Origin of the sequence: Gracilibacillus caseinilyticus, assembly GCF_022919115.1 — a bacterium.
Classification (GTDB): Bacteria; Bacillota; Bacilli; order Bacillales; family Amphibacillaceae; genus Gracilibacillus; species Gracilibacillus caseinilyticus.
Window position 1 is genome coordinate 2,536,126 of sequence record NZ_CP095072.1, and the last position, 57,235, is coordinate 2,593,360.

Consider the following 57,235-nt stretch of genomic DNA (forward strand, 5'->3'; position numbering starts at 1 on the left):
TTAGTAACAATGGCAGAACAACAATTCGGTGGAACACCAAAATAATAGTAAAGAAACAAGTTGGGGAGGCGCTTTGCTGAAAGTGTCTCCCTTTTGTATCTGTAATAGTAATGATCTCAAAAATATCTCTTCGGAGGATGAAAATGTACATTTGCTATCTCTGTAATGGGTTAGAGAGAATGTCATATGATTGTGCAGTTTGTGGTGCAAATATGTTAGATGGTGGGAAAATAGTTGATTATTATGGTGACTATTCACCGTATATGGAAATAGAGGACGCACAGATGGTGGACGGTGTACCGAATTCATATGGAGAACATCAATGTGTCCATATAGGAGTATGCTCCGCTTGTAATCATATGGAAGAGATTATGGTAAAGGAACAAACTTTTCATTAATCAATAAATCCCACATTAGAAAAACTCGGCATTCGCCTCGTCTATTAGCGAGTGCCGAAGTTTTTCTTATACTTGGTACATTCTAAATTTTCACTGCGTCGTGCATCTTCATTGCTAAAATTTTATACTTCCTACCGTATAAAAAAGCGCATAGTTCCATGAACTATACGCTTTATCAATATAATTACTTAATACGTGCTTCAGAATCTTTATCAAAGAAGTGTGATTTGTGCATATCGAAAGCAAGATCGATTTTTTCCCCACCGTTAATATCAGTACGAGAATCAACACGAGCCACGAACTCTTGACCGTTTAATGAAGAATACAGATAAGACTCAGAACCCATTAATTCAGAAACATCGATTGTAGCAGTAATTTTCTTACCAGGATTCGCATCTAAGAATACCGGTTCATCATGAATATCCTCCGGACGAACACCTAATACGAGTTCTTTACCTACATAACCTTGGTCACGAAGTATTTTCATTTTACCTTCTGGTACTTCAACTTTTGTTTCACCAAGATCAATTTGACCGTCTTCTAATGTACCGTTGAAGAAGTTCATTGCAGGTGAACCGATGAAACCACCAACGAAAATATTGTTTGGCTTATCGTATACTTCTTTAGGAGCACCAACTTGTTGGATAATACCGTCTTTTAGTACAACAAGACGAGTTGCCATTGTCATTGCTTCTGTTTGATCGTGTGTAACGTAAATAGTTGTTGTTTGCAGACGGTGGTGTAATTTTTGGATTTCCGCACGCATCTGCACACGAAGTTTTGCATCAAGGTTGGATAAAGGCTCATCCATCAAGAATACTTTCGCATCACGAACGATTGCACGTCCTAAGGCAACACGCTGACGCTGACCACCGGAAAGTGCTTTTGGTTTACGATCTAAATATGCTTCAAGACCTAGAATACGAGCTGCTTCTTTTACACGACGTTCGATTTCATCTTTCTTGAACTTACGAAGTTTAAGACCGAAAGCCATGTTATCATATACGTTCATGTGTGGATATAGCGCGTAGTTTTGGAATACCATCGCGATATCGCGGTCTTTAGGAGCTACTTCATTCATTAATTTATCATCAATGTAGAATTCTCCACCAGAGATTTCTTCAAGACCAGCGATCATACGAAGTGTAGTTGATTTACCACAACCTGATGGACCAACGAATACGATAAATTCTTTGTCCTTAATTTCCAGGTTGAAATTGTCTACTGCTTTACCTTCATCTTTGTTATAAACTTTGTCAATATTACGTAATGATAATTCTGCCATTATATATTCCCTCCTAAATTTTGAAAACGTTTTATCTATGGGTATAAGTTTACAGATAAAAGACAAATCCGTAAATAGAAACCGTGCACAAAAAAAGCGGTTTCATTTGTGCACGGTTACAAAAGCTTGTTTACTTTATCAGAAAAGAAAGCATAAAACACCGTTAAAAACAGCATTGAAGGTGTTCATGAAAGTGTGTTTAACTATAATTGAGCTTGTGCATGCTTTCAGTCTACTGCTTAGCTTTAGCCAACGAAGCATTTATAGATGACGGAGACGTAACCCTGTGAGTCCAGATGACATGGTGCTGGTAACAGGAGTCTACGGATATTTTCCTTCCGGTGAAGCATTACAACGCGCTGTTTGCGACACTGCTAAGACTTACTTATTTCGCATCAACAGGCATAAGTACACTGCGATGGCACCATCAAATTGCTTTACATCGATCGTTGTTTTTTCGATGAATTTGTCCACGCGATATTGCAGACTGTTGCGATGCATGTACATTTTTTTGGCTGCAAGGGTTGTATTGGAATTGGATTCTAAAAAAACTTGTACAGTTTTTAACAATTCTTCATCGTCTCGTACTTTATGTAAAATGGAATATGTCATCAGTTTTTGTTCGTTTTCTGAAATGTTTATAGAATAAAGATAAGGAATCGCTTTTATATAATGAAGTGCACCATGATTATATCTGCTCGTATGATGGTAGCATTTTTTGATCCACTGATATAAATCAAAAGCATATTGAATATCATGAATTGTCGGACCGATAAATAATTTAATATTAATATAAAAGTCTGTCGTTAGTACTTCAATGATTTCAGAGTAAGATACGGTATCATCACTGGATGGAATGTCCTCCTGAATGATGACACCTTCATGATTATTCTCCCAAAGAATCGAAGTGTGCCGTGGAAATAAACCATTTATCGCTTCTCGGAATGATTCGGGATCGACTGATTCATCTGATAAGGAAAAATAAATAAAATGGAATGCTGTCATCTTTTCTTCAATCATTTGTTTAGGAATCTCCTGATGAAACAAGATGTCCATCCATTGTTGTTCACGATCTGTTGTAGGAGGTTGATTTGCTTTATAAGGACTTAGTAAGATATCCAATAGTTCATGCTCGCGCTTCGTTAATTCTGCTTTTGGCAACCCGATAATGTCGTTATCAGGCGTCACATACCAGTTATACGTTAGTGTATTCAATGTAGGTTCGTCATGATGGGTAATAAGATTAGGAAACATTTGCTGTAATTGTTCTAACATGTTAAAGCCTCTCTCATACGATTTTCTTCTATTATAACAAACAAAGAGAGAACTACATATGAAAACGAGTTTGGAAAAATTAATGAGAGTTATCGTTCGATGCTACAGCAACTGCTGATATATTGGGGGGATTTGTGTGGTTGTTTTTTTACAGAATGATGGCACTTTCAGGCATAGAGTTCTGTTAAATAGGAGGAATTGATTGAATGGAGGTCACATTCAACCATAAAAGTCATTTAGCGACATGAATTGTTGAATAGAGGCTTCATTCAATCATGAAAGCCTCTATTTAAGCCTGATTTATTTGAATGAAGGCCTCATTCAGTTATAAGAGCTTCTTGTTTAGTGCATTTTGATTGAAAAGGCGTTTATGAAATGCAAATCTTTATAGTTTACAGCAAGCAAAGTCATCGACATTAATCTGATTCACTAGGAAAGGGCTCATCTTCTTTCGGTAATTTCCGCGACTGTTCAATCTGTATTCTTCCATTGATCGAGTAGGTTGTTCCGCCAGCCATTCCCTCATTAATCATCCTGTCAACGTCAAGTTCGTATTCTTGTCTAGGGTCTTTTTCTTTATCGGATTTAGGCTTTGTCATAGTTGATTCCTCCTTTATTCATAGCATAGTCCAAAAGAGGGAATTCATTCAGAGCGTGGTGTGGCAGATAAAGCATACCCGAATAATGCCGTAAAATAAGATTGTGCTTTTGTCGCAAATGCTGGATGGTCAAACACATACCAGGTAGGCTTCGCATGAACTTCGAGCAACCAAAGCCTTTGTTCATTGTCTAATCCGATATCAAATCCTAATTCGCCAATTTCTCCATTAAATTTGTGTTCTAACACTTTAGCTATTGTAATTGCCATTTTCTTAATTTTTTGTGTCATGTTTTTGTTAATAAGATGATGAACAGGTATAAGCGTGTTGGTAAGCGTGTCTTTGCCATACAAAAGGGTTAATTGCCAAGTTCGATCTCGTTGAACATATGCACGTAGATAAGCAGGATTTTGCTGGTGATGTTGCAAATCAACCGCATCTTGCACAACATAACGTGGGAGTCCATCACGAAAATATTGCTTGCATAGCTTGGTCAAATCAGAAAAAGTCGTTTGTTCATTCTTACGCGAGACAAAGAATTCTGTCTCTGTTATTTTTTCCAGATAAACTGGTTGGGAGGCATTCTCCTGATACGCCTGTACGTAAACAGGATGTTGTTCAAGCTTTTGTTCTAATGTCTCAATAGATGGATGAAAAGTGGTATCAGGTAACAGATAGTTGACCCGATCATCACTGATTAACGTTTCGTATACTTGCCATTTGTGAAAAAAATCAGGATTAAATATAATAGAAGTTGTGGTTAAGTACTGCTTGACGTGCTTGACCATCACATGTGCTTCTAATTTACGGTTAGGAATGCGATTGTAGATAACGGGTGGAATTTCTGTGTGCATTGCTTTCCATTGATTTTTCCACACGAAACCGGTCAAACTATTAGAAGTGGATGCGACTTGCTGGTAGCTGAACAGAATCGTCTCAAACCCTAATGTATGACCGATTCGTGCCATTTCCTGAAATAATCGTTCATTGTTAAGCTGTTGCGGAGCCCGGTGGACCAAAACACCAAGTTGATAATACAGAAATAATTCCGCTTCATCTGTATCGATCATCATTTTACTATTTCTTTTGATATGAAAGTGTTCCATGATGGCAGAGGATAAATATATCGTATTATCATTTCGTTGATGACTTAAGATGTCACACGGAATTTTTTGCATACCATGTTGAAGAGTGGTGCAGTCTTTAATGGAAGCATAGTACTGTTTCGGCACAATCAGGCGGTTTTTATTATTCGGATAAGACTTCATTTCAAATAAAGAACGCACGTTGACACCTTCTTTCGTCAATCTGCAAAAGTTAATCCATTATATGCGGTAAATAACGGTACTATACATAAGCGAAAAAGGGTATTATTCGGAAGGAATACTATTTTTGGAGGGTTTACAACATATGAACACAACGATTAAGGCACTTGTCTTCGATGTTTACGGGACATTATTTGATGTATATTCTGTTGAAACAAAATGCGATGAGATCTTTGGGCAAAAAGGAAAAGAAGTAAGTATTCTTTGGCGTAGAAAGCAATTGGAATATTCGTTTTTGCGACAGTTAATGGGGCAATACCAGCCATTTAAACAGGTTACTGAAGACGCATTGATCTATGCTTTACAGTATTACAATCTGGATTACGATGACAGTCAGCTGCAAGAACTGATGGATGCTTATACAACATTAAAGTATTATCCAGAAGTCACGAATGTATTAGAGAAAATGAAGGATAAGCAATTAGCTGTTTTCTCAAATGGTTCAAGAGATATGCTCGAGCCTTTAATTGAGAAATCCGGTTTATTAAACTATTTTGATGCAATTATAAGTGTGGATGATATCAAACAATATAAACCAACCCCGGCTTCTTATACGCATGTACTAAATGTACTAGGTGTGGAGCGAAAAGAAGTGTTGTTTATGTCATCGAATGGCTGGGATATTTCCGGAGCGAAAAATTTTGGTTTTCAAACCGCATGGATTAACCGTGGGCAGGCTCCGACTGAAGTATTAAACCTGGTTCCGCATGGCGAGTATGATGATTTGCGTGGTATTCTTGAATGGGAAGAATGAGAAAGGTGGTAAAGCAGATTGGATGAAATCATAACAATTGTTGTAATGGTTGTTATCGGTGCATTTATCGGTGGATTGACAAATTCTATCGCTATTAAAATGCTGTTTCGACCATACGAGGCAAAATACATTGGTAAGTGGAAGGTTCCTTTCACCCCGGGGGTTATCCCAAAAAGACGTGATCAATTAGCGAAACAGCTTGGTGAATTAGTTGTAAAGCATTTGCTGACGAGAGAGAGCATCGAATTAAAATTAACCGATCCTGCACTAAAGCAACAAGTGCAACGTAAATTAGAAAAAGAATGGGAGCTTTTCTTGGAGAAGGAACATTCTGTACACCAGTTGGCAGAAAGATTTAAACTCCCTGTGGAATCTCATCAGGTACAAACAGCTATCGCGGACAAGGTAGTTCAACAGTTAGACCAGTTTTTACAGGAAAATAAACAGTTGCAGCTAAAAAATTGGCTTGAATCAGCCATTTCTGAGCAAGACGTAGATGCTGCAGCACAATTACTGCGAATCAAAGCGATTGAGTTATTAAATAAAGAAGAGACACAAGAGAAGATGGAGTCGATTATCAAGCAATATGCAGCATCCAAAGGGTTTCTTGGGAATATGGTATTGTCGATGTTTTCGAGTGATGAACTCGCCATCAAAATTCTGAGGCTAGTGACCGAATACTTACAATCACAGGATGGAGTGCAATGGTTAAATCATGCTGTATCAAAAGAGTGGGAAGCATGGTTAGATAAAGAACTGCAAATCATTGAACCATTTTTTAAAAAAGCCGATACACAGCATTTAATCAAAGCTATGATCATAGACAATATACCTGCCGATGATTGGCTGGATCATCCTGTTCAGGTTTACCTCACCCCTTTTTCGGATCAGATAAAAGAAAAGGTGTTACCGGTACTTGTGGAACAGCTCTTTGTGAAATTGGCAGAAAGCGTTCCGTCAATGCTAGCACAACTGGGCATTGAGAAAATGGTCGAACAGCAAGTAACATCGTTCCCAACGTCAAGGTTAGAGGAAATTATTCTATCTATTTCACGTAAGGAGTTTAAATTAATCACGTATCTTGGTGCCTTACTAGGTGGTTTTATTGGGTTATTTCAGGCCATTCTCTTTATCGTGGTTTAAAACTCTGTTATAGTGGTAAAGAAACATGTAAGAGTTTTTGCATGAAGGCAACTTAATTAGGAGGATTTCAATTTATGTCAAATGTTTATGACACAGCACACGAGCTGGAAAAAGCTATTGCAGAAAGCGAAGAGTATAAGGATTTAAAAGCAGCTTACGATAAAGTAATGAGTGATCCAAACTCTAAGCAAATGTTCGATAATTTCCGTAATACCCAGTTAGAATTACAGCAAAAGCAAATGCAAGGTATGGAAATTACCGAAGAAGAAGTAGAAAAAGCAAAGCAAGTTGTAGAGCTTGTTCAACAACATGAGGATATTTCTAAACTAATGGAACAAGAGCAACGTGTGAATGTGTTAGTTAACGAACTTAGCAGAATCATTACGAAACCACTAGAAGAACTTTATGGTGCCAACGAGCAGCAATAAATATTCCAGAAGCTGCAGCAAATCGCTGCAGCTTTTTTTATGCTTTAGGGCGACTGAAAATGTTACGGAACAAAGTATAAGAAGATTTAACAAATAGAAGTATATGTTCCTTTAATATGGATTATGTCTAGCTTAGGTATTTATGGACAATGAGGGATGCACTCAATATGCTAGCTCTTACAAAATAGAGTACCTATCCTAGCGCAGGCCAACCACGTAGACTCCCGCGGGATTGAGCAGGTGGTGAAGATCCACTTTGTAAAGCGGTCTTCTTTACAAAGTTAGCTTCAGTCGTGCCACGCAGGACGCAAGGTGGTTGGCCGGAGCGGTCTCCCAGCACATTAATATTTTAAAAATTATCACCAAGCTAGACATAATCCATATTATAGGTAGCTTTATATATACTTAAATTAGTTAGAACCGCCCGGATGTAAGCCCAAGTTTTTCTTTAGGCAGAATCTAACATATAATAAATTAAAGAACCTAATGAAACTTTTTATAGCGCTTAGTCGTATTAGTAGTAGAAGGGAGAGAAGAGGGATGACATTAAAATTAGAGAATGTGACGAAGAAGTTCGGGCAGTTTACGGCTGTTGATAATCTGTCTCTCGAAATACCGGAGAAGAATATCTTTGGTTTTCTTGGTGCAAACGGTGCCGGCAAAACGACAACCTTTCGAATGATTCTGAATTTGATTGATCAAACTTCCGGAAGCATTACATGGAATGGAGAAGTCATTGATTACAGCAAAAGCGATGTAATCGGTTATTTGCCAGAGGAGCGAGGTTTATATCCAAAACTGAAGGTGCGTGACCAGTTAATCTACCTCGGTAAATTGCGGGGCATGAACAAGAAGGACGTTCTTGAAGAATTGACGAACTGGTTAGATCGTTTGAAAGTGCCGCAATATCTTGATAAAAAAGTAGAAGAATTATCAAAAGGAAATCAACAAAAAATTCAATTTATTTCTGCCGTGCTACATAAGCCGAAATTATTGATATTGGATGAACCCTTTACTGGATTAGACCCAGTCAATGTCGAAATGTTAAAAGAAGCAGTTATCGAATTAAAAGAATCCGGTACCTCGATCGTCTTTTCTTCACATCGGATGGAACATGTGGAAGAGCTTTGTCAGCATTTATGTATGATGCAGCACGGAAAACCAATACTACATGGAAATATTCGTGAAATTAAGCGCTCGTTTGGAAAGAAAAATTTAACCGTTCAAGCGGATTTTGATTTATCATTTGTTGAACAAATACCTGGCGTAGCGAAAGTTAAATATGTACACGACGGTGTTTGGTGCCAAATCGAAAATGAGGATGTCTCACAACGTGTGCTACAGGAAATCACCAACAAAGGTTTTGTGCGTAAGTTTGAGTTGGATGAGCCGAGTCTGAACGACATATTCATTGAGAAAGCAGGTGAGTCTTATGAATAAGTTTTGGACCGTTTTTGGTCATACGTATATTTCCAAAGTGAAATCGAAATCATTTCTCATCACTACCGCCATTTTTCTTGTGTTTATCATAGCTTTTTCCAATATTCAATCCATTATGGAGATGTTTAATTCCGAAGATACGGATCATATAGCGGTTGTATCTGAGCAAGCAGAGCTTGTTGATGTCCTTTCCGAAAGGCTGGAAGCTGACGTAGAATTAGAATCGTTCGATGGTACGTTAGAAGAAGCGAAAGAAGCCGTAACGAATGAAGATTATACAGCTGCATTAGCAATCGATGAAACCAAAGGTGGACTACCGAGCGCAACTTACTACAGCACTGATTATTCCAATCAATCCTTGCAAAGTTCATTAGAAAATCAATTGCAGCAGATTAAAGTAGAAATGGCGACTAATCAATCAGGCATTGATCCGACGGTTATCTCTTCTATCTATGAACCCGTGCAATTCGAAAATGAGTTAATTGCTACTGGCGATGGGAGTACCGAAAATGTAAAAACAGAGGAAGAATTAAGCGGTGCACGAGGTCTGGTATATGTTATCTTATTTTTATTATACTTTGCGGTAATCTCCTATGGAAATATGATCGCAATGGATATTGCCAACGAAAAAACGTCGAGGGTAATGGAGATATTAATTTCGAGCTCTTCACCTGTCAGTCAAATGTTTGCGAAGATTCTAGGTATTGGTCTCGTAGGCTTAACACAAATCGTTGCATTCTTAGCAGTTGGTTATATTATGATCACGCAGAAACAAGATCAATTCGCTGGTGAATTTTTTGAAACCTTTGGCTTATCCGATATTAATATCGCAACCTTTGTATATGCGATCGTCTTTTTCTTATTAGGTTATTTCCTCTATGCTACACTCTCAGCGATGCTGGGTTCTTTGGTCAGCAGGACGGAAGACGTGCAGCAATTGATGATGCCTGTTATTTTATTAATTGTAGCAGCCTTCATGATTTCGATGTTTGGCTTGAGTTCTCCAGATTCAACGTTAGTGGTCGTTTCGTCTTATATTCCATTTTTCTCCCCGATGGCCATGTTCTTGCGAGTAGGCTTACTCGATATCGCCATGTGGGAAGTGGGATTAAGTATATTAATTTTAATAGCCTCCATTATCATTTTTGCCGTTATTGGAGCAAAAATCTATCGAGGCGGAGTACTCATGTATGGCTCATCGGCTTCATTGAAAGATTTCAAAAAAGCGTTGCAGTTATCTAAAAAAGATTAATAAAAATAAGGAAGAGCTATTTCGTCACAGCGAAATAGCTCTTCCTGTTTAATCTCCAATCCAAAAACGATGAATAATATTTCCATTGTTGTCTACATAATCATCTGCTGCTTTTCCACCGTTATGTATAATCACTTTCTTCGATGCGACGTTATCAGCATCACATGTAATGAGTACTTGTTTAATGCCTAATTCTTTCGCTTTTTCTAATGCTAATTGAAGCATGATGTTCGCATATCCTTTTCCTCTTTCACTTGGACGGATGCCATAGCCAATATGACCACCAGACTCAAGCAAAAAATTATTTAAGTAGTGTCGGATATTCACTACTCCGATTACTCTCTCTTCATCAACGAGCCAATACGTTGTGTCCGGCACCCAGTTTTGTGGGATATTGCCGGTATGATGATCTTCATAGAAAGCCAGTAATTTATCCATATCATCAGGAAATTGCGCGATAACCCAAGGTATCATTTGTTCCTGACTTTCTTCCCATTCCAGATAAAATGACTGATATGCATTACTCCAGCTTTTTTCTGGTTTGACTAAATGAAGCGTCATTGCAATACACCCCTTATTTAGTTAATATATTTATTCTAGCATAAAATTCCACATTTAATAGAAACGAACGTGCATTCTATTTTGTGCTCTGCTAAAATAGATATATAGGAGGGAAAGACATGAGGAAAGCGATCAAATTTATACATTGTGCGGATTTACATTTAGACAGTCCGTTTAAAGGGTTAAAAGATTTACCAGAGGAATGGCTAACCGAAATACGAAAAAGCACCTTTAAGGCATTAGACAGGCTGGTCGAACAGGCGATTGACTTAGAAGTTGATTTTGTCATCATGGTGGGAGATCTTTTTGATCAGGAGCAGCAAAGCATGCAAGCCCATATGGCATTACGAGATGCTTTTCAGCGTCTGCAAAAGTACGATATACCTGTATTTGTGTCCTTTGGTAATCATGATTTTCTAAGCAGTCAGACTTTTCCGCGTAATTATCCGGACAATGTTCATGTTTTTGACTCAGAAAACGTATCAGAGATTCCCTTCTTTAAAAGAGGTAAATTAATGGCGAATGTGTATGGATTCAGTTATTACCATCGCGCCGTTCTTACAAATAAAGTGAAGGAATATCAGTTAACAAATGATGATTGCTTCCATATCGCGACCTTACATGGCAGTCTAGGTAATGAAAAAACGAATGAGCATGCGGTGTACGCTCCATTTCAATTATCGGATCTGAAACAGTCGGGGTTTGATTACTGGGCATTAGGCCATATACATAAACGAGAAGTGCTGGCAGAGAATCCGATGGTTGTTTATCCTGGTAATATTCAAGGCCGATCCACTAAGGAAACAGGTTCTAAAGGATGTTACGTCGTCACGATGACAAATAATCAAACGGATTTAGAATTTCTACCACTGGCACCAATCGAATTACGAAAACTGAAAATAAATGCTAGTGATTGGAACGACATGACGAAAACAACAGAAGAAATAGCAGCGCAGCTTCAACATCAGCAGAGGCAGGAAAAAATACTGACCCAGCTGACTTTCGAACAAGTACCAGAGCACTGTGAGCATTGGTTTAAGCAAGGTTTTATCGATGAAATGATAGACTATCTTAACCAATCGTCACATATGAATTATGTGATCAACTATAAATGGAGTAAAGCAGCAAAACGGTCGCAATGGATACAAGGTGGGCGTTTTTTAGATGAGTTAAACCATGCATTACAGGATACAGAGATCGAACAAATCAACCAGATGTTATGGCAACATACAGATGGGCGCAAATGGTTAGGAAAACTGGACGAAGCAGACAAACAAGATATCGAGAAAGAAGCAGCATTTTTACTTGATCAATTATTGCATGAAAAGGAGGTGTAATCATGCGGATTGAACAGATAGAAATCTATGGATTTGGCAAGTGGATCGATCAAACTTTTATGTTTAATAAAACTACCTGTATTGAAATTGCCGGTGATAATGAGGCAGGAAAGTCAACATTACGGCAATTTATCCTTTATGTATTATTTGGAATGAAGACAAAAGAACTGGAACGCTATATACCTAAGCAAGGGTCAGTAATTGGTGGAAGATTAACAATTACTGGTTTGTCTGAACAAACCGTAACAATTGAACGTGTGCAAGGGAAGCAGAAAAATCAAGCTGTAGTTTACGGTAGTGACGGAATGAAAATGGACGAGGTTTGGTTGATGGAGGCATTACAAGGCATAGACAAAGAACAATTTCAATCGATTTATACATTTGATGCCCATGATTTACAGCAAGTCCAGCACATTGATGGAGAAGCATTGCACGATATTCTGCTTGCCATAGGGATGACAGGTTCAAACAGAATCTATTATGCAGAGAAGAATATAGAAAAACAGACAGCGGAATTATTTAAACCATACGGCAAAAAGCCAGAACTGAACCAGTTGTTTCAAGAGTTATCGGTTCTGCAGCAGAAATGGGATGAGGCAAAAGCAGAAGAAGCAAAATACCGTTCATACTTAGCAGAAATAGAAAATAGTGAAGCTAAACTTAGTGAGTGGAAGCAAGAGCAGAAAGCTGTCGATGATCAACTCGGAATGATAGAAAAAAGGCTGAGCCATTATCCCATCATTTCCGAATATTATTTCGTGACGGCTGAATTGAATAGGCATGACCAACAGATAACGTTCCCAGTTGACGGAATAGACCGATTGAACGAATGGAAAGAAACTCTCTTACCTTTGCAAAGTGAAGCGCAAGTTTTACAGAACAGCAAAGAAGAGTTAGAAAATAAGATAAGCACTACCACTCTTTTGCCATCGATTGAACTAGACGAAGTAAAGCAAGGCGTGCAATTACAACAAGAAATTGCCGAAATCAAACAAAACATAAAAGAGAAAGAAAAGCTTCACATTGAAATGGAGAAGGAAATTACCAATAAGCTAAATAGTTTGCAAATACAGTTAGACATTCCGCAATTACAGGGAATGGATTTCCCGTTTTATCTGGAAGAAGCCTGGTCTGAACTAGGTGCACAGCTAGACAAGCTGACTGTTGAGAAGCAATATGTCGGTTCAGATCTGGCATCGACCGCAAAATTGAAGCAAGAACGCCAGCAGGAAAAAGCAAGGCTGGAACAATCCGCACGCCCTGTGAGACAGATTGAGCAATGGCAACAAGAGCTAGAAGATGCAGAACAGCAAGAAACATACAATAAACAACAGAAGAAATTCCAGCAGTGGCAACAAGCGTATGCTAAACAACATCAGACAGCAAGCATTGTGCTAATCGTAGGCGTATTGCTTGCAGGCATCTTGCTTGTTACTTCTTTTCTGAACGGTTCGCTAATGGTCTTGATACTTTCAGTTGTACAATATGGAGCTGTTCGTATATATGGCAAAACATTTAGGAAATGGCTTCAACCTGAGCAGTCGAACAATGTGAACTGGACACAATCTGATATCACCGAGCGAAAAGAAGCCCTCAACAAACAGCAAAAAATCCAGGAACAGTTACGAAAAGTAGAAAAGGATATCCAGCATTATCAGTTGGAGCAACTAAAACTGGAGGAAAGAATCAGTTTTATTGAGGAGAGAATACAGCAAGTCGAGCAAAAAATTACTGATCATCAAGAGGATTATCCCTTCCTTGAGCAAGTAGCATTACCATATTGGACGAGGTTGTATCAACAACTGATCTTGCAAAAGGAAAAGCTAGAGATATGGAATGATCAGCAAAACGAGCTTAACGAATGGAAAGAGATCCAAATATCCAAACAAAAAGCATTGCAACACCTTTCTGTAAAAGCGGAGAATCTTTCCCATATTCTCGCGAATGAAGAGGGGAAACAGCAACAATTGCGAGAGTGGAAGGCAAGGCTAGAAGAAATTTCATTCCAGCTAGAAGCAGTACAAAAAAGGCAAGTTCCATACCAGCAAGAGATAGCCCAACTCCTCGATAAAGCAGCAGTCGACACGGAAGAAGCATTTATTGAAAAAGGGGAGTATTATGCAAAAGTGCAACACTTAACCCAGCAATCCCGACAGACTTATGACCGCCTAGCGGTACTATTTACGAATCAGTCTATCACTGAATTTTCGAAGGGATCATTCGAAGACGAACAAGTTTTACAACAGCAACGAGCAGAATTAATCAAAAAAAGGGACGCGCTTTCGAATAATATGAATGAGGAACAATCACGCTTAAGTGATCAGAAGGCAAATGTTGCGCTGTTAGAAAGAAATGAAGATGTTTCCGTATTAAAGCATCAAATCGCTCTAAAGCAGGAAGAAGCCGAGTCGATAGCGAAGAAATGGTCTGTGTACCAGCTCGCATGGAAAAGTTTACAACAGGCAAAGTCGAGTTATTCACAAAAGTATATGCCGAAAGTTTTTAATCAGGCTAGTCAGTACTTTAAACAGCTGACATTACAGCGATACTTGCAAATCTTAATTGAAGACAATCAAAGAATAATAGTGGAAGACAAGGATGGCTATTTGTTTTCGATCGATGAATTGTCCCAGGCAACTAGAGACCAGCTGTATATAGCATTACGCTTTGCATTAAGTCAGGTCATGTCAGAGACACTGGCAATGCCCTTTTTAATTGATGATGGGTTTGTTCATTTTGACAATAAGCGAAAAAAAGAAATGTTGACACTCGTTAATCAAATAAGTCAAGATCATCAAGTGCTTTATTTCACAGCGAACGCCACGGAAAAAGCGAGTATAACTTTATAGAGGAGAGGATTGACATGGACAGGATCATATATAAAAGCGATGCCTTAATCACACCTAAGCACTTAGCGGAAGTGTTTGAAGCTTCCGGAATCAGAAGACCTGCTGATGATTTGGACCGTTTACAGCGAATGTTGGAGCACGCCAACATACTGATTACCGCTTGGGATCAGGAGATGTTAGTCGGAGTTGCAAGAGGGTTGACTGATTTTAGTTATTGCTGCTACTTGTCTGATTTGGCAGTGGATCAAGCGTATCAACATCGGGGAATAGGAAAGCAGCTGATCGAAGAAGTGAAACAGCAAATAAACGATCAGGTAGCGTTAATTCTATTATCTGCACAAAATGCGATGGACTATTACCCGAAGGTAGGGTTTGATCAAATCGATAATGGCTTCATTATCAAACGTTCTAGATAATAGTCAAATAGGAAAAGATCTACATGTTATAAATTGTAGATCTTTTTTTACACGTTAGGAAAGCATAAAATTTTAGCAATGAAGTAGCTCGACGTAGTAAAAATTTAAGTTGTACCAAGTATAAGAAAAACTACGGCACTTGCTAAGACGAGGCGAATGCCGAGTTTTTCTAATAAAAGAAAGATTTCCTCTAGATGGAGTATGGATTCTGATAATACGGATTATGTCAACTAGCAGCTTAGTGGTAATTTTGAAATGATACATGTGCTAGGAGATCGCTCCGGCCAACCACTCCGCGTCCTGCGGGGCACGGCTGAAGCTAACTTTGTGAAGAAAGGCACTTCAGAAAGTGGATCTTCAGCACCTGCCTGTCCCGCGGGAGTCTACGTGGTTGGCCTACGCTGATGTATAGGTTCTACAACTTATACAAGACCTAGCACATTGAGCTGAATAGCATTCGAATTCTACATAACAATATGCCTAGCACCACTGCTATTAACTGTGGCTAACGTTGTAGCACTCTTCCTTTAAGCGTAGGAAATATGCGGAGACTCCCGTGGAATCAGCGCGAGCTGAAGATCCACTTAGGAAAGAAAAGAATTTTCTTTCCTAAGTTAGCTGAAGCCGTGCCCACAGGACGCGGAGCATATTTCTGGAGCTTTGCTAAGCAGATTAAATCTATCAAAATTACCACTATGTCAGACAGTTCCACTTTACATAATCCGTATTATAGGAAGCTTTTAATAAATATTTAGGTCTATACTAATCAGTAATAATAACGTGCATAGGTAATGAAACACCGTTCATTCATTGACTCAATTTCTTGTCATAGCAGCTCGTTCCATAAAATCGAATTTTTCGTAAAAGCTATGGGCATCTTTTGTTGCTAGTGCAAATTTTGTGTGCTCAACAGCAGGGTGTTTCAAGATGGATTCGACGAGAAAAGTGCCGATAGTCTTTCCTTGATATTCGGGATCTATGACGACATCTAACAGCCAGGAGAAAACCGCTTGATCAGAGATTACCCGTGCAAATCCAATTTGTTTTTCGTCAGTATAGACACCGAAAACGATCGAATGATCCATACTCTTCTGGATGATATCGACACTACGGTCATTGGCCCAATATGTATCCCTTAATAATTGACACACTTTCTCGATATCAATTTTCGATTTATCATCACTAATCAGGACATTCTCTTGCACCCATTCCATCCGCATCTCTCCTCATTATTTCTCTTCATCTGCTTCTGTATTTTCATACCGGCTATCGAGATAATCTACGATGTGAATAATATAGCCTTCTAGATTAGTAGGTTTGCGAACGGCGCTGCCCCATTCTGGCAGGCCGTGGTGACAAAGGATGCAATGGGTCATTAGGTGAATAGCTTCCATACTAATCGAAATGTTCTCTTTTTCAATAAGTTGTGATAAAACAAGCACACCATAAGGGATATGACCAACTGTTACGCCTAAAGGATCCATCGCGATACCTGCCTGCTTTCGATTGCCATTTTCAAATGCGGCAGTTGGGAAAAGGAAATGGAAAATATCGATAGACTTGCCGGCATAATCATATTCCGCCAGTTTTCCAATATCGTGAAAGAGTATGCTTGTCATTAAAGCATCATAATTAATGTCCTCGTATTTATATTCTGCCATTCCTAATAACATGTGATAGAGATGGTCTATCGTATCTTTCCAGACGAAGGAAGGACGAGGATTATCCTCTTTCAGGCCATTCCAGATTTCTTGTTTATATTCGGTTTCTACCTTATGTATTAACTTCATGACTGCTCGAAAAGGATTATCCGATTGCACTGTGATATATCGACAGAATCGCATTAAACCGATCGTATGCTTTAACAAGCCACCAAGATAATTATGATGAAATCCTTTAGCGGCAGGGCTGATGCGAAAAGCTTCCCACAGGTGTTCCATAGCTTTGATGGCAATATCCTGATACGGTTTTTTTAATTCAAGCAGATAGGCAAAAAGTTCTTCGGTTAATGCCTCAATGTCTTGTTTCGTATACGCGAGCAGTGTGGAAGGATCTATCTTTTCCTCACATGGAGTCATTTCGTATATGGTGACACTTTTGAAGCCGTTGAATTCATCAACTTGTCCGCGGATATCAAAGACACCGACTTGATCCAAAATGGGCAACATCTGCTCTACTTCACCATTGTTATCCCACATTTTGGCGGAAATGGTGCCAGATTGATCACTAAATTGTACTTTTAAGAAAGATTTATTCGTTTTTGTTTTTTTTACTTCGAATTCGTTTAACAGGACTCGCGCTTTTACTGAGTTTCCTTTTGTTAATTGATTTAATTGTACACCTTGAATCGCTTCAGGAAATGTAGGTGCAGGAAATTTGGTTGTGATCATTTGCTTTTGTTCATCCGTCAGTTCATATGTAATATCGATCATATCATAAAAATAGTTCATTATTATCTATCCCATCCTCATTCAGAATACTTTTAGCATAACATAAAAGCCCCTATCTTCCATAGAAGATAGGGGCTTTCATTCATCAATTATTCAGATTGTTCAGAAGAACTGTCCTCACTGCTAGAAGATTCGTCTTGAGATGCCTCATCTTCAGTAGATCCTTCTTCAGAAGAACTGTCTTCTTCTGTTGACTCTCCTTCAGAAGAGGAATCATCAGTTGTGCTTCCTTCTTCAGATGTTGCTTCTTCTGTAGCGAATAAGTCTTTGAATTCATCAATTTTTACATCGATTTCTGCATTATCCATTAGCTCTTGAATTTTTGCTTGAACAGCAGCTTGGTCAACTTTAGTTGCTGCAATTTCACGCTTGATTTGATCTCTTACATCTTCTAATGGTTCTACATCTTCGTTTTCAACACGGTCAGTTAATTTAATGATGTGGAAGCCGTAATCAGATTGTACGGGATCACTTACTTCGCCAACTTCCATGTCATAAGCTGCATCTTCAAATGCAGGAACCATGTCACCAACACCAAATTCAGCAAGTTCTCCACCGTTAGAAGCGGACTGTGTATCAGTAGAATATTCTTCTGCCAAGGCAGCGAAATCTTCACCATTATCTAATTTTTCTTTTACTTCATTTGCTGTTGCTTCATCATCTACAAGGATGTGACTTGCAACAAGTTTTGTTTGCATTCTGTCATAACGAGTTTGAATTTCTTCATCTGTTACTTCGATATCTTCTGTAGCTGCTTTTTCCTGTAACAGGTTAACTTTTAGATCTTCGCGAAACGCATCTTCATCGGCATAACCGCTTTGTTGTAATACAGATTCCCATTGATCACCGTATTGCTCTTTATATGTTTCAATTTCTTTGTTGACTTCTTCATCAGAAACATCATACTTATCTTCAAGAATTGTTTCTAATACCATTTGTTGAAGTACTTGTTCTCCACTGTTAGCTTTCAATTCTTCATAGAAATCCTCTTTGTTGATATTTCCTGATCCTGTTTCGACGACCGTTTCCGAATCGGAAGAGCAAGCGGAAAGTGCGAAAACACTTGTTGCAAATGCTGCTGTGATTAATAATTTCTTCATTTGACAAACACTCCTAATTGATTTGCTATTACTATTTTGTTTCCCTTGCAATAATATAACATACTTTCTTTTAAAATAAACCTCAAATATGTTTATTACATAGATTTTACTTATTTTACGTATATATTACTTCGACATACGAAGAAATAAGTAAAATCGTAATTAAAATATTGATAGTACGGAAAACATTCGGTTGTTTTTCCTGTGACATTTCTGTTTGTAAACAAAGACGCATAGTAAGTGTGTTAAATATGAACAGCACAAAAAATGCAAATGTAACAAAAACGAAAAGCATTACGATGACCTCCTTCATTCCCTTTAAATACTTTAACAAAAAATTGAAGATTTGAACAGTCATTGCACATGATTCCTTGGTTCGAAAAATACAAATTTTCTGATATGATGAAATAATCCTAAAAAAGAGCTGGATTTTGGTGAAAAGAGTGCGAATAAAAGATGTGCATATCTGTCATAAAAAAATAGACCAGCACCATACTGGTCTATCGTTGGATTAATATGTCATAGCCTGTGTCATCGTTAGATATAACACATTTTTTGGGAGCTCTCCATAAGTGACGGATAAAGAGAAAATCAATATAGGATAAGCTTAAATTAATAGCACCAAATAATAGGAAGTATGGGTAATGAGCTGGTGCGAAATAACTGTAAATAATACAAGGCAGTGTAATGACAATCGTCGGTGTCAATAGCGCAATAAATAAAGTTGGTTTGTTTGTTTTTGTATTATTGCATACGCGAAAGTTAGGAAATATTCCTTTCTCTAATGTCCAAATGAGCTTTAACTGTTTGTTTATAAATAGTAATGGTAAAATTCGTAATATTTTGTGCAGTAAAGGTAATATCGCTAATCCAATCAGAAGTGGAATTATTCCGTGATCCTCTACAACGGCGCCCTTATGAATTAAATTGAAAGGTAAATAGAGAAAGATAAAAGATAATAGGCCGAATAAAAAGGATAATATTATACTGCGATAAAAACCAAGTTGCTTTGTCACGTTGATTGAATCCCAACAATTCATGAGGATCACCCCTTTAATACTGAAATCATTTGTTAAATAACACTACATGAATATAGTATGATTTAGAGGAAAAATCAATAGTTTTTTTGTAAATTTTTTTAAATAATTTTCTGTAGTTTCATGTAAGCGGTTGTTATTCTTATTTATGCCGTTTATCGGCCAATTCAAAGGCATAAAAAAAGCACCTGCAATGGTAAGATATGATAGCCATTGCGGTGCGATTGGATTTTTATACAATTTGGGCTTATTGCTCAGATTGTGTATTTGTTTTTTCTTCTAATTCCTTTAAGCTCTCTTCAATCTGGGTTAAGTACTTTTGAATATTTTTTTGGTGTGGTTCAACGGTTTTTTTCCATGATTCGATTGATTCTTTCACATCAGCAGAAAGGTCTTTAATGAGAGCCGCACCTTCTTTTGATGTTTTAGTAATCTGTTCCTTCAAATCTACGCCATCTGTTCGTAATTGATTCACATAGCGTACTGCATTGTCACTTTTAAGCTTGACATCCGTTCTTAGGTCTCTACCTGCCTTAGGTGTCGTTAAAAGTGTAGCAGCCGCACTTACGATTCCTCCGGCCAAAATGCCAATAAGTAAGGACTTACTGTTAATCATACCGAACACTCCTTTCATTATATATCATTCTCTTTTTTGTTCATTATCAAACCTTATTTTTGCACGTTTTCGGAGATTTTTGAAGCCACTTCAGCCAAATCATATTGTCCTTCGTGAGTATTCCAGGTTGGTTGGAATCCATCTGTCTCATCATAACGAGGAATAAGATGCAAATGAAGGTGAAAGACGGATTGACCAGCTGCTTCTCCGTTATTATTTAGTATATTAATGCCAGCTGGTTCAAATGTTTCTTTTATGGCATTTGCAATTTTTGGCACACGTGCAAATAATGCAGAAGCGACTGCTTCATCTGTTTCATAAATGTTTTTAGTATGTTCTTTTGCTATAACAAGCGTATGGCCTTTCGTTACTTGACCAATATCCAGAAATGCATAGACACCTTCATCTTCATATATCTTTGCAGAAGGAATGTCGCCAGCGATGATCTTACAAAAGATACAATCGTCATGTGTTGGCATCATGTATCGCTCCCTTATATGTATTTTGTTTTTATTATACATTATTTTCAGTTTACTTTAAAACGGTAACAGTCAAAATCTACGATATAAGATCTTTTTATTAATAGATTACATAATTACTGCCCTAGTATAATATGCTTGATAATAGAACAATCATTTTCAGTAACCGTATAAAATTACTATAAGAGGATGTTCAAAAAGTCCGGGAAAAATCGCTGTGAATTTCTGCGTTGGCTTGCTTCTCCGTTCCTCATGTATTGATAAGCATACATTCCGGTACTCGAATCTACGCCGCCTTGAATTTCTTTGCGCTTTTTGTCCTCCTTTTTGAAACTATAAGAGGATGTTCAAAAAGTGGCTGAATGAGAATCAAGCTAATGAAGAGATTAGCAGCTTATCATTTGGTGACTTTTTGAACATCTACTATAATGAGGTAAAGTGACTAAGAGAAGGGACGTTGGTGAATGGAGCCGTTATTACATATAAACAATTTAGAAGGTGGATATACCCACAAAAATGTCCTCCATGGCATTTCTTTCGATGTGAAACCAAACGAAATTGTCGGGTTAATCGGACTGAATGGAGCTGGGAAAAGTACGACCATTAAACACGTGATTGGTTTAATGCAAGCAAAAAAAGGTACCGTATCGATCAATGGCAAAACATTTCAAGAAGCGCCAGAACGATATCGGCAACATTTTTCCTATATTCCGGAAATGCCTGTTTTATATGATGAATTAACATTAGAGGAGCATCTTCGCCTGACAGCTATGGCGTATCAGATTCCGGAAGATGTTTATCAGGCGAGAGTCCAGCCACTGTTACAGGAATTTCGCTTAGAAAGGAAATTGAAGTTATTTCCGATCCACTTCTCAAAAGGGATGCGACAGAAGGTTATGATTATGTGTGCCTTTCTGGTGGAGCCGGATTTATATATCGTAGATGAGCCTTTTGTCGGCTTAGATCCACTTGGGATTCAATCGTATTTACAATTGATGAATGAAATGAAGGACAGTGGAGCTGGTGTATTAATGTCTACCCATATTTTAGCGACTGCCGAGAGGTATTGTGATCGCTTCGTTATTCTTCATGACGGTGAGATTCGGGCAAAAGGTACACTGGAAGAATTACGAGCTGCTTTTCAACAGCCTCAAGCGACTTTGGATGATTTATATATACAGTTAACGAAGGAAGCCGATCAGCATGCTTGACGGAAAGAAATTATTTGTTGACCGACTCACTGCCCATATCAAAGAATTAAGTCGATATTTACGCTATATTTTGACTGGTCACATTGTGATTGCAATGGTATTTATCGTCTCTGCCATGTCAGTTTATTATCAAAAATTTTTAGAAAATATCCCGGATCAATTTCCGTCTGGATTAGTGATTGCGCTACTTTTAGGGTTGGCCACATTTCACAGTCCGATCCAAACGATGTTAAAGAAAGCAGATATGGTGTTTTTGCTTCCGGCTGAACATGTGCTCTCCGGTTACTTCACGCGTACGTTAGTATACAGTTTTGTAACACAGCTGTATGTCCTGATTTTGACTACAGCGGCTCTTGCGCCATTATATAGCACTGCTTTTGCAGAAGGGGTACCGTATGGTTTTATACTGCTTGTGCTTCTGGTTATAAAAGTGTGGAGTCTGACAGCCAATTGGTGGATGCTGCGCGTTAGAGACGGTGGCACCCGCAAGATGGATAAAATCGTTCGTTATGCGTTAATTGTGTCTGTTATTTATTTCTTTCTGTTGCAGGAAATGCTGTTTCTAGCGATTGTGACTATATTATTAATTGTCTTGTTTGTAACCAATTATCAGTTTGCCCAAAGACAAAAAGCATTAAATTGGGACTTGTTAATTGAAAATGACTACTTGCGAATGCGGTCCTTTTACCGTTTAGCTAACATGTTCACGGATGTACCGCATATGGAAACACAGGTCAAAAAACGTTACTGGCTGGCAAGGCTATTAACCAATGCTGTTCCTTTTCGTCAACAGAAGGCATATACGTACTTATATCGATTGACGACAGTCAGAAGTGGTGAATATTTCGGCATCTATCTTCGTCTGCTGGTAATTGGTGGCTTGTTAATCTATTTTGTACCGAACCAATGGTTAAAGCTCATATTCGCTATTCTTTTCGTTTACATGGTTTTCCTGCAGTTATTACCGTTGTGGAAGCACCACGTAACCATCGTCTGGTTAGACCTTTATCCAATTGGTCAAGAGCTGAGAAAGCAATCGTTCGTCAAATGGCTACAACAGCTCATTGCGGTACTAGCCTTGGTATTCGCTGTCTTACTGGTTCTGATCGGTAACTGGATGATGGCGATCTTGATGGTACTGGCAAGTATTCTTTTTGTCCAAATGTTCATTCCGTCCTATTTGCATAAAAAAATGGCACAGTAATGATCAGCTTGTTATATCAAAGGTAAAAACGATTCTATAGGAATTGTTTTTACCTTTTTTTGTGAGTGTATAAAGTATGTAATTACAGTCATATAGGTGAAAGGTTAGAAACAGCTATTAGCAATAATTCTGAGCATTATATTGTTATAAGAGGTGAGAAACATATGGTCACAGCTAAAATACTACCTGTTACATCAGTTGTATAGTCTGCACTTTAGCGCAGGCTAACCACGTAGACTCCCGTGCCCCACAGGACGCGAAGTGGTTGGCCGGAGCGGTATCATACCACTAACAACATTTCAAAATGGTCCCAATGATAGTTAACATAATCCGTATTAATTATAGGTAGTTTTATCCACAAGTTTGTTAGAAACGTGTGAGATTAAGGTCGTTTTTGTTGTAAATACAACAAAAATGATATAGAATGAGTAATGGTGTTTTTATTGTAATTGCAACAAAAAAATCCATGGTGAGGGGGTTAGTATGAAAGAGATTCTACGTGAAATTGGCATGATTGCAAGAGCATTGGATTCTATAAGTAATATAGAATTTAAAGAACATGATCTTACAAAAGGACAGTATCTGTACATCGTGCGAATTTGTGAAAACCCGGGTATTATCCAGGAAAAATTGGCCGAAGTGATAAAGGTAGACCGTACAACAGCAGCTCGTGCTATAAAAAAATTGGAAAGCAATGGCTTTATTGTCAAGCAAGAAGATAAACATAACAAAAAAATTAAGAAACTCTTGCCAACAGAGAAAGGAAAAGCAATTTATCCTTTTATAAAGAGAGAAAATGATTATTCCAATACCGTAGCATTAGAAGGATTTTCTGAAAGCGAAGAGGAAACTATTTTTAAGCTTCTACAAAGAGTAAGAAAAAATATAGAAAAAGATTGGGAATTTGTCAAAAAGGGAAATAAGAGAAATTACAGATTGTGGAAAGGAGATGACATATAGAGATGAATGTAACAATAACTAGGTGTAAATACGAGGATTTACCATTACTCCAAGAAATAAGCATTGAAACCTTCAATGCTACATTTAAAGATCACAATTCACCAGAAAATATGAAAGCTTATCTGGAAAAAGCATTTAATTCAACGCAATTGGAAACAGAATTGTCTAATATCTCTTCGGAATTCTTTTTTGTCTATTTCAATCAGGAAGTCGCTGGATATTTAAAAGTGAATACCAATGAAGCTCAATCTGAAAAAATGAGTAATATATCACTTGAAATAGAAAGGATTTATATAAAAAATCAATATCAAAAACATGGCCTTGGTAAATCCTTGCTAGATAAAGCGATAGATATTGCGGTTGAGCGTAATAAAGATGTTATTTGGCTAGGTGTATGGGAAAAAAATGAACGTGCTATCGCTTTTTATAAGAAAATGGGGTTTATTCAAACAAGTGAGCACTCATTTTATATGGGGGATGAAGAGCAAACGGACTTGATAATGACCAAAACACTTAATTGATTTCTAAAGTGGAATGAATGCCAGACCTTTTATAACCCCGCCCAGTCCTAACTAACTTAAGTATTTATAAAGCTGCCTATAATACGGATTATGTCAACTATCAGAGTGGTAATGTTGAAATGATTCATGTGCTGGGATACCACTCCTGCCAACCACTTCTCGTCCTGCAGGGCATGGCTGAAGCTAAGGTGCAGACTCTACAAGTGATGTCAGAGGTAGTATATAGAGCTCTATCTGTATGTGTTTATATTTTATTCTGATGATGTATAAAGCATAATGCCTAGCAACACTGCTTTTAGCTGTTACATACGTTGTAGCACTTCTTTAAGCGTAGGAAATATGCGGAGACTCCTCATGCGTCAGCGCGAACTGAAGATCCACTATTGTCCGTTCCTGTGTTTACAAGTATCGCTTCGAAGTGAGCTTCATCGGCACAAGGCAGCAAAGAAGCAGTTCAATTAGTAGCCTAGCTGAAGTCCTGCCCCACAGGACGAGGAGCATATTTCCGGAGCTTTGCTTAGCAGATAAAACATTTCAAAATTAGAACATTGACATACAGTTCCACTTTACATAATCCGTATTATAAGAACCCATACTTCTTCTTGAGGAATGATTCTCTGCAATAGTTATAAAACAAAAGCCGAACAGGATCTAATAGTAATCATGTCCGCTTTTTCCGTTAATTCTATACATTTGTATCAGCTTCCAATGGTTTTATGATTCATTACTATGCAGCACAGCTGAGATCAACGTCTTCGCTGCTATTTTCATTGCTCGTTCGTCGAAATCAAACAAAGGATGGTGGTGTGGAACGAAGCCGTTTTCGATTTGTGCACCAGTAAAAAAGAATACGCCGGGTTTATTTTCTAAGTAATAGGCGAAGTCCTCTCCTGTCATACTTGGCTGAATCATTTCCGCCGTTGTTACTCCTGGTATTTCTTTAGCAAGTGCGATAATTGTTTCGGCATGCTCCGGGTGATTCACAACAGGCGGATAGCCATAAGCGTAGTCAAAGTGGTAGTCCACGTCATAGCCTAGGCAAGTACCTTTAATGATTTTTTCCATTTCTTCGACGATGTATTGCTGCACCTCAGGACTAAATGTACGAACAGTCCCTTCAATAGTCGCAGTTGATGGAATAACATTGTAGGCATTTCCAGCATGAAAAGAACCGATCGAAAGTACTGCCGTCTCAAGTGGATCAATTCGTCTGGAGAGAATCTGTTGCAGGTTCGTGACGAGTTGAGAGCCAACGACAATCGGATCTTTCGTCTGGTGAGGAATTGCACCGTGCCCACCGACACCTTGAATTTCTACTTTGAATCGGTCAGCTGCGGCCATAAAATTGTCTGGTGAAGTTTGGACGATTCCATATGGTGTACTCGTCCATAAGTGGGTTCCGTAAACCACATCCACACCATCCAATACCCCAGCATCAATCATTGGTTTGGCACCACCTGGAGCAAGTTCTTCAGCATGCTGATGAATAAAAACGACTTTGCCTTTCAGCCGATGCTGATATTTCTTTAGTATTTTAGCCACAGCCAGTAACGTCGCAGTATGACCATCATGACCACAGGCATGCATGACACCGTCTTTTTTTGATCTATAACCCGTTTCTTTTTCATCCTGGATCGGAAGCGCATCGAAGTCTGCACGCAATGCGACCGTCAAGCCATCCTCTGCACCTTGTAACGTTGCAACAACTCCATTTCCTCCCATATTTTTTTGGAAAGGTATATCGAGTATGTTGTACTGTTCCTGGATAAAGGCAGCTGTTTTTTCTTCTTGAAATGAAAGTTCAGGATATTGATGCAAGTATCTTCTCATTTCTATCATCTCGTCATATAATTGATCCACTTCAGCAAATAAAATATCCCTCATTACGTTCACCCCGAATTGCTTTTCTTTTCATTATATCATAGATAGCTAGGCTTGACTTTTAAGCCGTATCCCGCCAACATAAAAAAACAGCCTTCGAAATCGAAAGCTGTTCATCTATATAATAAAAGGGGGGATTAATTAAAAAAGCTTGAATCTGCCAAAAGCCGTTGTGTTTCTTCCTTATGTCTTGTCTCATCAGCTATCATATCGTCCAGCTGTACTGCCAACTCAGTCAAGCCAAGTTCTTCTGCTTGTACTTTTCTTTTCTCATAACGTTCGATTGTTTCTTTCTCTGCTTTATAAGTAGCTTCCAGCATGTCTTCCACATTTGTAAGCTGTTCTACTTTTGCAGGTGTGGTAGTAGGTGTACCGCCTAGTGTTTTAATTTTGTTTGATAAATAGGATGCATGTCCGATTTCATCATTTATTTCATCTTCAAAGAATGGTTTAAGCAGTGAACGATATAAACCAGATACAACGGATGCATGATACGTATACATGATAGTAGCTGCATATTCATTCGCTAAATCAACATTTAAGCCATCAATTAATTCTTCTAGCTTATCTTGATCTTTTGACCTTAAGTCTTGTACTTTCGCTTGATTTTTTGCCATCAATAACAACATCCCTTCTGTATTATTATCCTTACTATATAATTACCCTATTCCAATCAAAAATAAACATCCAAATCCAATTAAGGCTTGGATATTTTTAACGCGTGTGTTATTATTATCCCGAAAGTTAATTTCATATCGATGAGCACTGGGGGAGCCAATTGGCTGAGACGAATTATTCGGACCCTTTGAACCTGATCTGGTTAACACTAGCGGAGGGAAGTGGTAGAAAAGCAGTTAATTAGTAATTAAAGCTTAAAATAGATACCACTTGTCCTTGCTGGATGAGTGGTTTTTTGCGTTATTTATTACTTGAGTAAGGAGTATTATGTATGACAACGCTTCATCTTATCACAAATGGAAAAATAATAGCAGATAAAGAGATAAAGAAGATTGGCGGACTTGCTGAGCATATCGATTTCTTACATGTACGAGAGAAACAAGCACCGGCAAAAGATCTTTGTTTTCTGATCGAGAAAATGATAGAAGCTGGCTTACCCGAAGAAAAAATAATCATAAATGATCGAGCTGACCTTGCCAAAATCTATCATTGCAAAGGAGTTCAGCTTGCCTATCATAGTGTTCCTGTGCGAGAGGTGGTACGAACTTTTCCTGATTTGCAGGTTGGTAAATCTGTTCATACGTTGCAAGAAGCGATCGAAGCAGAGGAAGAAGGGGCAGATTATATCGTGTTTGGTCATGTTTATCGAACACAGTCTAAACCAGGCCTGGCTCCCAAAGGTTTAGCCACATTAGAAACGATCGTAAACCAAGTATCGGTGCCGGTAATCGCAATTGGTGGCATAGATGTAACTAATCTAAACGCAACGCTCAATGCAGGAGCGAAAGGGGTCGCAGTTATGTCTACCATTTGGGATGCAGATGAACCATATCGAGTCTCCCAACAGTTGCGAACCATGCTTGATAATTGGAAGGAGGAACGCGTTGAATAAAATAGTGGATGAAATTGTCGTAGGTGGTGGCGTCATTGGTGCTTCGATTGCTTACGAATTGAGAAAGAGAGGACACAGCGTATTATTGATCGAAGCCAATTCGATTGGGTCAGGAGCATCCAGTGCAGCTGCTGGAATGTTAGGTGTTCAAATGGAATGGCAGGAGTCATCTCCGCTCTTTCAATTTGCAAAGGAGAGTCGTGCGCTTTATCCGTATCTGGCTGAGGAATTGTATGAGATAACTGGCATTCATATGCAGTATGTGAAGCAAGGAGCATTAAAACCCATAGAACAGGAAGATCAAATCAAGGAATTACAGAAATGTGCTGATTTACATCAGGAACATGGGATGCGAGCAGAGATACTTAGACCCGATCAATTCCCAGAAAAGCATGTGGCAAAAGATTTTGCTGCAGCACTGCATTGCCCGGATGAGGGTCAAGTGTCTGCGCCCCATGTTACAAAAGCTTTTGCAAAGGCAGCTGAACGTTCTGGCGTGCACATCCTCGAACACACACCTGTTATCGATGTTTTAAAGGAACACGGTAAGGCTGTTGGTGTCTTAACTAGACATGGAGAACGTTTTTATGCGAACGAGGTTGTGATAACGAGTGGTTTCCAAACGGCAGATATGGTTCTGACTCTCCCCAAGTTGACACCTGTCAAAGGAGAGTGTCTTTCCGTTAAGAGCGAAAAGGTTCTTTTTCATACAACATTATTTACAGAGGGGTGTTACCTTGTGCCGAAACAAGGTAACCGAGTAATTATTGGTGCAACGACTAAACCAGATGAAACTAGCAGGGAAGTCGAAGCTGGCAGTGTGTCGGGATTATTAGCAAAGGCTTCCAGAATTGTACCGGAAATAAAACGGGCATCATTGGAAAAAGTCTGGTCAGGCGTGCGTCCTCTAACAAGAGATGGTTATCCTTATATTGGTGAAGTCCCAGAAGTACCTCATCTATACATCGCTGCAGGGCATTATCGAAATGGGATATTGCTAGCGCCTCGCACGGCAACGTATATGGCAGATTTACTGGAAAATAAAGTGGACTACAGAAGCTACCGGCATACCTTTAAGCGAAATATAGTTAAGGGAGTGAGACTTTGAAACTTGTCATTAATGGGGAAGCAATGCAGATCAATGATACGGTGACAACCGTAGAACAATTAATACGATCGTTGCAGTTAGAAAAGAAATCACTAATTGTCGAACATAACCAGGCTATATTGAAGAAAGAACATCACTCAAATACGGTGGTCTCAGAAGGGGATCGCTTAGAAATCGTTCATTTTGTAGGAGGAGGTTAATATATGTTAACAATCGGTAATTATCAGTTTTCATCTCGCTTATTTTTAGGAACAGGAAAATACCCAAACTATGCGATTCAAAAACAAGCTGTCGACCAATCAGAAACAGAGGTACTGACATTTTCGGTTAGACGAATGAATATTTTTGACGCAGATCAGCCCAATTTTTTAGAAGAAATTGATTTGGAGCGCTATCGCTTTTTACCTAATACAGCAGGTGCCAAAAATGCAGAAGAAGCAGTTCGTATTGCAAAACTAGCAGATGCTTCTGGTCTCTGTGACATGGTAAAAGTCGAAGTGATCGGATGTGATAAAACGTTATTACCCGATCCAGTTGAAACGCTGAAGGCAACGGAAATATTATTGGAGGAAGGCTTTACCGTATTGCCGTACACCTCCGATGATGTAGTGCTGGCCCGCAAATTGGAGGAGTTAGGAGCGCATGCGATTATGCCAGGTGCTTCACCGATCGGTTCTGGACAAGGAATCATCAATCCACTACATTTACAATTTATTATCGACCAGGCACAAGTTCCGGTCATTGTCGATGCAGGAATCGGTTCACCAAAGGATGCTGCTTTTGCGATGGAGCTTGGAGCCGATGGTGTCCTGTTGAATACAGCTGTCGCAGGAGCGCGTGACCCGGTTCAAATGGCAGAAGCGATGAAATTGGCTATCCAAGCCGGAAGACTAGGTTATCAGGCAGGACGTATCGACAAGAAAGAATATGCGGTAGCAAGCAGTCCACTAGAAGGAATTAGTGAGCGTGGATAATCGATACCATCGCCAGATGCTGTTTGAACCAATTGGTGAAGCTGGACAACAACAATTAACAGGCAGTCATGTCGCGATTGTTGGCGCAGGCGCATTAGGCTCCAGCAATGCAGAGATGTTAACCAGAGCAGGGGTAGGTACGATTACATTAATTGACCGTGACTATGTAGAACTGTCCAATTTGCAACGACAGCACCTTTTTACCGAACAAGATGCAGCAGAACGTATTCCAAAAGCAATTGCAGCAAAAGAGAAGTTGAAGCACATTAATCAGGAAACCACGGTGCATGCTGTCGTCGAAGATCTAGGTGCCGAAGAATTGGAAAAGATAATACCCGAACTCGATGTCGTCATCGATGCGACTGATAATTTTGAAACAAGATTTATCATAAATGATTGCTGCCAGAAATATCAAAAGCCTTGGATCTATGGTGGCTGTGTCGGGAGTTACGGATTAACTTTTACCGTGATGCCAGAAACATCGCCATGCTTACATTGTTTAATGGAACATATCCCGGCAGATGGTGCTACTTGTGATACAGTCGGTATTATTAGTCCTGCCGTTCACATGGTAGTAGCACATCAAGTGGCGGAAGTATTAAAAATATTAACGGGTAATCGGGAAGCATTGTCGAAGAAATTAGTGGCATTTGATATGTGGAGCAATCAACATTCAGAGTTAAACGTAGACAACTTGAAAAAAGAAGACTGTCCATCATGTGGAAAACAGCAGTATCCTTATTTATCCTATGATGCTCAATTAAAGCCAGCAGTTCTCTGTGGCAGAAATACTGTGCAAATAAGACCAGCAGCAGGTAAACAGCTTAATATTGCAGAAATCAAACGTAATCTGGAATTGAACGAAGCGCTGGAACCTGAAGCGAATCCTTATCTATTGTCATTCAAGGTGCGGGACTGCCGGATTGTTCTTTTTCAAGACGGGCGCACGTTCATTCATGGAACAAAAGATATCCAAGAGGCCAAGAAACTCTACTTCCGATATATCGGTTGATGCGAAGCAACATGAGACAAGTGCTCATGTTGCTTTTTGTCATACATTAGGAAATGACAGTTTCGGACACGATCTGCGTTATGAGGAGTCTCCGCAAATTTCCTACGCTTAAGAAAATGCTACAATGTCAGTTAAAAGCAGTGGTTTTAGGCATTTTGTTATTTAGAATTCAAATGCTATTATTAATGGACATTTATTGATCTGCTCAATATGCTAGCTCTTGCAAATGTTCTAGAGTCCCTATCCTAGCGCATGAATTCATTTCAAAATTACCACTAAGCCAGCATTACATAATCCATATTATAGGCAGCTATATATACTTAAGTTAATTATGATTAAGCGGATTTAAGTCCAGTTTTTATTATGTTGAAGAGGTAATTTTTAAATGTCAAGAAACATTCATTTGTTTTTCGTGTATCAGTATGTATAATTAATGTGAAAGGAGAATGTCATGACATGGACAAGAAAAAAGATACGTTACTATTTATTATTTGGGCACAAACCCTCATTGCGACAATGGGAAGTTTGTTTTACTCAGAAATCATGAAATACATACCCTGTGAATTATGCTGGTTTCAGCGAATTCTTATGTACCCGCTAGTAATTATTTATGGGTACGCCGTCTATAAGAAAGATATCCGATATGCCTTTCCTGGATTAATTATGAGCGGTATCGGTCTTCTCGTTTCCGCCTATCATTACTTGATACAGCATGTACCAAGTTTACATTCAACAGGTGAAGCGTGCGGTGTTATTCCATGTAACACGATATATGTAAATTATTTAGGGTTTATTTCCATTCCTTTTCTGGCTTTTATAGCTTTTCTTGTCATCTTTAGTATCCACTTATTTTTAATCGTACAAAAAAGGAGAGCCTAATATTATGAAGAAAATGATCATATTTGTACTATTGCTTGTTGTCATTTTTGGAGCATTAGTATTCGTTGTACAATATCAAAACTCTCAAAAATTAGATGGGGTGGACAATCCCTATAATAAATCGGATTTAGATCAAGCAACAATTGATCAATTAGAAGATCCGATTTACCAGAATCAAATTTTGCCTGATGAATTACAAGAAAAACTGGATAACGGGGAAGACGTGACAGTGTATTTCTATAGTCCGACCTGTATTCATTGTCAGAGGACAACTCCTGTTGTCGTACCCATGGCTGAAGAATATGGTGTGGATTTAGTGAAGTTGAACCTGCTCGAATTTGAAGCAGCCTGGAATGAATACAGCATCGAAGCAACCCCGACGATTGTTCGTTATGAAGCCGGTGAAGAAACAGCAAGAATCGTAGGTGAGCACGAACAAGCTGACTTTGAAAACTTCTTTGAACAAGAAGTACTGCATGAAGAATAAGTAGTGGAAAGCTGATCATGAGAATTGATCAGCTTTTTTATTGAAAAGAGCTTTGTTTAGGCATAGATATCAACCACTTGAAGATGGAGCAAGTTCAAGGGTAAGGAAGATCACAATCGAGTTCATACGCCTGAAGATGCCCCAAGCTCTAACGAAAAATATCAAATAGAGCTGAAACACCAGAAACCACGAATCATTCTAAGGCACGCATCCCACACATGCTCCAAACAAAAACATCTACGCAACGAGGCTTCATTCCTCTCCTCCCACTTTAAAATTTTCAGAATAAACGGATCCTGTAACATATGAATTCTGTTTCTTGAATGGTAATGGTTTTTGATCCTTCCATTTTTCAAAATCTTCAGGGTCTTTCCATTCGATTAAGAGAATATACTGATTACCATGAAAAGGACGTAACACTCGTGCTGCAATAACGCCTTCGAGATCTTGGACGATTTGATTGTATTCCATCTCAAATATGGGACGGCCTTCTTCCGTAACAGGAATATGGGTCATGCTGATATACCCCGATTCGGTTAACTGCCCGATTTGTGTGAGCACTTGATAATTCCTGCTTGTTTCAAAAATCGATGAGGCGGTATCTTCGTAATACGCTATCGATTTGACTTGATTATGCATAAGTATAAAGGGAGATATGGAATGACTCTCCTTTATTTTCTCGAGAAATTCGTATGTTCCATTTGTCATATATCCATTCATTATTACCACTCCTTCTATATATCGTTTTCCCGTCGTAGTTTTTACTAAACCGTTTCTACTGATTCGAGGTGTGAAATATTAACTGATTTGTTGAAAATTTTGTGAAGAATATATTGGAAATTCGTCTGATTATGATAATAACATTCGTCGTTGTCAACTTTTCTATGATAAAATGAAACTATTGTCGAAATTTAAGAGAAAGGTGGTGTAACAGTTTGGATAAAGCAAAGCTCAAAGAATTCCTTCAAACGATCTGGTCAACGGTAAAGCGTTATAAATGGTTTTCCATTACTATATCTACGATGATCGGCTTATCGATATGTGCTTATTTATTTTTGATTTTTGGCGGGAGATTTGTCTTTGATGAGCGCGCCGTCATTTTGCCGACTGCTTCCAAGGTAGTAGCGGAGGATGGCACAGTACTTGGCAAGCTTTATACAGAAAATCGAGACTACGTAACATTAGATGAGATCCCTGATCATGTCGAAGCGGCATTCTTAGCAGTGGAAGACCAACGTTTTTATGAGCATGCCGGTGTTTCTTTTCCAGCTGTTGCACGAGCTGTTTACCGTGATGTGTTAGCGATGAGTAAGGTGGAGGGTGGCAGTACGATTACCCAGCAATTGGCTAAAAATTTATTTTTAGTCCATGATAAAACATGGATGCGCAAAACGAAAGAAGTTATGGCTTCTATTTATTTGGAACGGAATTATTCGAAGTCTCAGATTTTAGAATTATACTTAAATGAAATTTACCTTGCTCACGGAGTTCATGGTATTGGGACCGCAGCTACATATTATTTTGGCAAGCCGATTCAAGATCTAACGATTGATGAAGGGGCGTTGCTTGCTGCTATGGTAAAAGCTCCGAATAGTTATTCTCCCTTTAATGATATCGAAAAGGCAAAAGAACGGCGAAATCTCGTGTTATCACAAATGGAAAGTACCGGCGATATTTCCACTGAACAATTATTGACGTATCAGGCGACTACTATTAAAACAGCAGAACAAGAAGAGGAAAGAGATCCATGGCTCGATGATTATTTTGCCTATGTACTCGACGAACTCGAGAGCGATTATGATTTAAGCAGAGAAGCACTAAAACGAGGCGGCTTCACAGTGGAAGTGGCGATGGATCCATCCATACAAAAAATCGCCTATGATCATGTGCAGAACGACGAACACTTTCACGGATCCAATGATCAGGTAGAGGCAAGCTTTGTGTTAATGGATCAGCAAACAAGTAAATTAAAAGCACTTATTGCGGGCAGAGATTTTCAATTAAACAAAACGAATCATTTGCTTACCAATCAACAACCTGGTTCGTTGATGAAGCCATTAGCTGTCTATGGGCCAGCCATGCAGCTGGGAGATTATCAGCCATATGATATGCTGCCAGACAAGGACATTGATTATGACGGATACCGTGTCACCAATGCTGACGGTAATTATGCCGGGGAAGTCACCATGTATGATGCTGTTAAAGAGTCAAAAAATGCACCGGCCGTGTGGTTGCTTGATCAGATTGGTATCAGTTACAGTAAATCGATTTTGGAAAAGATGGATATTACCTTGAAGGATCAAGGTTTGGCGATTGCATTAGGTGGGTTAGAAAATGGAATAACACCAATTCAAGTGGCAGAAGGCTTTCGTACCTTTATCCATCAAGGCGAATGGACTCATGCCAGCAGTATTGAAGCGGTTTATGACAAGGAACAGGAGCTCGTCAAATCCCAAGAACAGAAAGCGGTGAATGTGTTTAACACACAAACTGCCTGGAATATGCTGCGGATGCTAGAAGCAGTGGTGAAAGAAGGGACTGGTTCGAGTGGAACCTTCAGTAAAGCACTGGCTGGAAAGACGGGGTCGACACAGCACACAGCCGTTGATGGTGCGGTGAAAGATGCCTGGTTTGCAGGGATCACACCGTCTTATGTAATGACAACATGGATCGGATACGATGAAGCGACAGAAGATAATTACTTAACAGAAGGATCGTCACAGGCGACAGCACTGACGAAATCGATCCTGACAGAAATCGATAAACGAACTCCAATGGATGAAGCTTTTCAACAGCCAGATGGTGTGGAGGATCTGCCGGAGCCAATCGTACTGCCGACCATTACCGATTTAGATGCTTCCATGAAGCTAGGCGGTTTATCCTTGCTGCAAGGGGAATTAACGTGGTCAGCTGCTGAAGACAGTCGGATTATCTACCGAATATATGAGCAATCTGAAGATGGAGAGCATATGATTGGAGAAGTAGAAGGAAAAGGATCGTACACGATTAGCCCTATGAATGTATTTAAAACGAGAAAATATTATGTCGTTCCGTATAATCCTTTAACAGAACAAGCAGGAGATGTATCGAATATCGCTACCTTAAAATTTGACTTTTAAGGTGTAACTATTTACAATTATTTTTTAGTTATAATAATTACAATTTAGTGAACGTTTTGCAAAAGTACTATACATGAAGTAGGAAATTTTCTATAGTAAAATGGAATGGGAAAAAAGGGTGAAATAGATGACAAGATTTAATGACACAATTTTAAAAGCTTTCCGAGGGGAAGAGACGGACTACACGCCTGTTTGGTATATGCGTCAGGCTGGCCGCTCACAAAAAGAATATCGAGAATTAAAAGAGAAGTATTCACTTTTCGAAATAACGCATCAACCAGAGCTTTGTGCCTATGTGACGCGTTTACCTGTTGAGATGTATGACGTCGATGCAGCCGTACTTTATAAAGATATTATGTCTCCATTACCAGCGATTGGGGTGGATGTGGAGATTAAATCTGGCGTTGGACCGGTCATTGACAATCCGATCACTTCATTACGCGATGTTGAAAAACTCGGTTCAATTGACCCCGAAAGTGATGTACCATACGTTCTGGATACGATCCGATTATTAACGCAGGAACAATTGAGTGTACCGTTGATCGGATTTAGTGGTGCTCCTTTTACACTTGCAAGTTATATGATCGAAGGTGGACCTAGTAAAAATTATCATAAAACAAAAGCATTAATGTACAGTGATCATAAAGCATGGTTCACGTTAATGGATAAGCTGGCGGATATGACGATCACGTATGTAGAAGCTCAGGTCAAGGCAGGTGCTCAGGCGATCCAAATTTTTGATTCGTGGGTAGGTGCTTTAAATATAGCTGACTATCGCACTTTTATTAAACCAGTGATGAACCGCATTTTTTCTGCATTACGAGATTACAATGTGCCGTTAATTATTTTTGGTGTTGGTGCCAGCCACTTAATTAAAGAGTGGAATGATTTACCGGTGGATGTAATTGGGCTGGATTGGCGTATGTCGATTGCAGAAGCTCGTCAACTAGACGTGACCAAAGCACTGCAAGGAAATCTTGATCCCGCTTTTCTTATGTCAGATTGGGAAGTTATCGAGGAGAAAACGAAACAAATTATTGATGAAGGGAAGGCACATCCGAGTCATATCTTTAATTTAGGACACGGAGTTACCCCTGAAATCAGCCCAGAAAGATTGAAAAAATTAACTGCCTTTATACATGAATATTCAAAACGATAAGAAAGGATGTCACATCATGGCAAAGAAAAAAGTAGGACTACTCGTTATGGCATATGGAACGCCATACAAAGAAGAAGATATTGAAAGATATTACACACACATCCGTCACGGACGCACACCATCACAGGAAATGCTGGATGACTTAACAGAACGTTATCAGGCAATCGGTGGTATTTCTCCACTAGCCCGTATTACAAAAGAACAAGCAGAAGCACTAGAGTCTCGCTTGAATAAGATGCATGACGACATTGAGTTTGTGTATTACTTAGGGCTAAAACATATCGAACCATTTATCGAAGATGCAGTAGAACAAATGGCGAACGATGGCATTAAAGAAGCGATTTCGATCGTACTTGCACCGCACTATTCAACATTTAGTGTGAAATCCTATAACGGAAGAGCGAAGGAAGAAGCAGAGAAGCACGGTATTGCGATTCAATCCGTAGAGAGCTGGTATGATGCAGAAGGTTTCATTAGCTATTGGGCAGATGCTATCACGAACGAGTATGAAAAAATCGAGAACAAAGAGAAAGCTGCATTAATCGTTTCTGCGCACAGTCTGCCAGAAAAGATTTTACAAAATGGTGATCCGTATCCAGATCAATTAAAACGAACAGCTGATTTAATTCAAGAACAAACCGGTATTCCGAATGTCGAAATTGGCTGGCAAAGTGAAGGAAACACACCTGACCCATGGCTAGCTCCAGATGTGCAGGATTTAACACGTGAACTACACGAACAAAAAGGTTTTGAATCGTTCATTTATGCACCGGTTGGTTTTGTCGCGGATCATCTCGAGGTTTTATATGATAATGATTATGAGTGTAAGGTCGTTTGTGATGATATAGGAGCTGCTTATTATCGTCCACCAATGCCAAATGTTCATAAAACATTTATTCACACATTAGCAAATGTAGTATCTGAAAAACTGCAAAGCGCTGATCAAGCATGAAAAAGATAACTATTATAGGCGGTGGAATAGCAGGACTAACTGCCGCATATTACTTAGATAAGAAGATAAAAGAAGACAAACTGGATTACGAAATAACCCTGTTGGAATCAACAAACCGGTTAGGCGGTAAAATTAAAACAGAGCGACGGGATGGATTTACGATTGAAAGAGGTCCAGATTCCTTTTTGATTCGTAAGCAATCTGCTGAACGTCTGGCACGGGATGTTGGCATTGGAGACAAGCTGGTCAAAAATGGTACAGGAACCTCCTACATATTGGTTGGCGAGGATTTGCACCGCATGCCTCAAGGCTCTTTTATGGGAGTTCCTACACAAGTTAAGCCGTTCCTGTCTTCTGAGTTGTTTAGTCTGACCGGTAAATTACGAGCTGGTATGGACTACATTTTGCCGAAAGGTGAAGCCGCAGAAGATCAATCACTGGGGAAATTTTTTAGACACCGATTAGGTGATGAGGTCGTCGAAAATTTAATTGAACCACTATTATCAGGTATTTATGCTGGGGATATGGATGATTTAAGTCTGATGTCCACATTTCCTAACTTCTATCAGCTAGAACAGGAATATGGCAGTTTGATTAAAGGACTGCACAAGACCAATCAAGCACCGAAACCTGCTACCGGGAAAAAACCAAGCATGTTTTACAGTATAGATGGTGGTCTGGCCACATTGGTAGAAGCAATGGAAGAAGCATTATCAGAAGGAATTGTTCAAAAACGAAAGGCCGTTCAAGACTTGACGAAAACAGACAAAGGCTATGAACTTACGTTACAAAACGGTGAAAAGATCGAATCTGATGCAGTACTTGTTGCAACACCATATTCTGTGATGAAACAGCTGATGAATCAATATGAAGTGATTTCCGAATTACCACATATGAGGGCTACCTCAGTTGCCAATGTTGCATTAGCTTTTGATAAAGAGGCGATTAAAGAAGACATCGATGGCACCGGTTTTGTCGTGTCAAGAAATAGTAATTACCGAATTACAGCTTGTACGTGGACCCATAAGAAATGGCCGGAAACGACAACGCCTGAAGGTAAAGCATTACTCCGCTGTTATGTAGGTCGTCCTGGAGATGAAGATGTAGTAGATTTATCAGATGAAGCGATTAAGGATATTGTGTTACATGATATCAATAAAATTATGAAAATAGATGGCGATCCAATCTTCTCTGTCGTTTCACGCTGGAAGGATGCCATGCCGCAATACTCCATCGGTCATAAGCAAGTAGTCGAGCGCTTAGAAACAGGGCTTGCAAATGAATTACCAGGCGTATTCATAGCAGGAAGTCCCTACCGGGGAATCGGAATCCCTGACTGTATCGATCAAGGCGAAGCAGCCGTAGAAAATATATTATCGTTTTTAGCAGAGTGACAAGAAGTGCTCTGCTTTTTAGTATAGTCTTAGATGTAATCATGCAGAAAATGAAGATGGGTTCTTATAATATGGATTATGTAAACTAGCTAGCATAGTGGTAATTTTGAAATGATTCAAGTGCTGGGATACCGCTCCGTCCAACCACTTCGCGTCCTGCGGGGCACGGCTGAAGCTAACTTTGTGAAGAAGGGCACTTCACAAAGTGGATCTTCAGCACCTGCATGTCCCGCGGGAGTCTACGTGGTTGGCCTACGCTAGGATATAGGGTCTCTACAACTTTTGTTAGAGCTAGCATATTGGTCACAGCAGATATAACAGCATTTGAATGAATAAACATAATGCATAGTACCATTGCTTTTAGCTGTTCCATACGTTGTAGCACTTCCCCTAAGCATAGGAAATATGCGGAGACTCCCGTGGAATCAGCGCGAGCTGAAGATCCACTTTATCTGTGCCTGGGTCTGCAGGTATCGCTTCGAAGTGAGCTTCCTCGGCACAAGGCAGCAAAGAAGCATTCCAAGAAGTAGCCTAGCTGAAGCCGTGCCCACAGGACGCGGAGCAATTTTCAGGAGCTTTGCTAAGCAGATAAAATATATCAAAATTACCATTTTGCAATACCTTAGACATAATCCATATTATAGGTAGCTGTATTTCATTTTCTTTAGTTATAATAGTGTAGGTCAGCATCAACCACAGAAAATAGTTTTAGCCATAAAAAAGAGCAGCTATTGTTCATATAGCTGCAGGTGTCTGTCTTTTACATATATCTTAATTAATTGGATGGGAATGTTCATCATCCTTGTTCAGCAGGATAAGAAGGATGAAAGAAACGAAAGATATGGTAAAAGACGTAAACAGGTTAGATGGCGGGATGATTGCAGTATCTGTTACAGCAACATCATATCCGCTATTCCTTACACGTTTTGAGAATAAGCACATTCTCAAAAGTGAGTTGTGTATCTATTGTATTATAACAAATGAAAAAAATCAACACTTTGTATTAGTACAATTGCGAAAAAATTTACTTATGATTCTGATTCTTTTATACTAATAACAAATCAACCTTTGAAGGAGAGTAAACAGAATGAAATTTATTGATAATAAAGGCATTACCGATCCATATATTAACCTGGCGATCGAGGAATATGTCCTGAAACATTTTGGTGAAGAAGATACGTATCTGTTATTTTACATAAATGGTCCCTCTATTATTATCGGAAAAAACCAGAATACCGTAGAAGAAATTAATACAGATTATGTAGACGAGAACGGTATTAAAGTCGTTCGTCGATTATCAGGCGGCGGTGCTGTGTATCATGATGAAGGGAATTTAAATTTTAGTTTTATTACAAAAGACGATGGCGACAGCTTCCACAATTTTGCCAAGTTCACAGAACCGGTAGTAGAAGCATTACAGAAATTAGGCGTGCCAGCGGAATTAAAGGGCCGCAACGATTTAGTAGCAGACGGTAGGAAAATTTCCGGTAATGCGCAATTCACCACAAGAGGTCGAATGTTCAGTCACGGGACCTTAATGTATGATTCTGAGATTGAAAATGTCGTACGCTCATTAAATGTTAAAACAGAAAAAATTAAATCAAAAGGAATCAAATCCATTCGCAGCCGTGTTGCGAATATTTCTGAATTCCTTGAAGAAAAATTATCAATGGACGAGCTCAAAGCACATATATTAAAACACGTCTTCGCAGTAGATAACCTGGAGGATGTACCGCAGTATGTGCTGACTGAAGAAGATTGGGCCAACATTCGTAGGCTTTCTGAAGAACGCTACCAGCAATGGGATTGGAATTTCGGTAAATCTCCGAAATTTAATATCCAGCATTCTCACAAGTTTGATGGCGGATTAGTCGATGTTCGTTTCGACGTTCACAAAGGCATTATCGACAATTGTACGATTTATGGTGACTTCTTTGGTGTTGGGGATGTCAATGAATTAGAAACAAAATTAAAAGGAGTTCGTTATGATCGTCAAGCCATTGATGAAGTGTTAAGCGGCATTGATGTGTCCCACTACTTAGGTAAAATTAGTAAAGACGATTTCCTCGGCTTAGTCTATTAATTAAAATCCTCTTATCTGAACAGGTAAGAGGATTTTCTGTTAAAAAAATGATTAATATGGTACAAGTTAAGCATATAATGATAGTAATGAAAAATATGGGAGTTTTGTCATGAAAAAATACATCTTTGGTTACTGTCTCTTTACGATTTTGGTATTTATCTATTTTTATGATTGGTATCCGCTTATGTCCTATGGGGAAACTAGGTATGGTGCATTAGCACATGCTTTCTTTCTGGCGATGTGGCCATTGCAGCTGCTAACGCTGTATCTGTTAACCTCCAAAACAACACTGATTGAGAATATCGAACAAATCACATCGCCAGTAAAGAAAATCCTTGTCTATGTCACGATGCTTGTATTGCTGGATTATCTTGTTCATTTTCCTTTCCGATTTGCCTGGTATCGCATTACATATAATGAAGGAATCAGCACGCAAGGTGTATTCTCCTGGCTCACAGAAGGTTTATTAAGTCAGGCGTTATTCTGGCTGTCCTTATTCGTAATGGTAGTCGTGGCACGTAGCGTGATCAAAAAATGGCCCGAACGCTGGGGATTTATACTTTGGCTGTTTGCAATCCCGGTCGTTGTCTTTGTGATGTTTATCCAGCCGATTTGGATCGATCCGCTATTTGATGATTTTCAGCCATTGCGCAACGGGGAACTAAGAACGGAGATTGATTCATTGACAGAGCAAGCGGGCATAGGCGAAGCGACGTTACTCGAAGTCAATAAAAGTGAGAAGGTTTCAACCTTTAATGCCTATGTAACAGGGATATTCAACCATGCACGGATTGTGTTATGGGATACAACCATCAACGGGATGTCCACTAGTGAAATTCTCTTTATTATGGCACATGAAATTGCTCATTATATGTACCACCATGTCTATATTGGCATTGGTTTATATTTAATGTTAAGTCTGGTTGTTTTACTACTGTTACAGAATGGTATCCGCAACTGGAAGGACAAGCATAAGCTTCCGGCGATGACGAGAATTTTAACCATCACAGTAGCAGTACTAATGCTTACGCAGCCATTATCGTTATGGATCTCACGCCAGATGGAATCCCAGGCAGATCGCTATGCTATCCAGCATACGGAATATCTAGAACCAGCATTAGCAAGTTATCATCTGTTAGCTGAACAATCAAAAGCAGACATGTCACCTGCGACCTGGCTGGTTTGGATGCGTTCCAGTCATCCACCGCTAGCTACACGAATCGAGAGAATCGAACAAGAAATGGAAAATCGTGAAACCAATTAACCTCCTGTTTCGTATAGTTAATAGAGGTGATAGTAGTGGATGTTTTTTATCAAAAAATCGTAAAAGCACAAGAAGATAAACGGAAAATGAACCGATTAACACACCAGCGCAAGGAATTATCAGTAGCATTAGAATCGTTAACCGATCAGAGACAGTCAACCTTTGATCAGTTACAAAAAGAAAAAGTCGATGTGGAAAAATTGGAATCTTTCAGTATTGCTAACCTTTTCTATTCGATAACAGGGCAAAAAGATGAAAAATTAGACGAAGAAAAACAAGAGGCAGCAAGAGCACAATTGCGCTATCAAGAAGCGAAGGAATCGGTGACAGATATTGAGCAGGACATTGAAGAGTTAGACGATCAGATCCGGACTTTAGGGGAACCAGATGTCCGTTATCAACACTTATTAGAAGAAAAGTACCATCATTTACTCGATGCCAATCATGAAAGTGGCCATCAAGCATTATCCTTGTTAGAGCAGCTTGGCGTGATGGAAGATGAGAAATCTGAAATTGCCGAAGCGATTGCTGCAGGTGAAGATGTGAAGCGTGCGTTGTCGGAAGCCAGTGAATCATTGGAGAAAGCGAAGAACTGGGGGACAGCAGATATGTTCGGTGGCGGGCTGATTTCAACGTCTCTAAAACATAGTCATATTGATGATGCGAAACGTTCAATCCATCACGCCCAACGGTTATTACGCAAGTTTTCTCATGAATTAAACGATATTGGTACATCGTTTCAAGCGGATCTATCGATTTCTGGCGGCTTAACTTTTGCCGATTATTTCTTTGATGGCTTGATCATGGACTGGTTCGTCCAGGACAAAATTAACCAGTCAGCTGAAAAAGTCGACGACATGTACACCAGGGTGAGCGACACGATCCATCAGCTGAAAAAAATAAATTTAGAATTAAAAGAAACCATGACAAACGCACACAAACAATGGGAGTCCATTGTATATAATGCATCGTAGTGTATATTAGTAGTTCCGTTCTGAATCGGCATATTCTTAACGGGACTACTAATTTTTTGTGTTTCCATTCAAGGTGTGATATAACACAAGTAATGGAGGTGCAAGGATGTCTGGGCTAAAAACACCTGTTCATTTATGGCTGGTCGCTGTTATTTTTCTTTTCTTTTATGTAATTGGCTTGATTGACTATGTTATGTCAATGAGCTTAAACGAGTCCTATTTCAACTCGTTGGAATATAGCCAGCAGCAAGTAACATATTTTAGTAATTATCCCATTGTTCTTTCGATTATCTTCGGTATCAACGTCTTTGGTGGAACGGTCGCTGCTGTTTTGCTCTTTTTCAGAAATAAATATGCTGTAACCTTGACGCTTGTGGCATTGATTGCTAAAGTATTGCTCGATTTAACGACATTTCTGTTTATGGATCGGTATCAAGTGTTTGGTCCGCAATCCTCCCTAACCGATTTATCGATGATCTTGCTAACATTACTAGTCTATCTGTATAGCAAGTATATGAAGAAAAAAGGAGTATTAAACGAATAAGAATTGCTTGCATGACGAATAATTCTGTTCTATACTAATTACAGATATTAAATATCTGTAATAGATGAGTTGAAAGGGCTGTGGCGATATGAAATATTCAAAAGCAACCAATTATGCACTGCATACGATGGTTTATTTAACAATGGTGCCCAAAGGTCAATCTGTAGGTGTAGAGCCATTAGCGAAGGTTCAAAATCTTTCTCCAACTTACCTTTCTAAGATTTTAACTAAACTTACCAAGGATGGACTGGTAGAATCAACGCCAGGGGTGAAAGGTGGTTATCGAATACGAAAAAAACGAGAATCGATCACATTTCTTGATGTCATTGAAGCCGTAGAAGGGCAACATGCTTTATTTTATTGTTCGATGGAACACGACGCTTTTACCAGAAACCATGACTGTCTCATCGAAGAAGTGATGAGTAATGCAGAAGAGAAGATGAAGAATGAATTAAGTCAGCAATACATTGTAGACATCGCTGAAAAAATCGACACAACGCATCACGCAAACGTATTTTTAGGAAACGAAGGTTAAGCAACAGGGGAACTTTTTATGTTAAGTTCTCCATCATTTTTGTTTTAATTAAAGACATTAAATATCTACAATGTATTTAATGAGGAGAGATTATAAGATGATAGATTGTGCGGTAATAGGTGGCGGACCAGCTGGATTGAACGCATCGCTTGTGTTAGCAAGAGCTAAACAACAAACGATTGTTTTCGATGATAATCAAGCGAGAAATGCGGTGACACATGCTTCCCATGGTTTTATTACAAGAGACGGTAATCGTATGTACCAATGGAAAACAGGTAGTCAGTGGAAGACAAAAACAAATTCTAACTAAACATGGAATCGATGTAATCGAACAGTCAATAAGTGAAATGAGTGGCGAAGACGGATACTTGCGTACAATTCATTTCACAAATGGCGGTGAAATAGATCGTGATGGAGGTATAGTTATGACAGGACTTCAACAAGCAACCCCATTAGCAGAACAGTTAGGGTGCACGCTTGATCATAATGGAGGAGTAGAATCCGATGAATTCGGTCGAACAGCCATACCAGGTGTATACGCTGCTGGAGATATGAAACTCACTGGTCCATCTCAGCTGATTATGGCTGCTAGTGAAGGAAGTAAAGTGGCAGCTGCCACAGTCGGGGATATAGTAGAAGAAGGCTTCAGTAAATAAAGGAGGAAGATAGGATGGAATTCTGGGAATCCAGCTTTTTGGAAAAACAAACAATGTGGGGATTTGAACCTGCAGACTCTGCCATATGGACAAAGAAATTCTTTCTTGAAAAGGACGTGAATGACATACTTGTTCCAGGTATCGGTTATGGTAGAAATGCGAAGATTTTCACAGATAACGGCATCAATGTAACAGGTATAGAAATTTCGGAAACAGCGATTGATTTGGCTAGGCAAAATGGATTTGGTAGTCCAATTTTTCATGGATCGGTAGCCGATATGCCTTTTGATGATAAACAGTATGACGGGATCTTTTGCTATGGATTGCTTCACTTATTGAATAAGCACGACAGAGAAAAATTTATTCAAGATTGCTATTATCAGTTAAAGCCCAATAGCTATATGGTTTTCACTACTGTTTCGAAAAAAGCACCAATGTATGGAAAGGGAAAGCAGTTAGATGAGAATTATTTCGAGGTAATGGATGGTGTCAGCATGTATTTTTATGATACTGATTCGATTAAACAGGATTTCGGAAACTATGGGCTGGTAGAGGTTTCGGAAATAGACGAGCCTAATAAACATAAGAAAACTGCCCCATCTATCAACTTTCTCATGATAGTATGTAAGAAAAATTAACTGATAAATTGGTGCAGAACAGTATATTTGAATCACCACATCTCAAAAGTGAAATAGGGATTTCGGTAGTAATAAAACAGTTCAGCAGGAATACGCATGACTCTATGGAGAGCATGCGTTTGTTTTGTGAAAAACAGAGAAGCGGTGAATTGCGCTTAAGATTGAAAAAGCGAAAGTTGTCGCATAGAGTCAGCCCCCTCCAAAAGAAGCGTCCAATCGGACAAAACTGCATGCAAAGAAGAGCGAAATGTCCGATAAGTATAATGAAAAAGCGGGTTGCATTAATTGCTGGCGGGTTCTCATTTTAATGTTTCTAAACTAAAAAATTGTAATTTTATGTTAGAATATATGTGGAGTTTGCGAAAGGTTCTTCTTAACGGAAGTTTCACTCCAAAATTATGTTCTATTAGGGGATTGTTTATGAAAGCTTTAAAATCTTGGAAAGATCCAATATTATTGTTGTCTTCGATTGGTATTTCGAATATCGGTGATTTTATTTACTTAGTTGCCATTAATATTATCGTATTTCAACTTACTGGTTCAGCCACTGCTGTAGCAGGCCTCTGGATCATCGGGCCATTAACGAATATTGTCATGAAATTCTGGACTGGCAGTTTTATCGATTATCGGAGTAAAAGAAGAGTAATGATTGTTACGTACATCGTCAGAGCTGTTTTCATCTGCCTGATTCCATTTGCACCGAACATGGCAGTGATTTATAGTATTTTAGTTGTCTTAAGTGTGGCAAAGGCTTTTTTCAATCCGTCCTCGATGACGTATATTGCTATTCTTGTACCGCCAGAAAAAAGAAAACGTTTTAACTCGATTAGTTCATTTACGAGTTCAGGAGCATTTATAGTCGGTCCTGCAATTGGTGGTTCACTGATATTACTAACATCTGTTGAATTAACCTTATGGCTTACGTCCATATTCTTTTTCATCTCCGTGATTTTATTGTTATTTCTTCCTGAACACGAAAAAATTGATAAAGAAACGATACCGACATTGACGATTGCACAGGTGGTGCGAGATTTTACGGTCGTTCAGAAATTCATGATGCATAATAAATATGTGTCGTTTGTCTATCTTGGTTTTATTATGGTGATGATCTTTACCTTTGCAATGGATGCACAAGAGGTTGTTTTTACTCAGCAAGTAGTAGGTCTTTCCGAATTTGATTACAGCTTATTAATTAGTATTACCGGAGTAGGTTCTGTCGCAGGAGCATTTTTATTATCGTTTTTCTCAAGCAAATTATCGCTTAGATATATGATTACGATTGGTTTGATCATGACGACGGTTGGTTATGTAATCTATGCTTTTTCATGGTCCTTTTCATCGATTGTTGCTGGTTTTATCATCTTAGGTTTCTTCAATGTGTTCTTAAATGCAGGAATCATGACTTTTTATCAAAATAATGTCTCTACTGATATAATGGGCAGGGTTACGAGTATTTATCAGCTAATCCAAAGTGCGATGCAGGTTATCTTTCTTTTTGTTATCGGGGTTACTGCAGATCTTTTCTCCTTACGACTAACAATTGTTACGTTGGCGCTTGTTATGTTGGTTTTATCTATTATTTATTCTGTTTCGGTGTTGAAACCGAATAAGAAGAGTTTTTTTAGAGAAGATGATGTTAGTGGAGAAAATCTTAATGTAGCAGAGAAAGTAAAATGATTGTGTTAGTGAGATTTTGGGGTAATGTCATAGACCCCACTAGAAGGAAAATGTACAGTGAAGCCTGTCTTGGTGGGTTTTTAAAAGCAAGTATGTATGAACAAATCTCTTATTAGAAGAATACTAACCTTATCTAAAGGTTAGTAGGATTGAGGTAGTTTTATTTTATTATTACAAAATAATAAATGTTCGCAATTAGAGGACACAAATCATCATTTTTGTCTTTTTTAGCCCGGGCCATTATATCCAATTGTATAGAAAAAGTATCATTTTTTTATTAGGTAGTCGACTGATACTGTGCAGCAATGATTTCCAAAATATTGTAAAAAAATAACCGTATACTCGCTATCTTCTGGTATGATTTTGGTATAGAGATTTATGATATGGTGAGGTGTTGATCTTAAACTAAAGAGCAGTAGAGTTTAATAAAGAATATTGGTATTGGGTAAGCTATTCCATTAAGAAAACAGTGGAAGGTGATTACCATGAGAAAACATCTAATTTTAATATTAGGTATTACATTTATATTTTTAACAACAACTAATGTCTATGCTCAAAATGAACTCAAAAGAGAAGAGCTATTAGAAGAAGCCCTAATCGTTAGATATCTTCCACACATTTTAGAAGTGACAGATAATTTATTTATGTGTGAACGAATTACTAATATAAAAAGACTTGGTGGAAATCGTGACCATGAAGTAGTTATAGAAGTAGTAACGTTTGAAAAGGCTCATATGCCTCCTTACAATTTGTTCAGAATAAAACTTATTGATACACTCGATAAGATAACTGTTACGGAAGTTGAGCGTACAGAAAATATATCATCCGAACAACTTCAAAAGCAAAGTTCTTAATAAGAATATAAAATTGAACAAAGCAATACTATTTTTCACTAATGGATGCGAGAGTTGAAGAACGGAATAAAATTGGGGTGACTGTCATTGTCTAAGGAAAAATACAATGAAATATTTGATGTAGTAAAAAAAGTAATTAATGAATGGGACCCTATTGGTGTTTTACCTTATGCACCCGATGATGAATATAAGTTTGAAGTTGCCAAAGTGGTGACTTTACTTAGCAAAGTAGAAAACGTAGAAGAACTATCAGACGGTCTTGCCAAGATTTTTAAAAAGGCTTTGGAATGGAATTTTACTAAAGAAGAGTGTTTACCAATTGCCAAAAAGATTTGAGAGATATTAACTTGTGAATATTGCACTAACGGGTGCGAATGCTGAACAATCAAATCTATTCGTTTTCCTTTGTTGATGTAAAGAAGCAGGAATATTGAATAGAATTTTATTTAAATTTTGCTAGGGGGAATAACAATGACTATGAGGTTAGAGTTTCCATTATTTATGTTCATTATGTTTTTACTTCTTGCTTTTAACTATTTTGAATTGTTCGAATCTTTAGGAATGTGGCAATATATAATAGGTCCTATCCCTTTAATGTTGTTAGGATGGATTTTATTCGACAAGTTAAAGCTTAACGAAAAGAGAGTTGGTAACGGAGTAGGAGTCATGATTATACTATCAGGTCTCTCAATTTGGTCATTTTTTGATGTGTTTTTATTTACTAATTGACTTATTCAATTAACGGGTCGCTAATGATTAAAAAGCAAGATTACAAACAAATCCAGTTGCTGCGCAGTATATCCATACTACGAATCGAAAATGACAAAACAGACGCTTTGACCTAAATCCTAGCGACTATTGTGTCATTGTTTTTTATTTTACCTGAGCTACAGTAATACCATCACCAATAGGAACGATAACCGCTTCTAATTCAGGGTGGTTGGCCACGTGTTGATTGAACTCTTGCATCATGCTTGTATACCGTTTCGGTTCTGCATCTTTATCTGCAACACTGCCTCTAGCCAGTACATTATCAATGGCAATAACAGCATTTGGAGATGCCAGCTTTATACAGTTCTCCAGATAATTCGGATAGTTACCTTTATCCGCATCAATAAAGAAAAAATCATAGCGTTTATTCTGTTGAACAAGTACTTCTAAGCTTTCCAGTGCAGGTCCTGTCAGATAATTTACCTGTTCACCAAACCCTGCTTTTGTCAGGTTTTGTTTTGCAAGGTCTGCATACTTCTGTTCTAATTCCAACGAAGTAAGCGAGCCATCCTCATCGAATCCTCTGGCAAGGCAAATCCCGCTGTATCCACCAAGTGCTCCAATTTCCAATATATTTTTTGTACCTGAAATGCTGACGAGCATCGATAATAATTTTCCGGAAGAAGGTGAGACAGAAATATTCGGCATCCCGTTTTCTTTAATAGATTGCATTACTTCTTCTAATAACTCGTCCTCTGTCTGGAACACTTCGTCAATATACTGATTAATTTTCTTCATGATTCACTCGCTCCTTTTTATTTTCTATTTCATCGAGCTTAAATAATTGCTTAAATTCATCTGTCACCATGTCGATTGCCTTTAACTCTCCAACTAATATTTGCTGAATCGATTGATATTCCGGCTGCTCCAATTGCTGCTGGATAGTGGATCTTTTTTGCTCTAGGCGCTCAAGAAAAGCAAGCGCTTTACCGCGACGAAATGTTTTGGCACCACGCCCTTTGTGATGATGCATGTGGTCGTCATCAAATCTTTTATCTTTCATATAGATGCTCCTTTGCATTAATTAATTACATTGTATACATATGTATACAAATAGTCAAACATTACTTTTTGATATTTTTCTGTGCAATTATGCTTTTTATGGTAAAATAATGTAAAAGGTACGTATGTAAGGAAAATCGCTCTGCTTTAATAAGGCTTTTATTAAACAAACGAATCACTCTAGTACATTGGAATTCCCAGGTGGTGGTTTTATCCGTAACCTTAACCTTATTTGGATTATATTTTTTTGTTCCGAGTTTGGACGTTATATGTATTTTGTGATGGTTACTTGGCTCTTAATAGAATTGACGGGAGAAGCATTTTATACTGGTCTATTAGTGAGTGTGGGGTTCTTGCCGGGATTAGTGATGAACTTACTATTTGGTGTGATTGTTGACCGTTTTGATCGGCGTTTACTAACGCTTTGTTCAAGCTGGGTTAGTTTTCTCACTTTATGTAGTATGGCTTTTATTATATGGGGAGGATGGTTGACAGCACTCGTTATTATGTTAACCCATATGGTTATCCAGCTGACTGGATCTCTGTTCCGTCCAGCTATGCAAGCGTTCATTGCCGAAAACTTTACGAAGGAACGGTTGCCAAAAGTTTTTTCACAAACGAGTACAGCCGCTATCATTGGCGGGTTAATAGGTTCTTCGCTTGGTGGGGTAATCATTGGATTTCTTTCAGAGATTGCTGCTATTGGGATCGTTTGTGTTGCTTTTCTAGTTGCCAGCATTGCATTGTTTGGTATAAGAGGAATCCAGAACAATAAGTACACTGCCAAAAAATCGATTAAATCTGATTTTACTGAAGGCTTCCGCTATTTAAGGAGTAACCGTTTATTACTTCAATTATTCGGAGTCATGTTTATTGGTCAATTAGTTTTTCATACATGTATCGCTTTCTTGTCGCCTTACACGATAGAGTATTTAAACCAATCAGCACAAATTTATGGTTTGCTTGATGCATTTGTTTCTATTGGTGGTGTCATAGCGGGGCTGTTAGGTACCTGGTGGTGGAACAAAAGTAAAAACTATTTATCTGTCAGTTCATTACTAGTGGTGATATTTGGCTTATTATCTATAGGTTGGGCACCTTCTCTGTTTTTCGCTTTTGCAGGGGCGCTGCTTATTGGTATTGGGACGACATGGATACGTGTTTTGCTTCAATCGGTTCAGCAAATTGCGACAGATAAAGCATTCCATGGAAGAATGTCCAGTTATCGCATGATATGTAATCAAGGGTCTGTCGTCATTAGTGGACCTATACTTGGATGGATAGCAAGTACATATGGTGCAAATATGGTCTACACTGCACTTCTGTTGCCTGTAGTGGCAGCCATTATATTTGCATTTAGACAATCAAAACACCAAGGATTTATACAGATTACAAAGAGAAAAACAGCGTAGGAGGAATGGTATTCTTGATACGTCAATTTAGCTTGCTAGACATACAGAATATTGTTCCGTTAATGGAACAGTTAGGTTATCCAGCCAATAAATCGCAGCTGGAGAAAAGGCTTTCTGCTATTGGAGAGCTATCGAACGCTTACATGCTTGTAGCTGAAATGGATGGAGAAGTGTTCGGTTTCTTAGGAATGTTTCTACAGCATTACTTTGAATACGATGGTCAGTATGCTCAAATTGGTATATTTATAGTTGATAAGGACCATCGTCGACAAGGAATTGGTAAACAGATGCTTGAACGTGCAGAAAAATGGGCAAAAGCCAATGGCGCACGTGCAGTTATGATAAATAGTGGAAATCGAAATGAACGATTGGCAGCTCATCAAATGTACGAAAATTTAGGTTATGAGGCAAAGAGCATAGGATTTATAAAAAATATTATAATCAATGACTCAGATGATGGAGAGACCTAATGATACTAGCCTGCATAGCATTAACGGCTAACTCACTTTATTATATAAAAAACACCTGGTAAACTGCACCTTCCAATTATATGTTGCTAATTACTAGCTTAATGGTTTTGACTCTCACGGTTATCGGTATGAAAGACAAGGAAAATTTGCAAACAAAAACAAGAACCTGGTTTACCATCATTTTGTCATCCGCTACTTCGATTAGGCATAAACTCGTGCTATTCTTTACCTCTTTCTTTTCATCCATGAGTGTTACGGAACATATTCAATCCGTACGTTCTCCTGATGATCATTTCACTCTTGACTTTTATCTATATGAGGCTGGAGCTGCTGGTTTATTTGGAATCAGAGCAGAATTAGACGGACCGCTATCGTTTAAGAAGAAATTCTATTTTGCAGATAATGCAGATCAGCTGAAAGTAGAACGGGAAAGTAATCATGTGATATCGATCATAAGTTACATCTGGACTGACATATATTTAGGTTTTTGTAAGCGTTTAAAATATGAGGAGGGTGAATGATGGGTTCAAGGATCATGCATATAATAATCGGTAACAAAATTGCAGAGTCGCTCAAAATAGAAGATAAAACGACATTTTTATTGGGGAACATTGCCCCAGATGCAGTATTTTCACACGAGGAGAAAACAGCTTCACATTTTTACGCAGGTGAAATACAAGATTTTACGAGAAAGATTGATTATAACACCTTTCTGCATAAATACAGTAACCTGACAGAAAACCCTTATATACTAGGATATATTGCACACTTAATTGCAGATGATATATGGTTAAGAGGTTTTAATCTTTCCTGGCTGCGAAACAGAATGGAAGCAGATCCTGACTTGTATCAGTTATACCATCACGATTTTCGCTTATTAAATGGAAAATTGCTTAGGGAATATGGTTTTACTGCAGACCTAAGAAAAAGTCTCGGTCGTTTTTCTGAAATGATTAATTTAGATGAAGTGAAGCCCGACGATGTGGAAAAATTTGTCCCTTATGTGTTAGGTGATATGGAATACACTGAGGAGCAATTACATGAAAAACTCAGAGTATTTACGCTTGATCAGATCATTGGTTATGTAGAGACATCCGTTAATCTAGGTGTTTTTAATGTAAAGCGAGTTCTTGCAAATCAAGTATAAAGGAAGGGAACTGATCTCAATGATTTATCGTAGAAAAATGTACCATGTCGATCCATCTGTTGTTAAAGATTTTAACGAACATTTTAACAAAACCCTTTTACCGACCCAGCTTAAATATGGTGCGCGATTAGTTGGCAGATGGATGACGGAAGATAAGGATGGAGTCATCGAGATTTTTGCGATATGGGAATATAGCAGCTTCGAGGACTATGAACAGATTGAAAGCAAAGTGAAAGGTGACGACCAGCACGTTAAGCGCGTTCAGCAATGGTTTGAAAAAATGGGACGGAAATATAATCTCAAAGAATTATTTTATAAGATTGATCAAGACTTCTTGAAAACAACAGTCCCAGTAGATAAATCATAGGTCAGGAAGGGGAATAGCATTGTTTAAATCAGCTATCGACGCAGAAAGTAATCTTGCTATTTTGGAGCCAAGACATGCTGCAGAATTATATCAATTAGTAGACGAGAGTCGTGATAGTATAGGAGAATGGCTTGCTTTTCCTAAGAAAACGAACAAAATAGAAGATTCGAAAATATTTATTGAAAAATCGTTGAAGCGATTAACAGAGAATAATGGCTACTGGGCTGGGATTTGGCATAAAGAAAAAATGGCTGGTTCCATCGGTTTCTTATACATGGATTGGAATACTAGAAAAACCGAAATTGGCTATTGGTTAGGTGATAATTTTAAAGGTAAAGGTTTAGCAACAAAGGCTGTTTCTCGCTTTATTCTCCATGCATTCCATAATCTTGACTTGAATAAAGTGGAGATAAATGCAGCTAGAACAAATGAAAAGAGTAGAGCGATACCGGAACGACTTGGTTTTCAACAAGAGGGAATCATTCGAGACTATGAATATATAAATGGTGAATATCGCGACCGGGTTGTCTATGGTCTTTGAAAAGAAGAGTGGAGCGCACTGTCTGATCATTTGCGGAAAGGATGACATCATGTTCGGTTACCTTCCAGAATTTCGTTCCTATTATAAGGGATTATTACATTTAGCTGCATTTGATAGTCAAGATAACACAAAAATAGATTTCTATTCGAACCAGTCAACAATAAAGAATTAATGCAACTAAAGGAAAAATACCATATAGCTGAAATAGCTGGAAATGGTGATTTATGAACCGATAGATGTGCAAAAAAATCACTATTTTAAAAAGTACTATAAGTTTAGAAATCTTGATGAATTTTAAAAAGTACTTGTATAAGTTCATATAAAGCTGACCTTTCTAAACTCTTATACAAGTTTTCATAGAATTGGATGCTCAATTAGCTACATGTAATACCAAATGACAAGGAGGAGACTACGTGAAAATAACTTTAGAAACGTTTCGATTTGCTTTGTTGTTAGTTTTGTTTGGAACTGTTTTAAGCTTCATTTCCTACATGTTATTATACCCGATGATAGGAGAAAATGCAGAACGTTATTATAGTTGGGTTGCGACAATTGGATCTTTTGTTTTACTGTTATTTCTCTATCAAAAAAAAGGTTGGGGTAAGGGTTATTTTAAGAAATCTATACTTTGGCTTTCCCTCGGTTTAGTCGTTTTATTAGCAATGTTTATTCCTGACTTATCTCCAGCCCATCATTACTCTAATGTTTTTGTTTATTCATATGGATTCCCTATTTCCTTTTTAACGGTTCGAAGTGAAGGTGGATCAAGCTTTCTTGCTACGAATCTGCTATCAGATAGCGATGTAAGTATGGATGGAGGAATAATATTCAACTTCCTTATCTTTTATTTTGTCTTACATTTTATCTTCACAAAAACAAAGCTATTAGAGAAGTGAAGGTAAGTTTGTCTGCTGGAATAAACTTTTTGATAGTAATAGGCCTTATTTATGCTTTAACTTTTATAAAGAGAGGGGAACGATTGTGGCCATCTATTTAGTGCGTCATGCAAAAGATGATGAAAGCTTTCGTGGTGGTTGGAGTCAAAAAGGATTGATTAACGAAGGAATCCAACAGGCTACAAAATTAAGAGAATACTTACATAAAAATCAGAAGCACTTCCAAATAGATCGAATCATATCGAGTGATTTAACAAGAGCAAGAGAAACTGCAGCAAATATCGTGGAGAGTTTGCCGTTACCTGTTGAACACGCCGAAGAATGGCGTGAAATGAACAATGGCGATTTAGCAGGAATATCCAATATAGAAGCAGGTGAGAAATACCCAGGCTTGTATTTTAAGAGCTTAAGGATGGATGAAAGGTACCCCGGTGGAGAAAGTCCTATTGAATTCTTTAACCGAATAAAACAAGCATTTACCGAGACATGCGAAGAACAGTTAGAAAAAAATTACAAGGAAAACGTCTTAATTGTGACACATGGTGGAGTGATAAACATCATTTATCACTTGTTAAATGAAAAAGAATGGACTAATAAAAATAAGTCTTTTCCAATATTTTATACAAGTATTCATCAATTAGAATATATCAACGATCAATGGGAAGTTACGCAAGAAAATGTAAAGGAGCATTTGAGCTCCTGAGAATACTTGAGGGAAATGAGAATCAAAAAGTTAGGGGGAGTGTTGTTCAGATGCGGCTATTTAGAAAGTTTTTCTCTAAATACAAGCATTTGGCTTATACTGCTTTTGAAAATGAAAAGTATTTAGAAGTTGTTAGTAAATTAAAACAAGATGGAGTGAAGTTTCGAACAGAAATAATAAGGAGTTTACATACTTCTGAAGTGATCGGTCACCATGATAATGCTCAGTATGAAATTTATGTGAAAGAGAGTGATAAACACAAAGCGCAGGCAGCCATTCATAAATAACAGGATAATATATCAGCTTTCGTTTTAGGTTATCGTGAGTCTTATATATAACAATTGCTGAGGAAATTCTATCAAAAAGGGTGAATGCATTTGGGTCGTTATATAAGCATTTTTATATTCGCAATGTTGATGGGTGTTGGCTGCTTTTTCTTTATTATACCTGCTATATTCAGAATTTATAATTTCGATATTGCAGTAGGAATGATTGTCATTGTATTTGGTTCAATTATTACTACCCAATTATTTTTTGTAATAGATAAAGTCAAGGAAATCAAAAGATAATGTAAGCAATGAATATAATTGCACCACTTCTGGTGAAATAAATCTGCAATTAATTTTAAAGGAGGCTCAGCCATGTCAAATAAATCCAAAGACTTTTACTGTGACGAGGTCCTTAGTGGTAATACACAAGTCGAAAAAGTGCTAGAAACTACAAATGTACTTGCTTTTTACCATACGCACCCTTTTTATGAGAAACATATTGTTGTGATACCAAAGAAGCACATTGTTTCTTTGATTTCGGTTCGAAGAGACGATGTGAATGTTATGGAAGAAATATTTGATGTTATTAAAGAAGTCGCCACGAGAATGAATGAAAAATTCGGTGCATGTACTGTATCTACAAACATTGGGGACTATCAAAGCAACAAGCATATGCACTGGCATGTACACTTTGGAAAGCGAATTAGAGATTAATCTGAAGCGATATTGGAGGTGACTGTTGTCAATGAAAGCATTCTTTGTTGATTTTTATGGAACGATAGTCCAGGAAGACGGCGCTATTATCTCAAACATTTGCAAAAAAATAAAAGAAAATTCGAATACAGAAGCTACCCTTTCCGAAATTAGCAGTTTTTGGTGGAATAACTTTTCTGATTTAGCTCGTCAAAGTTTTCTTGGAAAGTTTCAAACCCAACGATACATAGAAACGACCTCTTTAGAATCTACTCTCTTACATTTTGGATCTTCCTTAAATGCTGCCGACATAAGTGAACTAATGTTCAATTATTGGATGAAACCTGCAATTTATGATGATGCCGCTGAGTTTATGAAAATAAATACAATTCCCATATATATTCTCTCCAATATTGATACTTTCGATATAAGAAAAGCAATCGAATTTCATCAGTTGAATGTCACGGAAGTTATTACAAGTGAAGATGTAAAATCATATAAACCAAGACCTGAAATGTTTGCTCATGCTCTAAAAATCAGTGGTCTGTCCAAAGATGAGGTTAT

At 38.3% G+C, this 57,235-nt stretch carries 66 protein-coding genes and 1 riboswitch (2 of these 67 running past the window's edge); of the genes, 49 read left to right on the forward strand and 17 right to left on the reverse strand.

The window, feature by feature from the left end; genetic code table 11:
• A protein-coding gene (locus MUN88_RS11825; RefSeq protein ID WP_244715256.1) for an alpha/beta-type small acid-soluble spore protein crosses the window boundary here: on the forward strand, positions 1–45 show its final stretch. Its footprint begins 156 nt before the window's first position; only the last 45 of its 201 coding nucleotides appear in the window; its start codon lies off the left edge, out of view; it ends in the stop codon at positions 43–45.
• Positions 46–143: 98 nt separating this feature from the next.
• Positions 144–398 carry a hypothetical protein gene (locus MUN88_RS11830; RefSeq protein WP_244715258.1) on the forward strand — a complete coding sequence of 85 codons (255 nt, stop codon included), beginning with the start codon at positions 144–146 and terminating at the stop codon, positions 396–398.
• A gap of 184 nt (positions 399–582) precedes the next feature.
• Here the strand turns inward: MUN88_RS11830 and MUN88_RS11835 are convergent, their stop codons facing one another.
• The 4 genes from MUN88_RS11835 to MUN88_RS11850 form a co-directional block, all read right to left on the reverse strand.
• A complete protein-coding gene (locus tag MUN88_RS11835; protein WP_244715260.1) occupies positions 583–1,683 on the reverse strand; it encodes an ABC transporter ATP-binding protein in 1,101 nt (366 codons plus the stop codon).
• Between the two features lie 381 nt (positions 1,684–2,064).
• Positions 2,065–2,958, reverse strand: coding sequence for a PucR family transcriptional regulator (locus tag MUN88_RS11840; protein WP_244715262.1), 894 nt, complete (start codon positions 2,956–2,958; stop codon positions 2,065–2,067).
• A 416-nt stretch (positions 2,959–3,374) separates the two neighbouring features.
• On the reverse strand, positions 3,375–3,557 hold the full coding sequence (locus tag MUN88_RS11845) for a hypothetical protein (protein ID WP_244715264.1): 183 nt from the start codon (positions 3,555–3,557) through the stop codon (positions 3,375–3,377).
• Positions 3,558–3,601: 44 nt separating this feature from the next.
• The gene (locus MUN88_RS11850) at positions 3,602–4,843 is read right to left on the reverse strand and encodes a YheC/YheD family protein (RefSeq protein WP_244715266.1); all 1,242 of its coding nucleotides are present in this window, start codon (positions 4,841–4,843) and stop codon (positions 3,602–3,604) included.
• 124 nt (positions 4,844–4,967) lie between these two features.
• Here MUN88_RS11850 and MUN88_RS11855 point away from each other — a divergent pair, with 124 nt between their 5' ends.
• The 5 genes from MUN88_RS11855 (at position 4,968) to MUN88_RS11875 (ending at position 9,899) form a co-directional block, all read left to right on the forward strand.
• Entirely contained in the window at positions 4,968–5,636 is a 669-nt protein-coding gene (locus MUN88_RS11855) for a haloacid dehalogenase type II (protein ID WP_244715268.1), read from the forward strand.
• A gap of 18 nt (positions 5,637–5,654) precedes the next feature.
• Positions 5,655–6,779 carry a DUF445 domain-containing protein gene (locus tag MUN88_RS11860; protein WP_244715270.1) on the forward strand — a complete coding sequence of 375 codons (1,125 nt, stop codon included), beginning with the start codon at positions 5,655–5,657 and terminating at the stop codon, positions 6,777–6,779.
• Positions 6,780–6,853: 74 nt separating this feature from the next.
• On the forward strand, positions 6,854–7,207 hold the full coding sequence (locus MUN88_RS11865) for a YlbF/YmcA family competence regulator (RefSeq protein ID WP_244715272.1): 354 nt from the start codon (positions 6,854–6,856) through the stop codon (positions 7,205–7,207).
• A 540-nt stretch (positions 7,208–7,747) separates the two neighbouring features.
• Entirely contained in the window at positions 7,748–8,647 is a 900-nt protein-coding gene (locus tag MUN88_RS11870) for an ABC transporter ATP-binding protein (RefSeq protein ID WP_244715274.1), read from the forward strand.
• The gene (locus MUN88_RS11875; RefSeq protein ID WP_244715276.1) at positions 8,640–9,899 is read left to right on the forward strand and encodes an ABC transporter permease; all 1,260 of its coding nucleotides are present in this window, start codon (positions 8,640–8,642) and stop codon (positions 9,897–9,899) included. The genes MUN88_RS11870 and MUN88_RS11875 overlap by 8 nt, the downstream gene beginning before the upstream one ends.
• A 48-nt stretch (positions 9,900–9,947) precedes the next feature.
• Here MUN88_RS11875 and MUN88_RS11880 read toward each other — a convergent pair whose 3' ends face one another.
• On the reverse strand, positions 9,948–10,460 hold the full coding sequence (locus tag MUN88_RS11880; protein ID WP_244715278.1) for a GNAT family N-acetyltransferase: 513 nt from the start codon (positions 10,458–10,460) through the stop codon (positions 9,948–9,950).
• A gap of 119 nt (positions 10,461–10,579) precedes the next feature.
• On the opposite strand from MUN88_RS11880, the gene MUN88_RS11885 reads away from it, so the two are divergent.
• The 3 genes from MUN88_RS11885 to MUN88_RS11895 are packed head-to-tail and all read left to right on the forward strand — an operon-like array spanning position 10,580 to position 15,062.
• Entirely contained in the window at positions 10,580–11,797 is a 1,218-nt protein-coding gene (locus tag MUN88_RS11885) for a metallophosphoesterase family protein (RefSeq protein WP_244715280.1), read from the forward strand.
• A gap of 2 nt (positions 11,798–11,799) precedes the next feature.
• Positions 11,800–14,646: an ATP-binding protein gene (locus tag MUN88_RS11890; RefSeq protein WP_244715283.1), complete on the forward strand. Its 2,847-nt coding sequence runs from the start codon at positions 11,800–11,802 to the stop codon at positions 14,644–14,646.
• Positions 14,647–14,660: 14 nt separating this feature from the next.
• The gene (locus tag MUN88_RS11895; protein ID WP_244715285.1) at positions 14,661–15,062 is read left to right on the forward strand and encodes a GNAT family N-acetyltransferase; all 402 of its coding nucleotides are present in this window, start codon (positions 14,661–14,663) and stop codon (positions 15,060–15,062) included.
• A gap of 815 nt (positions 15,063–15,877) precedes the next feature.
• On the opposite strand, the gene MUN88_RS11900 is transcribed toward MUN88_RS11895, so the two are convergent.
• The 7 genes from MUN88_RS11900 to MUN88_RS11930 all read right to left on the reverse strand — a co-directional run bounded on the left by MUN88_RS11900 (position 15,878) and on the right by MUN88_RS11930 (position 20,744).
• On the reverse strand, positions 15,878–16,276 hold the full coding sequence (locus tag MUN88_RS11900) for a GNAT family N-acetyltransferase (RefSeq protein WP_244715287.1): 399 nt from the start codon (positions 16,274–16,276) through the stop codon (positions 15,878–15,880).
• Between the two features lie 15 nt (positions 16,277–16,291).
• Positions 16,292–17,512, reverse strand: coding sequence for a hydrolase (locus MUN88_RS11905; RefSeq protein ID WP_244715289.1), 1,221 nt, complete (start codon positions 17,510–17,512; stop codon positions 16,292–16,294).
• Positions 17,513–17,601: 89 nt separating this feature from the next.
• Positions 17,602–18,612, reverse strand: coding sequence for a peptidylprolyl isomerase (locus MUN88_RS11910; RefSeq protein ID WP_244715291.1), 1,011 nt, complete (start codon positions 18,610–18,612; stop codon positions 17,602–17,604).
• Positions 18,613–18,727: 115 nt separating this feature from the next.
• Complete coding sequence (locus MUN88_RS11915; RefSeq protein ID WP_244715293.1) at positions 18,728–18,907, reverse strand: hypothetical protein; 180 nt, start codon at positions 18,905–18,907, stop codon at positions 18,728–18,730.
• 205 nt (positions 18,908–19,112) lie between these two features.
• Positions 19,113–19,652, reverse strand: coding sequence for a DUF3267 domain-containing protein (locus MUN88_RS11920; RefSeq protein ID WP_244715295.1), 540 nt, complete (start codon positions 19,650–19,652; stop codon positions 19,113–19,115).
• A 244-nt stretch (positions 19,653–19,896) separates the two neighbouring features.
• Positions 19,897–20,265, reverse strand: coding sequence for a YtxH domain-containing protein (locus MUN88_RS11925; protein ID WP_244715297.1), 369 nt, complete (start codon positions 20,263–20,265; stop codon positions 19,897–19,899).
• 53 nt (positions 20,266–20,318) lie between these two features.
• Positions 20,319–20,744, reverse strand: a complete 426-nt coding sequence (locus MUN88_RS11930; protein ID WP_244724488.1) for an HIT family protein — start codon at positions 20,742–20,744, stop codon at positions 20,319–20,321.
• Positions 20,745–21,208: 464 nt separating this feature from the next.
• On the opposite strand from MUN88_RS11930, the gene MUN88_RS11935 reads away from it, so the two are divergent.
• The 4 genes from MUN88_RS11935 (at position 21,209) to paiA (ending at position 24,640) form a co-directional block, all read left to right on the forward strand.
• Positions 21,209–21,955, forward strand: a complete 747-nt coding sequence (locus MUN88_RS11935) for an ABC transporter ATP-binding protein (RefSeq protein WP_244715299.1) — start codon at positions 21,209–21,211, stop codon at positions 21,953–21,955.
• Positions 21,948–23,159, forward strand: coding sequence for an ABC transporter permease (locus MUN88_RS11940; protein ID WP_244715301.1), 1,212 nt, complete (start codon positions 21,948–21,950; stop codon positions 23,157–23,159). The genes MUN88_RS11935 and MUN88_RS11940 overlap by 8 nt, the downstream gene beginning before the upstream one ends.
• Before the next feature lie 483 nt (positions 23,160–23,642).
• A complete protein-coding gene (locus tag MUN88_RS11945) occupies positions 23,643–24,119 on the forward strand; it encodes a MarR family winged helix-turn-helix transcriptional regulator (RefSeq protein ID WP_244715303.1) in 477 nt (158 codons plus the stop codon).
• A gap of 2 nt (positions 24,120–24,121) precedes the next feature.
• On the forward strand, positions 24,122–24,640 hold the full coding sequence (gene paiA / locus MUN88_RS11950; RefSeq protein WP_244715305.1) for a spermidine/spermine N(1)-acetyltransferase: 519 nt from the start codon (positions 24,122–24,124) through the stop codon (positions 24,638–24,640).
• A 714-nt stretch (positions 24,641–25,354) separates the two neighbouring features.
• Here the strand turns inward: paiA and MUN88_RS11955 are convergent.
• Positions 25,355–26,524, reverse strand: coding sequence for an amidohydrolase (locus tag MUN88_RS11955; protein WP_244715307.1), 1,170 nt, complete (start codon positions 26,522–26,524; stop codon positions 25,355–25,357).
• Positions 26,525–26,658: 134 nt separating this feature from the next.
• On the reverse strand, positions 26,659–27,138 hold the full coding sequence (locus MUN88_RS11960) for a ferritin-like domain-containing protein (protein WP_244715309.1): 480 nt from the start codon (positions 27,136–27,138) through the stop codon (positions 26,659–26,661).
• Positions 27,139–27,278: 140 nt separating this feature from the next.
• Positions 27,279–27,376: riboswitch (TPP riboswitch) on the forward strand.
• Positions 27,377–27,470: 94 nt separating this feature from the next.
• Between MUN88_RS11960 and MUN88_RS11965 the strand changes: the two genes are divergently transcribed.
• From MUN88_RS11965 to MUN88_RS11995, 7 genes are all read left to right on the forward strand, one after another.
• Positions 27,471–28,091, forward strand: a complete 621-nt coding sequence (locus MUN88_RS11965; protein ID WP_244715311.1) for a DUF561 domain-containing protein — start codon at positions 27,471–27,473, stop codon at positions 28,089–28,091.
• Positions 28,084–29,199, forward strand: a complete 1,116-nt coding sequence (gene thiO / locus MUN88_RS11970; RefSeq protein ID WP_244715313.1) for a glycine oxidase ThiO — start codon at positions 28,084–28,086, stop codon at positions 29,197–29,199. Before MUN88_RS11965 ends, thiO begins: the two co-directional genes overlap by 8 nt.
• Positions 29,196–29,399, forward strand: coding sequence for a sulfur carrier protein ThiS (gene thiS, locus MUN88_RS11975; RefSeq protein ID WP_244715315.1), 204 nt, complete (start codon positions 29,196–29,198; stop codon positions 29,397–29,399). The genes thiO and thiS overlap by 4 nt, the downstream gene beginning before the upstream one ends.
• Before the next feature lie 3 nt (positions 29,400–29,402).
• Complete coding sequence (locus MUN88_RS11980) at positions 29,403–30,173, forward strand: thiazole synthase (RefSeq protein ID WP_244715317.1); 771 nt, start codon at positions 29,403–29,405, stop codon at positions 30,171–30,173.
• Complete coding sequence (locus tag MUN88_RS11985; RefSeq protein WP_244715319.1) at positions 30,166–31,185, forward strand: MoeB/ThiF family adenylyltransferase; 1,020 nt, start codon at positions 30,166–30,168, stop codon at positions 31,183–31,185. The genes MUN88_RS11980 and MUN88_RS11985 overlap by 8 nt, the downstream gene beginning before the upstream one ends.
• Positions 31,186–31,641: 456 nt before the next feature.
• Positions 31,642–32,064, forward strand: a complete 423-nt coding sequence (locus tag MUN88_RS11990; RefSeq protein ID WP_244715322.1) for a disulfide oxidoreductase — start codon at positions 31,642–31,644, stop codon at positions 32,062–32,064.
• A gap of 4 nt (positions 32,065–32,068) precedes the next feature.
• Positions 32,069–32,551, forward strand: coding sequence for a thioredoxin family protein (locus tag MUN88_RS11995; RefSeq protein ID WP_244715324.1), 483 nt, complete (start codon positions 32,069–32,071; stop codon positions 32,549–32,551).
• Between the two features lie 252 nt (positions 32,552–32,803).
• Here MUN88_RS11995 and MUN88_RS12000 read toward each other — a convergent pair whose 3' ends face one another.
• The gene (locus MUN88_RS12000; RefSeq protein WP_244715326.1) at positions 32,804–33,271 is read right to left on the reverse strand and encodes an antibiotic biosynthesis monooxygenase family protein; all 468 of its coding nucleotides are present in this window, start codon (positions 33,269–33,271) and stop codon (positions 32,804–32,806) included.
• 215 nt (positions 33,272–33,486) lie between these two features.
• On the opposite strand from MUN88_RS12000, the gene MUN88_RS12005 reads away from it, so the two are divergent.
• The 17 genes from MUN88_RS12005 to MUN88_RS12080 all read left to right on the forward strand — a co-directional run bounded on the left by MUN88_RS12005 (position 33,487) and on the right by MUN88_RS12080 (position 49,129).
• Entirely contained in the window at positions 33,487–35,670 is a 2,184-nt protein-coding gene (locus MUN88_RS12005) for a transglycosylase domain-containing protein (RefSeq protein ID WP_244715328.1), read from the forward strand.
• Positions 35,671–35,797: 127 nt separating this feature from the next.
• Positions 35,798–36,829 (forward strand): uroporphyrinogen decarboxylase, encoded by a 1,032-nt coding sequence (hemE, locus tag MUN88_RS12010; RefSeq protein ID WP_244715330.1) that lies wholly within the window; start codon positions 35,798–35,800, stop codon positions 36,827–36,829.
• Between the two features lie 16 nt (positions 36,830–36,845).
• Entirely contained in the window at positions 36,846–37,781 is a 936-nt protein-coding gene (gene hemH / locus MUN88_RS12015; RefSeq protein WP_244715332.1) for a ferrochelatase, read from the forward strand.
• Positions 37,778–39,175, forward strand: a complete 1,398-nt coding sequence (gene hemY / locus MUN88_RS12020) for a protoporphyrinogen oxidase (RefSeq protein WP_244715334.1) — start codon at positions 37,778–37,780, stop codon at positions 39,173–39,175. The genes hemH and hemY overlap by 4 nt, the downstream gene beginning before the upstream one ends.
• An 823-nt stretch (positions 39,176–39,998) precedes the next feature.
• The gene (locus tag MUN88_RS12025; RefSeq protein WP_244715336.1) at positions 39,999–40,229 is read left to right on the forward strand and encodes a hypothetical protein; all 231 of its coding nucleotides are present in this window, start codon (positions 39,999–40,001) and stop codon (positions 40,227–40,229) included.
• A gap of 33 nt (positions 40,230–40,262) precedes the next feature.
• The gene (gene lplA / locus MUN88_RS12030; RefSeq protein WP_244715338.1) at positions 40,263–41,258 is read left to right on the forward strand and encodes a lipoate--protein ligase; all 996 of its coding nucleotides are present in this window, start codon (positions 40,263–40,265) and stop codon (positions 41,256–41,258) included.
• Positions 41,259–41,367: 109 nt separating this feature from the next.
• Positions 41,368–42,522 carry a M48 family metalloprotease gene (locus MUN88_RS12035; protein WP_244715340.1) on the forward strand — a complete coding sequence of 385 codons (1,155 nt, stop codon included), beginning with the start codon at positions 41,368–41,370 and terminating at the stop codon, positions 42,520–42,522.
• Positions 42,523–42,557: 35 nt separating this feature from the next.
• Positions 42,558–43,496 carry a hypothetical protein gene (locus tag MUN88_RS12040; RefSeq protein WP_244715342.1) on the forward strand — a complete coding sequence of 313 codons (939 nt, stop codon included), beginning with the start codon at positions 42,558–42,560 and terminating at the stop codon, positions 43,494–43,496.
• Between the two features lie 106 nt (positions 43,497–43,602).
• A complete protein-coding gene (locus MUN88_RS12045) occupies positions 43,603–44,040 on the forward strand; it encodes a hypothetical protein (RefSeq protein ID WP_244715344.1) in 438 nt (145 codons plus the stop codon).
• 88 nt (positions 44,041–44,128) lie between these two features.
• Positions 44,129–44,575 (forward strand): Rrf2 family transcriptional regulator, encoded by a 447-nt coding sequence (locus MUN88_RS12050; RefSeq protein WP_244715346.1) that lies wholly within the window; start codon positions 44,129–44,131, stop codon positions 44,573–44,575.
• Between the two features lie 97 nt (positions 44,576–44,672).
• Entirely contained in the window at positions 44,673–44,885 is a 213-nt protein-coding gene (locus MUN88_RS21890) for an FAD-binding protein (protein ID WP_369809881.1), read from the forward strand.
• Positions 44,803–45,231 (forward strand): FAD-dependent oxidoreductase, encoded by a 429-nt coding sequence (locus MUN88_RS12055; RefSeq protein ID WP_369809882.1) that lies wholly within the window; start codon positions 44,803–44,805, stop codon positions 45,229–45,231. The genes MUN88_RS21890 and MUN88_RS12055 overlap by 83 nt, the downstream gene beginning before the upstream one ends.
• Positions 45,232–45,245: 14 nt before the next feature.
• Complete coding sequence (locus MUN88_RS12060; RefSeq protein ID WP_244715348.1) at positions 45,246–45,869, forward strand: class I SAM-dependent methyltransferase; 624 nt, start codon at positions 45,246–45,248, stop codon at positions 45,867–45,869.
• A gap of 420 nt (positions 45,870–46,289) precedes the next feature.
• Complete coding sequence (locus MUN88_RS12065) at positions 46,290–47,546, forward strand: MFS transporter (RefSeq protein WP_244715350.1); 1,257 nt, start codon at positions 46,290–46,292, stop codon at positions 47,544–47,546.
• A 485-nt stretch (positions 47,547–48,031) separates the two neighbouring features.
• Entirely contained in the window at positions 48,032–48,400 is a 369-nt protein-coding gene (locus MUN88_RS12070) for a DUF3888 domain-containing protein (RefSeq protein ID WP_244715353.1), read from the forward strand.
• An 87-nt stretch (positions 48,401–48,487) separates the two neighbouring features.
• The gene (locus tag MUN88_RS12075) at positions 48,488–48,736 is read left to right on the forward strand and encodes a DUF1871 family protein (protein WP_244715355.1); all 249 of its coding nucleotides are present in this window, start codon (positions 48,488–48,490) and stop codon (positions 48,734–48,736) included.
• Between the two features lie 135 nt (positions 48,737–48,871).
• On the forward strand, positions 48,872–49,129 hold the full coding sequence (locus MUN88_RS12080) for a hypothetical protein (RefSeq protein ID WP_244715357.1): 258 nt from the start codon (positions 48,872–48,874) through the stop codon (positions 49,127–49,129).
• Positions 49,130–49,273: 144 nt separating this feature from the next.
• Here MUN88_RS12080 and MUN88_RS12085 read toward each other — a convergent pair whose 3' ends face one another.
• Both MUN88_RS12085 and MUN88_RS12090 read right to left on the reverse strand, forming a co-directional pair.
• Positions 49,274–49,909 carry an O-methyltransferase gene (locus tag MUN88_RS12085; RefSeq protein ID WP_244715359.1) on the reverse strand — a complete coding sequence of 212 codons (636 nt, stop codon included), beginning with the start codon at positions 49,907–49,909 and terminating at the stop codon, positions 49,274–49,276.
• Positions 49,896–50,174, reverse strand: a complete 279-nt coding sequence (locus MUN88_RS12090; RefSeq protein ID WP_244715361.1) for a hypothetical protein — start codon at positions 50,172–50,174, stop codon at positions 49,896–49,898. The genes MUN88_RS12085 and MUN88_RS12090 overlap by 14 nt, the downstream gene beginning before the upstream one ends.
• A 268-nt stretch (positions 50,175–50,442) precedes the next feature.
• On the opposite strand from MUN88_RS12090, the gene MUN88_RS12095 reads away from it, so the two are divergent.
• The 11 genes from MUN88_RS12095 to MUN88_RS12145 all read left to right on the forward strand — a co-directional run.
• Positions 50,443–51,585, forward strand: coding sequence for an MFS transporter (locus MUN88_RS12095; protein WP_244715363.1), 1,143 nt, complete (start codon positions 50,443–50,445; stop codon positions 51,583–51,585).
• A gap of 14 nt (positions 51,586–51,599) precedes the next feature.
• On the forward strand, positions 51,600–52,055 hold the full coding sequence (locus tag MUN88_RS12100) for a GNAT family N-acetyltransferase (RefSeq protein WP_244715365.1): 456 nt from the start codon (positions 51,600–51,602) through the stop codon (positions 52,053–52,055).
• A gap of 128 nt (positions 52,056–52,183) precedes the next feature.
• Positions 52,184–52,576 carry a DUF5412 family protein gene (locus tag MUN88_RS12105; RefSeq protein WP_244715367.1) on the forward strand — a complete coding sequence of 131 codons (393 nt, stop codon included), beginning with the start codon at positions 52,184–52,186 and terminating at the stop codon, positions 52,574–52,576.
• Complete coding sequence (locus MUN88_RS12110) at positions 52,576–53,202, forward strand: zinc dependent phospholipase C family protein (protein ID WP_244724491.1); 627 nt, start codon at positions 52,576–52,578, stop codon at positions 53,200–53,202. Before MUN88_RS12105 ends, MUN88_RS12110 begins: the two co-directional genes overlap by 1 nt.
• A gap of 19 nt (positions 53,203–53,221) precedes the next feature.
• Positions 53,222–53,569, forward strand: a complete 348-nt coding sequence (locus MUN88_RS12115; protein ID WP_244715369.1) for an NIPSNAP family protein — start codon at positions 53,222–53,224, stop codon at positions 53,567–53,569.
• Between the two features lie 19 nt (positions 53,570–53,588).
• Complete coding sequence (locus tag MUN88_RS12120) at positions 53,589–54,110, forward strand: GNAT family N-acetyltransferase (protein WP_244715371.1); 522 nt, start codon at positions 53,589–53,591, stop codon at positions 54,108–54,110.
• A 413-nt stretch (positions 54,111–54,523) separates the two neighbouring features.
• Complete coding sequence (locus tag MUN88_RS12125) at positions 54,524–55,006, forward strand: hypothetical protein (protein ID WP_244715373.1); 483 nt, start codon at positions 54,524–54,526, stop codon at positions 55,004–55,006.
• Positions 55,007–55,091: 85 nt separating this feature from the next.
• Positions 55,092–55,709, forward strand: coding sequence for a histidine phosphatase family protein (locus tag MUN88_RS12130; RefSeq protein ID WP_244715375.1), 618 nt, complete (start codon positions 55,092–55,094; stop codon positions 55,707–55,709).
• 50 nt (positions 55,710–55,759) lie between these two features.
• Complete coding sequence (locus MUN88_RS12135) at positions 55,760–55,996, forward strand: hypothetical protein (protein ID WP_244715377.1); 237 nt, start codon at positions 55,760–55,762, stop codon at positions 55,994–55,996.
• A gap of 354 nt (positions 55,997–56,350) precedes the next feature.
• Complete coding sequence (locus tag MUN88_RS12140; protein ID WP_244715379.1) at positions 56,351–56,692, forward strand: HIT family protein; 342 nt, start codon at positions 56,351–56,353, stop codon at positions 56,690–56,692.
• Between the two features lie 31 nt (positions 56,693–56,723).
• Positions 56,724–57,235, forward strand: partial view of an HAD family hydrolase gene (locus tag MUN88_RS12145; protein ID WP_244724494.1) — the 5' portion only. The gene runs 163 nt beyond the window's last position; only the first 512 of its 675 coding nucleotides appear in the window; the start codon lies at positions 56,724–56,726; the stop codon falls past the right edge of the window.

What these genes read in the sequence shown, in the direction of transcription:
- MUN88_RS11830 (WP_244715258.1), top strand. Translation starts at nt 144, where the DNA reads ATGTACATTTGCTATCTCTGTAATGGGTTAGAGAGAATGTCATATGAT.
- MUN88_RS11835 (WP_244715260.1), bottom strand. Translation starts at nt 1,683, where the DNA reads ATGGCAGAATTATCATTACGTAATATTGACAAAGTTTATAACAAAGAT.
- MUN88_RS11840 (WP_244715262.1), bottom strand. Translation starts at nt 2,958, where the DNA reads ATGTTAGAACAATTACAGCAAATGTTTCCTAATCTTATTACCCATCAT.
- MUN88_RS11845 (WP_244715264.1), bottom strand. Translation starts at nt 3,557, where the DNA reads ATGACAAAGCCTAAATCCGATAAAGAAAAAGACCCTAGACAAGAATAC.
- MUN88_RS11855 (WP_244715268.1), top strand. Translation starts at nt 4,968, where the DNA reads ATGAACACAACGATTAAGGCACTTGTCTTCGATGTTTACGGGACATTA.
- MUN88_RS11865 (WP_244715272.1), top strand. Translation starts at nt 6,854, where the DNA reads ATGTCAAATGTTTATGACACAGCACACGAGCTGGAAAAAGCTATTGCA.
- MUN88_RS11870 (WP_244715274.1), top strand. Translation starts at nt 7,748, where the DNA reads ATGACATTAAAATTAGAGAATGTGACGAAGAAGTTCGGGCAGTTTACG.
- MUN88_RS11875 (WP_244715276.1), top strand. Translation starts at nt 8,640, where the DNA reads ATGAATAAGTTTTGGACCGTTTTTGGTCATACGTATATTTCCAAAGTG.
- MUN88_RS11880 (WP_244715278.1), bottom strand. Translation starts at nt 10,460, where the DNA reads ATGACGCTTCATTTAGTCAAACCAGAAAAAAGCTGGAGTAATGCATAT.
- MUN88_RS11885 (WP_244715280.1), top strand. Translation starts at nt 10,580, where the DNA reads ATGAGGAAAGCGATCAAATTTATACATTGTGCGGATTTACATTTAGAC.
- MUN88_RS11890 (WP_244715283.1), top strand. Translation starts at nt 11,800, where the DNA reads ATGCGGATTGAACAGATAGAAATCTATGGATTTGGCAAGTGGATCGAT.
- MUN88_RS11895 (WP_244715285.1), top strand. Translation starts at nt 14,661, where the DNA reads ATGGACAGGATCATATATAAAAGCGATGCCTTAATCACACCTAAGCAC.
- MUN88_RS11900 (WP_244715287.1), bottom strand. Translation starts at nt 16,276, where the DNA reads ATGGAATGGGTGCAAGAGAATGTCCTGATTAGTGATGATAAATCGAAA.
- MUN88_RS11905 (WP_244715289.1), bottom strand. Translation starts at nt 17,512, where the DNA reads ATGAACTATTTTTATGATATGATCGATATTACATATGAACTGACGGAT.
- MUN88_RS11910 (WP_244715291.1), bottom strand. Translation starts at nt 18,612, where the DNA reads ATGAAGAAATTATTAATCACAGCAGCATTTGCAACAAGTGTTTTCGCA.
- MUN88_RS11915 (WP_244715293.1), bottom strand. Translation starts at nt 18,907, where the DNA reads ATGCTTTTCGTTTTTGTTACATTTGCATTTTTTGTGCTGTTCATATTT.
- MUN88_RS11920 (WP_244715295.1), bottom strand. Translation starts at nt 19,652, where the DNA reads ATGAATTGTTGGGATTCAATCAACGTGACAAAGCAACTTGGTTTTTAT.
- MUN88_RS11925 (WP_244715297.1), bottom strand. Translation starts at nt 20,265, where the DNA reads ATGATTAACAGTAAGTCCTTACTTATTGGCATTTTGGCCGGAGGAATC.
- MUN88_RS11930 (WP_244724488.1), bottom strand. Translation starts at nt 20,744, where the DNA reads ATGCCAACACATGACGATTGTATCTTTTGTAAGATCATCGCTGGCGAC.
- MUN88_RS11935 (WP_244715299.1), top strand. Translation starts at nt 21,209, where the DNA reads ATGGAGCCGTTATTACATATAAACAATTTAGAAGGTGGATATACCCAC.
- MUN88_RS11940 (WP_244715301.1), top strand. Translation starts at nt 21,948, where the DNA reads ATGCTTGACGGAAAGAAATTATTTGTTGACCGACTCACTGCCCATATC.
- MUN88_RS11945 (WP_244715303.1), top strand. Translation starts at nt 23,643, where the DNA reads ATGAAAGAGATTCTACGTGAAATTGGCATGATTGCAAGAGCATTGGAT.
- paiA (WP_244715305.1), top strand. Translation starts at nt 24,122, where the DNA reads ATGAATGTAACAATAACTAGGTGTAAATACGAGGATTTACCATTACTC.
- MUN88_RS11955 (WP_244715307.1), bottom strand. Translation starts at nt 26,524, where the DNA reads ATGAGGGATATTTTATTTGCTGAAGTGGATCAATTATATGACGAGATG.
- MUN88_RS11960 (WP_244715309.1), bottom strand. Translation starts at nt 27,138, where the DNA reads ATGGCAAAAAATCAAGCGAAAGTACAAGACTTAAGGTCAAAAGATCAA.
- MUN88_RS11965 (WP_244715311.1), top strand. Translation starts at nt 27,471, where the DNA reads ATGACAACGCTTCATCTTATCACAAATGGAAAAATAATAGCAGATAAA.
- MUN88_RS11980 (WP_244715317.1), top strand. Translation starts at nt 29,403, where the DNA reads ATGTTAACAATCGGTAATTATCAGTTTTCATCTCGCTTATTTTTAGGA.
- MUN88_RS11990 (WP_244715322.1), top strand. Translation starts at nt 31,642, where the DNA reads ATGGACAAGAAAAAAGATACGTTACTATTTATTATTTGGGCACAAACC.
- MUN88_RS11995 (WP_244715324.1), top strand. Translation starts at nt 32,069, where the DNA reads ATGAAGAAAATGATCATATTTGTACTATTGCTTGTTGTCATTTTTGGA.
- MUN88_RS12000 (WP_244715326.1), bottom strand. Translation starts at nt 33,271, where the DNA reads ATGAATGGATATATGACAAATGGAACATACGAATTTCTCGAGAAAATA.
- hemE (WP_244715330.1), top strand. Translation starts at nt 35,798, where the DNA reads ATGACAAGATTTAATGACACAATTTTAAAAGCTTTCCGAGGGGAAGAG.
- hemH (WP_244715332.1), top strand. Translation starts at nt 36,846, where the DNA reads ATGGCAAAGAAAAAAGTAGGACTACTCGTTATGGCATATGGAACGCCA.
- hemY (WP_244715334.1), top strand. Translation starts at nt 37,778, where the DNA reads ATGAAAAAGATAACTATTATAGGCGGTGGAATAGCAGGACTAACTGCC.
- MUN88_RS12025 (WP_244715336.1), top strand. Translation starts at nt 39,999, where the DNA reads ATGAAAGAAACGAAAGATATGGTAAAAGACGTAAACAGGTTAGATGGC.
- lplA (WP_244715338.1), top strand. Translation starts at nt 40,263, where the DNA reads ATGAAATTTATTGATAATAAAGGCATTACCGATCCATATATTAACCTG.
- MUN88_RS12035 (WP_244715340.1), top strand. Translation starts at nt 41,368, where the DNA reads ATGAAAAAATACATCTTTGGTTACTGTCTCTTTACGATTTTGGTATTT.
- MUN88_RS12045 (WP_244715344.1), top strand. Translation starts at nt 43,603, where the DNA reads ATGTCTGGGCTAAAAACACCTGTTCATTTATGGCTGGTCGCTGTTATT.
- MUN88_RS12050 (WP_244715346.1), top strand. Translation starts at nt 44,129, where the DNA reads ATGAAATATTCAAAAGCAACCAATTATGCACTGCATACGATGGTTTAT.
- MUN88_RS21890 (WP_369809881.1), top strand. Translation starts at nt 44,673, where the DNA reads ATGATAGATTGTGCGGTAATAGGTGGCGGACCAGCTGGATTGAACGCA.
- MUN88_RS12055 (WP_369809882.1), top strand. Translation starts at nt 44,803, where the DNA reads ATGGTTTTATTACAAGAGACGGTAATCGTATGTACCAATGGAAAACAG.
- MUN88_RS12060 (WP_244715348.1), top strand. Translation starts at nt 45,246, where the DNA reads ATGGAATTCTGGGAATCCAGCTTTTTGGAAAAACAAACAATGTGGGGA.
- MUN88_RS12065 (WP_244715350.1), top strand. Translation starts at nt 46,290, where the DNA reads ATGAAAGCTTTAAAATCTTGGAAAGATCCAATATTATTGTTGTCTTCG.
- MUN88_RS12070 (WP_244715353.1), top strand. Translation starts at nt 48,032, where the DNA reads ATGAGAAAACATCTAATTTTAATATTAGGTATTACATTTATATTTTTA.
- MUN88_RS12080 (WP_244715357.1), top strand. Translation starts at nt 48,872, where the DNA reads ATGACTATGAGGTTAGAGTTTCCATTATTTATGTTCATTATGTTTTTA.
- MUN88_RS12085 (WP_244715359.1), bottom strand. Translation starts at nt 49,909, where the DNA reads ATGAAGAAAATTAATCAGTATATTGACGAAGTGTTCCAGACAGAGGAC.
- MUN88_RS12090 (WP_244715361.1), bottom strand. Translation starts at nt 50,174, where the DNA reads ATGAAAGATAAAAGATTTGATGACGACCACATGCATCATCACAAAGGG.
- MUN88_RS12095 (WP_244715363.1), top strand. Translation starts at nt 50,443, where the DNA reads ATGTATTTTGTGATGGTTACTTGGCTCTTAATAGAATTGACGGGAGAA.
- MUN88_RS12105 (WP_244715367.1), top strand. Translation starts at nt 52,184, where the DNA reads ATGAAAGACAAGGAAAATTTGCAAACAAAAACAAGAACCTGGTTTACC.
- MUN88_RS12110 (WP_244724491.1), top strand. Translation starts at nt 52,576, where the DNA reads ATGGGTTCAAGGATCATGCATATAATAATCGGTAACAAAATTGCAGAG.
- MUN88_RS12115 (WP_244715369.1), top strand. Translation starts at nt 53,222, where the DNA reads ATGATTTATCGTAGAAAAATGTACCATGTCGATCCATCTGTTGTTAAA.
- MUN88_RS12135 (WP_244715377.1), top strand. Translation starts at nt 55,760, where the DNA reads ATGCGGCTATTTAGAAAGTTTTTCTCTAAATACAAGCATTTGGCTTAT.
- MUN88_RS12140 (WP_244715379.1), top strand. Translation starts at nt 56,351, where the DNA reads ATGTCAAATAAATCCAAAGACTTTTACTGTGACGAGGTCCTTAGTGGT.